The sequence below is a fragment of the Saccharopolyspora erythraea genome (assembly GCF_018141105.1).
GTDB lineage: Bacteria > Actinomycetota > Actinomycetes > Mycobacteriales > Pseudonocardiaceae > Saccharopolyspora_D > Saccharopolyspora_D erythraea_A.
The window spans coordinates 1770929-1827597 of record NZ_CP054839.1 but is presented as its reverse complement, the minus strand read 5'-3'; the positions used below and the strand labels follow the sequence as shown (position 1 = coordinate 1827597).

Genomic DNA, 56669 nt, shown 5'->3' with positions numbered 1-56669 from the left:
CCAGCACCAGCGCGATCCGCGCGCCGAGCCGCCCGGCGGCGGCGATGACGCGGTCGACGTCGCGCTGCGGGTCCACCACCACCGCGGCGTCGCCGTCGGTGGCCAGGTAGCTGCGGTCGCCGAGGGACGAGGTCTCGATGACCTCGACCGCGGGACCACCGGTCGGTCGGTCAGGCGGTTCCATCGTCTCCATCTCCCATACCCGGTGGGGTATGCCGGTCGGGGGCCGCGGCCGGGTCCGGCCGTTCAGGCGAGGGCGAGGAACAGGCGCTCCAGCTCCTGCTCCGTCATCGGCGGTTCGTCGCCGCTGTCGCGGGCGGTCTGGCAGTGGCGCATGCCGGTGGCCACGATCTTGAAGCCCGCCCGGTCGAGGGCGCGGGAGACCGCGGCGAGCTGGGTGAGCACCTGGGCGCAGTCGCCGCCCTCCTCGATGGCCGCGATGACACCGGCCAACTGGCCCTGTGCGCGGCGCAGCCGCGTGAGCGCGTCGCCGAGGAGTTCGGGTTTCATGTCCATTTCCGTCGCCTCCGTGCGCGACCATACCCACGGGGGTATTACTCGTCCAGGGACCGAGGTCCGCGACAGGACACCGGCGCTGACGAGGCCGTCCGCTCCCAGGGCGGCTTCTCGACGAGGGGGCCCAGGGCATCCTGGATCGCCGTCGCGCTCGGCTCCCAGCTCGTGGTGTGCGAGTACCAGGTTCTCCACCGGCAACGCGGTCGATCGGTGCGAGTACTCCGGACCCACGGGTCGTGTCCGTGGTCGAAGCCGGCTACACCTATCTCGTGTTCGAGCCGAGGACGTCTCGACCGCTGTTCGAAGTGGTCGTCGCCATACGGCGGCCACCAGCGGGGCGGCACCGGTGTAGGCCGGGGGTGGCGGTGCTGCACGGCGTCTCCATGGCGCGGCTCCGGCGCCTCTCGTCGATCTCCGGCGACACAGTGGTGAAACCGGCGACAGCTCGTCCGAACTCCAGCCGACGGCCGGGTTGCTACGCGGCCACCAGATCAAGCCCGAGCCCCTGCCACTACCGGCGCCGGTGCCAACGCACGGGCCCGGCGTCAGAACTTGCGGTTGAGCAGCACCGGTACCGCGCGCCGGGCCTCCTCCACCGCGTCGGGGTCGAGGTCGACCACCGCGACGTCAGGCGCGTCGGCGAGCTGGGTGTGGATCGCGCCCAGCGGCGAGACGACGGTGCTGTAGCCGATGCCGGTCGGCGCCTTGCCGCTGGGCTCGCGGCCGACGCTGCGCGGGTCGGCCTGCCCGCACGCGACCACCCACGACGTCGAGTCCAGCGCGCGGGCGCGCACCAGCAGCTCCCACTGCTCGCGCTTGCCCTCGCCGGAACCCCACGACGCGGCGGTGACGACCACCGACGCGCCCTCGTCGGCCAGCCTTGTGTAGAGGCCGGGGAAGCGGACGTCGTAGCAGGTGGCCAGGCCGACCGCGGTGTCGCCGACGCGCACCACCACCGGCTTCTCGCCCGGCGCGACCGTCCGGGACTCCTCGAAGCCGAACGCGTCGAAGAGGTGGATCTTGTCGTAGTGGGTGTCGAGCCCGGGCCCGGTGACCAGCAGCGTGTTGGTGACCCGGCCGTCGGGCGCCGGGGTGAACATGCCCGCAACCACGGTGATGCCCGCCTCGCCGGCGAGACGACGGACCTCGGTCGCCCACGGCCCGTCCAGGGGCTCGGCCAGCGGCCCGAGCTTGACCCCGAAGCACGCCATGGTCGCCTCCGGGAACACCGCCAGCTCGGCGCCGGCGTCGGCGGCGCGGCGCACGCCGTCGGCCACCAGCTCCAGGTTCGCCCGCGGGTCCGGCGTGGACACGATCTGGCACAGCGCGATCCGCATCTGCGGTTCCACCTCTCCAACCTCGGCTACGATGGTTGTATACCAACAATATGCAAGTACGACACCGGTGGTGTGAACCGGTAGGCCGAAGGAGCGTTCGTTGACCTCGGGACGTCAGCTCGCCTACGAGCATCTCAAGGAGACCGTCCTAAGCGACCCCGCGATGCAGGGGCAGTTCGTCAACGAGCAGGCGCTCGCCGACGCGATCGGGGTGTCGCGCACGCCGATCCGGGAGGCGCTGCTGCTCCTTGCCGCCGAGGAGCTGGTGCAGCTCGTGCCCAAGCGCGGCGCCTACATCGCCCCCGTCAGCGGCCGGGAGATCCGGGAGCTGTTCGAGGTCCGCGGCATGATCGAGTGCTACGCGGCCGGACGCGCCCTCGAGCTCGGCGCGGTACCGGTGGAGGCCATGCGCGCCGAGCTCGAGCAGCAGCGGGAGCTGCGCGGCGACGACGACGCGCGCAAGTTCATCGACCGCGACAACCGCTTCCACGCCGCGCTGGTGCACGCCGTCAGCAACGGGATGCTCGCCAAGAGCTACGACGGCCTGCGGGCGCGGCAAGTCCGGGCCGGGGTCGTCGCGCTGTTCTGCGCCGTCGACCGCCGCGAGGCGGTGCTGGCGGAGCACCAGGCGATCCTGGACGCGCTGGCCTCCGGTGACCGCGAGGCCGCCACGAGCGCGATCCGCGCGCACCTCGACGCGACTCAGCAGGTCCTGCTCAACGGCTGAGCAGCCCAACCGGCCGGGCCCGGCGGCTGGGCAATTCACCGGGCCGTGCCCGGCGGCTGGGCAGCTCACCGGGCCGTGCTCAGCTGCTGGGCGACTCACCGGGCCGTGCTCAGCTGCTGGGCGACTCACCGGGCCGTGCTCAGCTGCTGGGCGTCGGCCTTGCCCATCGCCAGCCCGGCCAGGGTCACCGCGCACGCCACCGCCACGTAGCAGGCAGGGGCCACCCAGGTGCCGAAGGTGGCGAACAGGTAGGTCGACAGCAGCGGCGCCAGCGCACCCCCGATCACCCCGGCCAGCGTGTAGGCCAGCGAGCAGCCGGTGTAGCGGTGGGCGGTGCTGAACTGCTCGGAGATGAACGCCGCCTGCGGTCCGTACATCAGCGAGTGCCAGAACAGCCCGACCGTCACGCCCAGCACCATCAGCCCGGCCGAGCCGGTGCCCGCCATCGGGAAGAACACGAACGGCCACACCCCGGCGCCGATCGCGCCGACCGCGTACACCCGGCGCCGTCCCCAGCGGTCCGACAGCGCCCCGGCGGCCGGGATCAGCACGAGCTGCGCGGCCGAGCCCGCCATCACGCCGGTCACCGCGAGGCTCTCGGGCATGCCGAGCTGCTTGGTGGCGTAGGTGAGCACGAAGACGGTGAACAGCGCGTAGAGGATGTCCGGGCCGACCCGGCACAGGATGCTCGCGACCAGCGCCTTCGGCTCGTTGACGAACACCTCGCGCAGCGGGGCGGCCGCCTGCTCGCCGTTGCGCTGGAGCTCGCGGAAGACCGGGGTCTCCTCCAGCTTCACCCGGATCCACAGGCCGAAAACCACCAGCACGGCCGAGAACAGGAACGCGACCCGCCAGCCCCACGACAGGAACTGCTCCCGGGTCAGCAGTGCCGCGAGCGCGGCGAGCACACCGTTGGCCAGCAGGTTGCCCGCGGGCGGGCCGACCTGGGCGGCCGAGGCCCAGAAGCCGCGCCGCTGCTCGCTGCCGAACTCGCTGGACAGCAGCACCGCGCCGCCCCACTCGCCGCCGATGCCGACGCCCTGGGCGAACCGCAGCGTCACCAGCAGGACCGCTCCCAGCGCTCCGACCTGGCCGTGGGTCGGCAGCAGTCCGATGAGGACGGTCGCGATCCCGGTGAGCAGCAGCGTGGTCACCAGCACGTGCTTGCGGCCGAGCTTGTCGCCGAGCCTGCCGAAGACGAACCCGCCGAGCGGGCGGGAGACGTAGCCGACGGCGTAGGTGGAGAAGGCGAGCAGGGTGCCGGTCAGCGGGTCGTGGCTGGGGAAGAACAGGTGGCCGAACACCAGCGCGGAGGCCACCGAGTACGCGGCGAAGTCGTACCACTCCAGCGCGGTGCCGCTGAGGCTGGCGGTGAACGCCTTGATCAGGTCTTTGCGGGCCGGCCGTTCACGGCCGGCGGCGAGCGTCTGGGTCATGGGCGGTCCTTCTCGTCACAACCGGGTTCGTCCTCCCGGGCTAGCCGTGGTACGAACTGTATACAACGAGTATGCCGAATGGGAGGGTCAGATGTTTCCGCTTCGTTTCGAGGTCGCGGGCGAGCCGGTCGAGGTGCGGGTGAACACGCTGCTCAACGCCGGTTACGCGGGCCGCAGCCAGCAGGACGTCGCCGCCCACGTCGCCGAGCTCGCCGAGCTGGGCGTGCCCGCGCCGACCCGGACCCCGTGCCTCTACCCCGTCGCGCCTTACCTGGCGATGCAGGCCGACGAGGTTCCGGTGCAGCACGGGCGCACCTCCGGCGAGGCCGAGTGGGCCCTGGTCGTCGCCGGGCCGGACGAGCGCGACGTGCTGCTGACCGTGGCCTGCGACCACACCGACCGCGAGCTGGAGGTGCACGGCGTGGCATGGAGCAAGCAGGCGGGCCCCGACGTGCTGGGCCGCCGCGCCTGGCGGCTGGCCGACGTGGCGGACCGGCTCGACGAGCTGACCCTCACGGCGTGGGCGGGCGGCGAGCGCATCCAGCGAGGCACCCTCGGCGAGCTGCTCACGCCCCACTTCTGGCTCGGCGAGCTGCGCGAGCGGGGGCTGCTGGCGGAGGGCACCGTGCTGCTGTCGGGCACGATCCCGATGGACGGCGGCGTGGACCAGTTCGCGGGCGACTGGCGCGTCGAGCTCGGCGACCCCACCACCGGCGACACCCTCGCGTGCGAGTACGAGGTCCGCCGGATGCCCGAGCCGGTGGCGTAGCCCGGGCGGCGCCGGTCGCCGAGGAAGGTGACGGCTTCGTCGCGGTCGACGCAGCAGAACAGGGCGGCGGCCGCGCCGAAGCAGTCCCGGTTCGCGGCGACCGCGTCCCCGGGTGGACGACCTGTCTCAGGCTCCGACGACGCCGTCGATGCCCTCGCGCAGGAAGTCGGCGTGGCCGTTGTGCCGGGCGTACTCGTGGATCACGTGCAGCATCACCAGCCGCAGCGACACGTGCTCGCCCCATCGGGGCACGTAGGCGGTGACGTCGAGCGAGTCCGCGGCGGCCTCGATGCGGCGGGAGTGCTCGACCTCCGCCTGCCAGGCGCCGAAAGCCTCGGCGCGGGTGGATGCGCTCGCGTCGTAGGCCACCTGGAAGTCGCCGTCGGCCGACCACACCAGCGGCACGTCCTCACCGCTGATCGTCCGCCGGAACCAGGCGCGCTCGACCTCGGCCATGTGCCGCACGAGCCCGAGCAGCGACAGCGCGGAGGGCGGCATCGACCGGCGGCGCAGGTCGTCGTCGGACAGGCCGTCGCACTTCATGGCCAGCGTGGCGCGGTGGAAGTCCAGGTAGGCGCGCAGCATCTCGCGCTCGCCGCCGGTCGACGGCGGGGAGATCCGTTCGGTGGCCATGGGGGTGCGTCCTTTCGCCCGGGACGCCGCGGGCGCAGCGCCGGACATAGGTTCTAGCAGGCCAGGCACACGCTGGAGATCGGTTTTCGCGGAGCCGCCGGTGCGCGGATCACACTTCCGTCCGGTCTTGGAGCGCCCGCCGAAGCGTCTGGACTCGATGTCCGCGCTCCAGGGCCGGCGGTCACGTCCGGTTGCGGTGGCGTTGTGGACTGATCCCGCGGGCTCGTTTGAAGGCGGCGCTGAACGCGAATGCGCTGCCATAGCCAACCTGACGGGCTATGGAGTCAATCGTGGTGTCCGGGTTCCGGAGGAGATCGGCGGCCAGGTCGATTCGCCACTCGGTGAGGTATGCCATCGGTGGCGTGCCGACGAGGTCGGTGAAGCGCCGGGCCAACGTCGCTCGGGACACCCCGGTCCGCCCGGCGAGCGAGGCCACCGTCCAGGGATGGTCCGGGTGACTGTGCATGAGTCGCAGGACGGGCCCGACGACCGGATCCCCGTTGGCTCGGTACCAGGGCGGCCCATCGGCATCGGGCCTGACGAACCATGCGCGCAGGACGGCGACCAGCAGGAGATCCAGAACTCGTTCGAGCACGAGATCTTGGCCCGGCTCGTTTCGCACGGTCTCCTCGGCGAGTAGCGACACCAGCGCGGATTCGCCGTGGGCGGCCCCGGGGACGACCAGAAGCGGGGGCAGCGCGCTGAGCAGGCGCGTGGCGATCTCGCCTGGTCGCCGGTACTTGCCGATCAGCAGCACCGACGAGCCGTCCGCGCCGTCATCACAGGCTCGCATGCCGTTGGCCCAGGTGCGCACCCCCGTGTCCGCGACCTCGGGCGGCTCCGCGCCGGCTGGGGTCGTCCGTCGGGGGCCGGGCTGAACGACCACCTGGACCGGAGTACGGGGATCATCGGCGAAGGTGAACGCGTCGGGGCCACGCATCATCGCGATGTCGCCCGCGTCCAGCCGGACCGCATCGCCGGCACTGGGAACGACCCAGGGCATCCCGCGCAGGATCGCCACCACGCTGAGCGGTGCCCTGTCTCGTACCTGCACGGACCAGGGTGAGTTCTGGATGGTCCGCAGCACGAACGCGCCCCTTGCCCTCGCTCCGTCGAGCAAGATCGACAAGGGGTCCACCGGCGTAGTGTAAGACGCATCCTTATGGACCTGCGAGCCTCGACCATGGCCCGTGGCCCCGCGTTCCGGTGGACTGTGGATCATGACAGCGACTGCGCCGACAACGTTGGTCCTCGCGGGGACGGGCAAGACCGGACGCCGCGTCGTGTCCGGGCTCGAAGCGCGTGACATTCCGGTACGGGTTGGCTCACGGAGAGCCGATCCGCCGTTCTACTGGCAGGACGACACCACGTGGGAACCCGCGCTACGAGGCATGGACGCGGCTTATGTGGCCTTCTACCCTGACGCGGCATTCCCCGGCGCGGCCAGGACCGTGGGTTCCTTCGCGAACCTGGCAGTGGCCTGCGGCGTCCGGCGCCTCGTCCTGCTCGCTGATCGCGGTGCCGACGAGGCCGAGCGGTGCGAACAGGCGGTGCGGGACTCGGGTGCGGAGTGGACCATCGTGCGGGCGGGGTTCATCACGCAGAACTTCAGCGAGGCGTTCCTCGTGGAACTGGTCCGGGCCGGTGTGGTCGCGCTTCCGGTCGGCGACGTCGCGGAACCGTTCACCGACGCGGAGGACATCGCGGATGTCGCCGTCGCGGCGCTGACCGAGAACGGCCATGCCGGCCGGATCCACGACGTGACCGGACCACGACTGCTCACCTTCGCCGATGCCGTCGGCGAAATCGCGAGGGCGACTCACAGGGAGGTTCGCTATCTGTCGGTCACGCTCGAGCAGTTCGTCTCATCCCTGACCGGACGAGGCGTGCCGGGCGAGTACGCGACGCAACTGGCCGGCCTGATGGCCGAGGTCTTCGACGGGCGCAGGTCCAACGTGACCGACACCGTCGAGCGCGTTCTCGGCCGGCCGCCCCGCGACTTCGCGGAGTATGCGCACGAGACAGCCGCAACCGGTGTCTGGGATGCCCATGCCGGGTCCTCTGGTGGAGCCTGACGTGCTTGCTCCACGCCGCGCGGCGGGGGTCGAGTCACCACCAGAGTCGTGATGCGCCGAGCCCTACCGCACCTCGCCGTCGACTGACCCCTCGAGCGGCCACTGGGTGGCCCGGAGGCGCGATGTTCGCCTGGCGACCAGCCCGTTTCCAGAAGCCACCCTTGGTCGAGTTCTACCTCCACCTGGCCGCCGCGCTCACCGTCGTCCGCCGCCTCGCACCCGCGCCCGAAGCCTCTACCGCCGGCCGCCCTGACCCCCTAGCCGCCGAATGCGCTGACCATCACTTACCGGGCGCTCTTATTGAGAAGGACTTGCAGCAGCACTTATGGTCTTTGAGTGCTCAAACGCCGTGGATTCCTCGCCGCCGTCCCGGTCGCCCTGACTCTGCTGGGCGCGGGCTGCACCGCGCCCACGAGTCCCGGTGCCGCCGGCGACCCGGGCCGGATGCTGCTCGCCGACGGCTTCGAGCCGGAGAGCCTCAACCCGCTGCTCGGCTACGGCCAGGAAGGCGCGGCCAAGTTCTACGACGGGCTGCTCGCCTTCGACGGCGGCAGCTTCCTGCGCCCGGCCCTGGCAGCCGAGGCCCCGCGGCCGAGCCCGGACGCGCGGAGCTGGACGGTCCGCCTGCGCGAGGGCGTGACCTTCCACGACGGCACGCCCTTCGACGCCGACGACGTGGTCGCCACCTACCGCGCCGCCGTCGACCCCGCCTACGCGTCCACGGTCTCCTCGGATTTCTCGATGCTCGGCGACGTGCGGGCGCTCGACCCGCGCACGGTGCGCTTCGACCTGAAGATCCCCTACGCGGCGTGGCCGTCGAAGCTGGTGCTGGGCATCGTGCCCGCCGAGAAGCTGGCGCAGCCCGCGCCGCTGGAGAGCTCCGAGCTCAACACCAGGCCCGTCGGCACCGGGCCGTACCGGCTCGTCGAATGGCGTCAGGGCGACCAGATGACGTGGGAGGCCAACCCGGCGTACTGGGGCGGTGCCCCGGCGGTGGGGAAGGTGACCGTCGTCTTCGCCGAGGACGACAACACCCGCGCGCAGCGGCTGCGCTCCGGTGAGTTCGACGGCACGGTCCTGCCGCCGGTGCTGGCGCAGAGCGTCGGCGTCGACGGCTACGAGACCGTGCACCACCGCACCGCCGACTTCCGCACCATCGCGCTGCCCAACGAGCACCCGGTCACCGGCGACCGCGCGGTGCGCCTGGCGCTGAACCACGCGGTGAACCGCGAGGGCATGATCCAGGCGCTGCTCGGCGGGCACGGCACGCCCGCCTACGCACCGATCCCGGAGTCGATGCAGGAGTTTCACGAGCCCGCGGCCCGGTTCGGCTTCGACCAGCAGCGGGCGCGCGCCATCCTCGACGCCGCCGGCTGGGTCCCCGGTCCCGACGGCGTGCGAACCCGCGGCGGTCAGCGCGCGGCCTTCACCGTCATGTACTTCGCCGACGACAGCCTCCGCAAGGACCTCGCGCTGGCCTTCGCCTCCGACGCCAAGGCCGTCGGCATCGAGGTGACCCCGGCGGGCGTCGACCGCTCCGCGGTGGCCGGGCGGCTTGCCACCGACGGGATCGTGCTCGGCGGCGGCAACCCGATCGACCCGGACCCGCAGATGTACTCGGCGCTGCACTCGTCGGTCATCGGCACCGGGACCTACAACAACCCCGGGCACTACCGCAACGCCGAGGTCGACGCCGCGCTCGACGGCGGCAGGCAGGCCACCGACCCCGCCCGCCGAGCCGAGTTCTACAAAGCCGCGCAGCGCGCCTACGCCGCCGATCCGGGTCTGGTGTACCTGGCGTTCATCGACCACAGCTACGTGATGCGCGCCGGCCGCTGGGACGGCTACCGGGCTCCCGTGGAGCCGCACACCCACGGCACCACCTGGGGACCGTGGTGGAACCTCGAAGCGTGGAAGCCGCGGCGTTGAGCGCGCGCTCCAGGGGCGCGGCGGCCGGGCGGCTGGTGCTGCGCCGCATCGGCTTCGCGGTGCCGGTGCTGGTGGTCGTCGCGTTCGGCGTCTTCCTGCTCGCGGCGGCGTCGCCGTTCGACCCGGTCGACCAGTACTACGGCGTGCGGATCTTCAACGCCTCGGCGGCCGATGTCGCCCGCGTCCGCGCCGAGCTCGGGCTCGACGAACCGGTTCTCGCCCAGTTCTGGCACTGGGCGACCGGGCTGCTCGGCGGAGACCTCGGCGTATCGCGGTCGATGCGCCAGCCCGTCGCGCAGGTCGTCGCCGAGCGGCTGCCCTGGACCATGCTGCTCGCGGCAACCGGGCTGGTGCTGGCGGTGCTGATCGCCCTCGCCCTGGGCACCGTCGCGGCCTGGCGGCAGGGCGGCTGGGCCGACCGCCTGGTCACCGCGACCGGCCACGCGCTGGAGGGCGTCCCGCCGTTCGTGCTCGCGCTGCTGGCCATCGCGGTCTTCGCGCTGGGACTCGGCTGGCTGCCGGTGGCCGGGCTGACCGACGCCGGGCAGGACCCGACCTTCGGCCAGGTCGCCGAGCACCTCGCGCTGCCCGCGCTGGTGCTGGGCGTCTCGCAGTCGCCGTGGCTGGTGCTGCACGTGCGCCAGTCGATGCTCGCGGCGCTGTCCGAGGACCACGTGACCGGGGCCCGAGCGCGCGGTCTGGCCGAGTCGGTCGTGGTGCTGCGGCACGCGTTGCCGACGGCGCTGCTGCCGTTCGTGACGTTGATCGGCGCGCGGGTCCCGGAACTGGTGACCGGCGCGGTGCTGGTCGAGGAGGTCTTCTCCTGGCCGGGACTGGCGGCCGCGGTCGTCACCGCCGCGACCGCCGTGGACTACCCACTGCTGGCGGTGGTCACGCTGGTGGCCACGGCCGCCGTGCTGCTGGGGTCGCTGCTGGCCGACGTCGCCGCGCTGCTGCTGGACCCGAGGGTGGCCGCCGATGGCTGACACGACGCTGTCCTCCGCCGATCCCGGTGCGTGGCGCGGAGCCGCCCGCAGGCGGGCGGGAACTCCGCGCGGCCGCGCGGCCGGGGCCCGCGCCCGGGCACGGCTCTGGGGCTCGCTCGCCGTCCTCGGTGCGCTGGTCCTGGCCGCGGTCGTGGTGCCCGCGGTGTTCGGCGGTGGCGACCTCGTCCGCTACGACTCGGTCCGCCTCGCCCCGAGCCCGGCGCACCCGTTCGGCACCGACTCCGCGGGCCGGGACCTGTTCGTGCAGTCGCTCGCGGGACTGCGGGTCTCGCTGGTGGTGGCCGGAACCAGCGCGCTGGTGTCCACTGTGCTCGGTTCGCTGGTCGGCTCCGTGGCAGGCGCGCTCGGAGGCTGGACCGACCGGCTGCTGATGCGCGCGGTCGACACCGTCAACTCGGTGCCGCACCTGCTGCTCGGAATCGTGATCGTCGCGCTGTACCGGGGAAGCCTGCTCGCGGTGGTGCTCTCGATCGCGCTCACGCACTGGACGACCGTGGCCCGCGTCGTGCGCTCCGAGGTGCTGTCGCTGCGGCAGCGACCGTACGTCGAGGCCGCCATCGCGGGCGGCTCGTCGCGGATGCGCGTGCTGCGGCGGCACCTGCTGCCCGCGATCGTGCCGCAGGCGGCGCTGTCGGCCGTCCTGCTCGTGCCGCACGCGGTGTGGCACGAGACGTCGCTTAGCTTCCTCGGCCTCGGCCTGCCGCCGCACCTGGCCAGCATCGGCAACATCCTCGGCGACGGCCGGGAGGCGGTGCTGCTCGGCGCCTGGTGGATCGTGCTGTTCCCCTCGCTGCTGCTGGTGGTCACCACGCTGGCGGTGTCCGGGCCCGCGGGGGTGTGGCGCGACCGGGTCGTGCCGCGACGCGGATCGGAGCTGGCGCTGTGAGCGAGAACCTGCTGGAGCTGGACCGGCTCTCGGTGCGTTTCCTGCTCGGCCGCCGGCGCGGCGAGGTGCGGGCGGTCACCGACGCCTCCCTGCGGCTGCGCCGGGGGCGTGTGCTGGCGCTGGTGGGGGAGTCGGGTTGCGGCAAGTCCGTGCTCGCCTCCGCGCTGCTCGGACTGCTCCCGGCCAACGCGCAGGTGCGCGGGCGCGCGGTGCTCGACGGCGAGCTGGAGCTGCTCGGCGCGTCCGAACACGTCCTGGCCGAACGGGTTCGCGGCCGGCTCGTCGGCCTGGTGCCGCAGTCGGCGAGCACGCACCTCACGCCGGTGCGCACCGCCCGCAGCCAGCTGCTGGAGGCCGTCAGCGCGTTGCGCCCGGGCAGCGGCCCGGGGCTGGTCGGCGAGCTCGCCGAGCGCGTGGGCCTGCGTCCCGGCGACCTCGACCACTACCCGCACGAGCTCTCCGGCGGGATGGCCCAGCGCGTCGCCGTGGCGATGGCGCTGGCCGGTGACCCGCCGCTGGTCCTGGCCGACGAACCGACCACCGGGCTGGACCGGCCGCTGGTGCACCGCACCGTCGACCTGCTCGCCGAGACCGCAGCCGACGACCGCGCGGTGCTGCTGATCACCCACGACCTGGCCGCCGCCCGCCGCGTCGCCACCGACGTGGCGGTGATGTACGCGAGCCGGATCGTGGAGGCCGGGCCCGCCGACGCGGTCTTCGCCGACCCCTGGCACCCCTACACCGCGGGGTTGCTCGCGGCGCTGCCGGAGGGCGGCTTCGAGCCCATCCCGGGCCATCCGCCCGCGCTGACCGAACTGGAACGCATCGAACGGGAATGGGGTTGCGTGTTCTGCCAACGCTGTCCTGACCGGCCCGGATTCGCCCCCTGCAACGGGAGTCCGGAACTCGTCGCCCACGGCGGGCGCTGGATCGCCGCGCACGTCCCGTGCTGAGCGGCACCGGCCTGGTCGCGGGCTACCGCAAGCAGATCGCGGTCCTCGACGGGGTGGACGTCGAGGTGCCGCGCGGCACAGTGACCGGACTGGCGGGCCCCAGCGGCTGCGGGAAGTCCACATTGGCCAGAGTGCTCGCGCTGCTCCAGCGGCCGTGGTCCGGACAGGTCACCGTGGACGGTGCGGAGGCCACCGGTTTCCGGCACGCCACCTCGCGCGCGCAACGCGCCGCCATCGGCGTGGTCTTCCAGCAGCCGCGTCCCGCCGTGGACCCGCGCTTCACCCTCCGCCAGGTCGTGGCCGAGCCGCTGCACGCCACCGGCCGGACGGGCGAGGCCCCCACTAGGGTCGGCGAGCTGGCCGAGCAGGTCGGCCTGACCGGCGAGCTGCTCGACCGCAGGCCGCACGAGGTCAGCGACGGGCAGTTGCAACGAGCGTGCCTGGCCCGCGCCCTCGCGCTGCGCCCGCGCTACCTGATCTGCGACGAGATGACCGCGATGCTCGACGCCTCCACCACCGCGGCGCTGGTCCGCGTCGTCGGCGAGCGCGTCGCGGAGGACGGCACCGGTGTGCTGGCAATCAGCCACGACGAGGCGCTGCTGGAGCGCTGGGCCGCCACCACGTTGCGGCTCGGCGATATGACTGCCGCCGGGCCGATGTGACAGGCTGTAGGCGCACCCCGACCGACGAGCAGGGAGACAGACGTGAGCGAGGGCGGCGAAGGCACCACGTTCATGCAGTGGCGTGAGCGCGCTCAGACCGAGGTCCGCGAGGACCGGCCACAACTGCGCGCGGTGATGATCACGGCGGCGGTCGTCGTGGTCGCGGGCATCGTGGTGGGAGCCTTGATCCTGCTGATGTCGTGACGCGGCCGGGCGCCGCCCGCCCGCGCTCAGCCGTCCCCCAGCGGGGTGATGAGCACCCGGGCGACGCGGCGCCCGTCCAGCTCCCGGACGGTGAACCGGTGTCCGAGCGCATCGATGGAGTCGCCCACGGCCGGCATCCGTCCCAGCTCGGCCATGACGAAGCCGGCGAGGGTGTCGAACGGGCCTTCGGGCAGCACGATCCCGGTGTGCTCCTCGACCTCGCTGCGGTGCAGCATGCCGTCCAGCTCGTAGCTGCCCTCCGGTGAGGGCAGAACCGGCGCCGCGCCGGTGTCGTACTCGTCCCAGATCTCGCCGACGACCTCCTCGACCAGGTCCTCCACGGTGACGATGCCCGCCGTGCCGCCGTACTCGTCGACGACCACGGCGAGGTGCCCCCCGCGCCTGCGCATCACCGTCAGTGCCGAGAGCACCGGCTTGCTGCCGGGCAGCGCGGTGACCGGACGCGCGAGGTCGCCGATCGTGGCGGCGCCAAGGCGGTTGTCGTAGGTCGTGGTCAGCAGGTCGCGGACGTGGACGAAGCCGATCACGTCGTCGGCGGTCTCCCGGATGACCGGGTAGCGCGAGTGCGGCTGGTCGCGGACCTTGGCCACCGCGTCGGCCAGCGACATCGTCCGGTCCAGGAAGTCGACCTCGGTGCGCGGCACCATGACCTCGCTGAGCACCCGGTCGCCCGCCTCGAACGCGTCGGTGAGCAGCTTGCGCTCCTCGACGGTGAGCTGCTCGTTGGTGCGCACCATGTCGCGCAGCTCCTCCTGGCTGACCTTGTCCTGGCCGGACCTCGGGTCGATGCCCAGCAGCCGCACCACCGCGTCCGTCGACTTCGACAGCAGCCAGATCAGCGGACGGCACAGCGTGGCCAGCCGGTCGAGGACACCCGCGGTGAACAGCGCGACCTGCTCGGTGCGCTGCAACGCCAGCCGCTTCGGGGCCAGCTCGCCGAGCACCAGCGACAGGTACGAGACGAACAGCGTCACCAGCACCAGCGCGACCGTCGCGGCCAGTGCCGCGGGCAGGCCCCAGCCCTCCAGCGCGGGCGACAGGCGCACCGCGATCGTGGCGCCGCCGTAGCTGGAGGCGAAGAACCCGGCGAAGGTCACGCCGATCTGCACCGCGGAGAGGAACCGGTTGGAGTCGGCCCGCAGCTTCGCGACCCGGGCGCCGCGCCGTCCGGCGCCCCCGAGCCTGCGGACCTGGCCCTCGCGCAGCGATACCAGCGCGATCTCCGCGGCGGCGAAGTACCCGCCGAGCAGCACGAACAACAGGACCAGACCGATGTTCAGCACCACACTGTCCACTTGCGGATTCTCACACCGAAGGGTGGTGCCGGGCGCGCCGGGACGCCGAACCGGCGTTCGAGCCGCGGCTCGCGGCGGGACGGCCCGCGGTCCCCGGTGGTGACCAGGCGTTCGCCGGACGGGCCCGGGCCGGCAGCGGCCGACCCGGGCCCGCCCCGTGCGTGGTGCGCCCGTGGATCAGACGCCCGCTTCGCGGAGCAGGATGTCGACCGCGGCGTCGTTGCGGGCGGTCTCCCGCCCGATGACCTCGTCATCGGGGTAGAAGCCGTCGATGCCGCCGCTGGAGGGGTACATCTCGAAGGTGAACGAGAAGATCTTGTGCTTGCCCCACATCCAGTCCGTGGTGCTGCCGTCGGTGATGTAGAGGTCGCTGGACTGCTGCGGGGTGTAGCCGTTGGTGCGCGCCATCTCGGTGCCGACGCGGGCGAACCGGTCGTACTCCTGCTGCGTCATGCCCTCGGCGGTGTTGTTGTAGGTGTAGCCGTAGGGCCACAGCACCAGTTCGGAGAAGGTGTGCCAGTCGATGTGGGCCCTGATCTGCTGCTTGCCGCCGATGACGCGGGAGTCGACGAACCCGGCCAGCGCGGCCGACTCCGGCGCCGAGAACGCGGCGCTGCCGCGGTAGGTGTCGGAGTTGGGGTTGCCGCTGGAGCCGCCGCAGCAGCCCCACTTGTAGTCCCAGTTGCGGTTCGTGTCGGTACCGCTTCCCTGGCGGTTCTTGCGCCACCCCTGGTACTGGCCGGAGGCGACGTCGTAGACCGAGCCGTCGGGGTTGGTGACCGGCACGACCCAGATCTCGCGGTTGTCGACCACGTTCTTGATGGCGGGGTCGGAGGCGTAGCCGTCGGTGAACCGGTTGACGATCCGCAGGCACATCTCGGTGGTGAGGTGTTCGCGGGCGTGCTGGTTGCAGTTGAACAACACTTCCGGTTCGTCCTCGTCCTGGGCCGCGTTGTCGCTGATCTTGAGCATCGGGATGTCGCGGCCCTGGTGGGACCGGCCGATGCTGGAGCGCACCGCGATGTCGCCGTGGTCCTGGACGGTCTTGTCCAGTTCGGCGTTCATCTCGTCGAAGTTGTGGAAGCCCTGGTCGGCGGGCGGGAAGTCGGCCGCCCCGGCGATCCCGGCCTCCGGGCCGCTCAGCGCGTCGAGCGCGGCGGCGACGTCCTGCCGCTCCTCGAGCGCGAATCCGGCCGCGCGCAGCCGTTCGGCCTGTTCCCGGGAGGCTTGCACGGTCGCAACGCCGTCGCGCACCGAGAGGACCTGCGCGCCGGTGCGGTTGATCTCGGTGCGGGAGCGGCTGTCGGTGCCCGGCACCGAGTAGACCGACCCGGCGTCGGCGGTGGCGGCCGCGCCGGTCGGGGAGGCTTCCTGAGCCGCAGAGACACCTGCCTGGGCAGCGGGCAGCAAAATCAGGCACGCGAGGGCGGCGACCGCCGACGCTGTGCGCCGTGAGCTGAACATCGAGTCTCCGATCGATCACGAAAGCGGACATTTCGAAGATTCGTTCAACGGCGAATCACCGGCAACCCACTTAGGTGTTATGGGTCACACCAACTTTTCCCAGTACGGCGGGGTTTTCGGCGCCAAATTGGGAATCCGTGCTCCGGATGCGCCGAACGCCGCGCGCACCGCGTCCTAACGCCGATTGCGCCGCATGGCACGGACATCTGTCGTCGTCAGGGCGAATACCCGCTCGACGCGACGGTTTTCTCGGCGGTGTCACGAACCTTCGCGCCGGAACTTCCGCCGCCGGAGTCGGGGATCTCCGCGATCGGCCGGTGCTTCTCGGCCGCGACGCAACAGGGCCCGGGGTTCCACGAACCCCGGGCCCTGCACCCCTTGCGCGATGTGGCTCAGGCGCCTGCTCCCGCTTCGCGGAGCAGGATGTCGACCGCGGCGTCGTTGCGGCTGGTCTCCTTCTCGATGACCTCGTCATCGGGGTAGAAGCCGTCGACGCCGCCGCTGGAGGGGTACATCTCGAAGGTGAACGAGAAGACCTTGTGCTTGCCCCACATCCAGTCGGTGGTGTCGCCGTCGGTGACGTAGAGCTCGCTCGACTGCTGCGGCGTGTAGCCGTTGGTCTGCGCCATCTCCTTGCCGACGCGGGCGAAGCGGTCGTACTCCTCCTGCGTCATGCCCTCGGTGACCTGGTCGTTGGTGTGCCCGTAGGGCCACAGCACGAGCTCGGAGAAGGTGTGCCAGTCGATGTGGGCCCTGATCTGCTGCTTGCCGCCGATGACGCGCGAGTCGACGAACTTGGCCAGCGCGGAGGCCTCGGGCGTGGAGAACGCGCTCGGCCCGCGGTAGTCCTCGGCGTCGGGGTCGTCGCTGGAGCCGCCGCAGCAACCCCACTTGTAGTCCCAGTTGCGGTTGGTGTCGGTGCCGTTGGGCTCCTGGGTGTTCTTGCGCCAGCTCTGGTACTGGCCGGACTCCACGTCGCGGATCGACCCGTCCGGGTTGGTCACCGGCACGACCCAGATCTCGCGGTTGTCCACCACCTCCTTGACTGCCGGGTCGGAGGCGTAGCCGTCGGTGAACCGGTTGACGATCCGCAGGCACATCTCGGTGGTGAGGTGCTCGCGGGCGTGCTGGTTGCAGTTGAACAGGACCTCCGGCTCGTCCTCGTCCTGGGCCGCGTTGTCGCTGATCTTGAGCATCGGGATGTCGCGGCCCTCGTGCGACTTGCCGACGCTGGAGCGCACCGCGATGTCACCGTGGTCCTGGACGGCCTTGTCGAGCTCGGCGTTCATCTCGTCGAAGTTGTGGAAGCCCTGGTCGTCCGGAGGGAAGTCGGCGGCGGTGCCCGCGACACCGGTGTTGAGCTGGTCCAGGGCGTCGGCGACCTTCTGCTTCTCCTGCAGCTGGTAGCCCGCCGCGCGCAGGCGCTCGGCCTGCTCCGGGGTCGCCTCGATCGTCGCGACGCCGTCGCGCACCGACAGGATCTGCGCGCCGGTGCGGTTGATCTCGGTCCGCGCGCGGCTGTCGGTGTTCGCCACCGTGTAGATCACACGTCCCTCGGCCGCCGCGGCGGGTGTCGTCGGCTGTGCGGGTTCCTGCGCGGCCGACACCCCTGCCTGCGCTGCCGGCAGCAGCACCAGGCAGGCGGCGGCTGCGACCGTCGCGGCCGTGCGCCGTGAGCTGAACATCGAGTCTCCGATCGATCACGTGTGGTGACTCCAGCGAGGCTGAAGCAGGGCCTCGTAGTTGACAACCCACTTACGTCGGATGCGGCATGTTGACATTTTCCCATTTCAGGGGACGTGTGGGGCCGGTCGAACGGCCTGCGACTACCCTGGAAGGCGACCTCTGGACACCCGGGAAGGACGTTTATGCTCACCCGTACCGACCTGCGCGGTCGTGTTCCGTCCAACGCCGAGCTGCGGGCCACGCTGCCCCGCGCCGAGATGGACGTCGAGCACGTTCTGCATCAGGTGCGGCCGGTGATCGAGAGCGTCCGCGACGACGGCGTGCGAGCCGTCCTCGACTACACCGAGAAGTTCGACCGGGTACGACCCGAACGGGTGAGGGTGGGTGCCGAGGAGCTGCGGCGGGCCCTCGACGAGCTCGACCCCGCGGTGCGCTCGGCGCTCGAGGAGTCCATCGCCCGGGCGCGCAAGGTCCACGCCGACCAGCGCCGCACCGACACCACCACCAGGGTCGCCCCCGGCGGCACCGTCACCGAGCGGTGGGTGCCGGTGGCCCGCGTCGGCCTGTACGCGCCGGGCGGCCTGGCGGTCTACCCCTCCAGCGTGGTGATGAACGTCGTGCCCGCCCAGGCCGCGGGCGTGGAGTCGCTGGTGGTGTGCTCGCCGCCGCAGGCGGAGTTCGGCGGCTTGCCGCACCCGACGATCCTGGCGGCCGCCGAGCTGCTGGGCGTCGACGAGGTGTGGGCCGTCGGCGGCGCGCAGGCGGTGGCGCTGCTGGCCTACGGCGCCGAGGACACCGACGGCGCGGCCCTGGAGCCCGCCGACATGGTCACCGGCCCCGGCAACGTCTACGTCACGGCGGCCAAGCGCCACCTGCGCAGCCTGATCGGCATCGACTCCGAGGCGGGTCCCACCGAGATCGCGGTGCTGGCCGACGACACCGCCGACCCGGTGCACGTCGCCGCCGACCTGATCAGCCAGGCCGAGCACGACACGCTGGCGGCCAGCGTGCTTGTGACCACCTCCGAGCGGCTGGCCGACGCCGTCGACGCCGAACTGGCCAGGCAGGTGCCGCTGACCAAGCACACCGAGCGCATCCGCACCGCGCTGACCAGCGTGCAGTCCGGCTGCATCCTGGTCGCCGACATCGCCGACGGCATCCGCGTCGTCGATGCCTACGCCGCCGAGCACCTGGAGATCCAGACCGCCGACGCCGACGCCGTGGCCGCCGGGGTCCGCAACGCGGGCGCGATCTTCGTCGGCCCGTACGCCCCGGTGTCGCTGGGCGACTACTGCGCGGGCTCCAACCACGTGCTGCCCACCGGCGGCTGCGCCCGGCACTCGTCGGGGCTGAGCGTGCAGAGCTTCCTGCGCGGCATCCACGTGATCTCCTACACCGAGCAGGCGCTGCGCGACGTGGCGGGCCAGGTCGTCGCGCTGGCCGACGCCGAGGACCTGCCCGCGCACGGCCAGGCCGTGACCGCCCGCTTCCCGGACTGAGGAGTGGACGGTTTGGCATCCGAACCCGTGAGTCTCCTGGGGCGCTGTGGCAGCCCGGAAGGCTCACGGTTTCCGACCCGCTTCCCGGACCAGTACGAAAGTAGTGCCCATGAGTGACGTGCTCGGTGGCGATGCGACGCTCGCCGACCTGCCGCTGCGGGACGATCTGCGCGGCCGCAGCCCCTACGGCGCGCCGCAGCTGGACGTCCCGGTCCGGTTGAACACCAACGAGAACCCGTACCCGCCGCCGCCCGAGCTGGTGGCCGACGTGACCGAGGCGGTGCGCGAGGCCGCCGCCTCGCTGCACCGCTACCCGGACCGCGACGCGGTCGCGCTGCGGGAGGACCTGGCCGCCTACCTCACCGAGGCCACCGGGGTGCCGGTGGCCGCGGCCAACGTGTGGGCGGCCAACGGCTCCAACGAGGTCCTGCAGCAGATCCTGCAGGCGTTCGGCGGCCCGGACCGGGTCGCGCTCGGGTTCGAGCCCTCCTACTCGATGCACCCGATCCTGGCCGCGGGCACCCGCACCGAGTGGCTGCCCGCGCCGCGGCGCGCGGACTTCAGCCTCGACAGCGCCGAGGCGGCCCGCATCGTCGCCGAGCGCCGCCCGGACGTGGTGTTCGTGACCAGCCCGAACAACCCGACCGGCCAGTCGGTCTCGGTGGACGACCTGCGGCCGGTGCTCGACGCCGCGCCCGGGGTGGTCGTGGTCGACGAGGCCTACGCGGAGTTCTCGGCGCAGCCCAGCGCGATCGCGCTCGTCGAGCAGTACCCGGCGAAGCTGATCGTCAGCCGCACGATGAGCAAGGCGTTCGCCTTCGCCGGCGGCAGGCTCGGCTACCTGGCCGCGTCCCCGGCGGTGATCGACGCCCTGCTGCTGGTGCGGCTGCCCTACCACCTCTCGTCGGTGACGCAGGCCGCGGCGCGTGCGTCGCTGCGCCACGCCGACGCGACGCTGTCGTCGGTGCACAAGCTCGCGCAGGAGCGCGACCGCGTCGTGGAGTCGTTGCGGGAGATGGGTTTCCAGCCCGTTCCCAGCGACGCCAACTTCGTCCTCTTCGGACGGTTCGCCGACGCGCACCGCGCCTGGCGGCGCTACCTGGACGCCGACGTGCTCATCCGCGACGTCGGCATCCCGGGGCACCTGCGCGTCACCATCGGCACGCCGGAGGAGAACGACTCCTTCCTGGCGGCCGGCAAGATCGTGAGTGAGGAGCTCGACCAGTGACCGCCATGCAGCCAGGAACCCGCGTCGGCCGGGTCGAGCGCACCACCCGGGAGTCCTCGGTGCTGGTGGAGCTCGACCTCGACGGCACCGGCCAGGTCGACATCGACACCACGGTTCCGTTCTACGACCACATGCTCACCGCGCTGGGCACGCACGCCGCCTTCGACCTGAAGGTCAAGTCCAGCGGCGACATCCACATCGACGCCCACCACACGGTCGAGGACACCGCCATCGTGTTCGGCCAGACGCTGCGCCAGGCCCTCGGTGATAAGAAGGGCATCCGCCGCTTCGGCGACGCCTGGATCCCGATGGACGAGACGCTGGCGCACGCCGCCGTCGACGTCTCCGGCCGCTCGTACTGCGTCATGACCGGCGAGCCGGAGCAGTACAACAGCTTCACCATCGGCGGCAACTACCCGTTCGTGCTCAACCGCCACGTGTTCGAGTCGATCGCCTTCCACTCGCAGATCAACCTGCACGTGCGCGTCATCCACGGCCGGGACCCGCACCACATCGCCGAGGCCCAGTACAAGGCCATCGCCCGCGCGCTGCGCGCGGCCGTCGAGCCCGACCCCCGCTTCAGCGGCGTCGTCCCGTCGACCAAGGGCGCGCTGTAGTTCGGATCGAGCAGTGGGGCGCCGTGTCTTTCCGGCGCCCCCAGCCCGTCCGCGGCGGGCTGAAAGGGCGGATGGCGCGTCAGGGGCAACGTCCTCCGCCATCTCGGCGTCCTGGGACGTCGGAAAGCCGTACCCGGTGCTGCCCGTTTCGGGCTGTGAGCCATGCGCAGCACTTGGCGTGTTCACGCCTGCGCTACTTTCGGGTCTACCCCGCGTGGCCTTCTCGGGACAGCATGGCCACTCGTGACTGAGATTTCCCGACGCCGGGTGCTGGCGGGCTCCGCCGGGGCGCTCGGCGCTGCCGCGGCCGGTTCGCTCCTGCCGCCGTCGCTGCACCGCGCGATGGCGCGGCCGGTGCCGGCCGGCGGGCTCGACGCCGTCGAGCACGTCATCGTGCTGATGCAGGAGAACCGATCGTTCGACCACTACTTCGGCACGATGCGCGGGGTGCGCGGGTACGGGGACCGCGTGCCGCTGGCGCTGCCCGGGGGCGGCACGGTGTTCGAGCAGCAGGGGCCGGGCGGCTCGGTGCTGCCGTTCTCGCTGCGCCAGGGTGCCGAGAGCGAGGGGCGTCCGGTGTCGGACATCCAGTACCTCGGCGACCTCGACCACAGCTGGGCCGGTTCGGGCAAGGCGTGGGCCGGGGGTTGGCTCGACGACTGGATCGCGGCCAAGACCGCCGCGACGATGACCCACTACGAGCGCCGCGACATCCCGCTGCAGTACGAGCTCGCCGACACCTTCACCATCTGCGACGCCTACCACTGCTCGGTCTTCGGCTCCACCAACCCGAACCGGACCTACCTGTGGACCGGGAAGGTCGGCTACGAGCCGGGTACGGAGCAGCGCGCGGTCACCAACGCCGCCTACGACTACGCCCACCCAGGCTACGACTGGACCACCTACCCGGAACGGCTGGAGCAGGCGGGTGTCTCCTGGCGGATCTACCAGGAGTGGGACAACTTCACCGACAACGCGGTCGAGTACTTCAAGCCGTTCAAGGCGATCGGGCACAAGATCCTCGCCGAGGTCGAGGGCGCTTACCGCACGACCGAGGAGTTCTACACCGCCCTGTTCGACAAGCCCGAGCCGGAGAGGCGGAAGCTGCTCGCGCAGTTCGAGTCCGGCCGGGCGAAGCTGACCGACGCCGAGCGGCGGCTGTTCGACCGCGCGATGTACCGCAGCGAGCCCGAAACGCTGGTCCGCCGCCTGCGCGACGACATCGCGTCCGGCAGGCTGCCGAAGGTCACCTGGCTCGTTCCGTCCGCTGTGGACTCCGAGCACCCGGGCAGCTCGACGCCGGTGGGCAGCGCGAACCTGGTCTTCGACGTGCTCGACGCCGTCGCGTCCGACCCGCAGGTGTGGTCGAAGACCGTGCTGCTGCTCAACTTCGACGAGAACGACGGCTTCTTCGACCACGTGCCGCCGCCGGTGCCGCCGGAGTCGGAGACCGAGGACTGGTACGACGGTCAGCCCATCGGTCTCGGCCCGCGGGTGCCGATGACCGTGGTGTCGCCGTGGACGATCGGCGGGCACGTCGACTCGCAGGTCTTCGACCACACCTCGGTGCTGCGGTTCCTGGAGCGGTGGACGGGCGTCGAGGAGCCCAACATCAGCGCGTGGCGGCGCAGGACGTGCGGTGACCTGCTGTCGGTGTTCGACTTCGAGGCCGCCGGGAAGCCGCCCGCGCCGGATAAGCCGGGCGCGGTCCCGGAACCCGTCGACCGCTGGCACCCGAAGCCGCCGGAGGAGCAGCGGCTTCCTTTGCAGGAGCAGGGAAAGCGGCCCGCACGTGCGCTGCCGTACCAGCCCGCCGCGTCGGGCTCGGTGGCCGACGGCAAGCTCGTCCTCCGACTGGCCAACAGCGGAACGTCGTCGGCGCACTTCGCGCTGTACTCCTACGCCGGGGAGCTCCCCACGCCCAAGCACGTCGACGTCCAGGGTGAACACGTCGAGGAGCTGCCGGGGGACTACGAGCTCGCGCTGCAGGGGCCGAACCGGTTCTGGTTCCAGCTCAGCGGTTCCGCGGCGGGCAGGGCCGCGGGCGTGGACGTCGCATCGCGGCCGGACGCCCGAACCGGTGGGCTGGCGTTGGAACTGCGCAACGCCGGTCGTGACGGGATCACGCTGCGGCTGCGGGCTCTCGGCTACGCACCGGGCGAAGAACGCGAGGTGCGCCTCCCCGCGGGCGGCGCGCAGACCGTCGAGTGGCCGACCGACCAGGGCTGGTACGACGTGGAGGTGACGGCGGCGCAGGACCGGACGTTCCGCCGCAGGATCACCGGACGCGTGGAGAACGGCGCCCCGGGCGTGACGGGCTGAGGGCTAACGGGCTCGGAGAAGCGGAGGAACGGAGAATCGGCGGACCGGGCGGGAACGACGGGCCGCGTGGCGAACTTCGCGGCGCCGTCAGTCCCGGCGCCATTGCTCCAAGTGGCCTCGAGCCGGGTGCGGGCCGGGCTTCCCGCGGTCCCTGGGTAGCCTGGGCGGCACTTGAGAGGGGAGTGCGGCGTGCGGGACTACCTCCCGATCATCCTGCTCGGAATCGGCGGCTTCCTGGTCGGTGGCGCCTACTCGACGTGGAAGAACAACCGCTTCATGGCCGTGGTGCTGGGCGTCCTCGCGATCATGGCGGTCGCCGGCGGGCTCGGCTGGCTGGTCTGGGGCTGAGGCAGGGCCTGCCGCGTTGCCGTCGCCCGTGATGGACGGCGGCACCGCGGCGACGATGTCACTTCCAGGTCGCCAGCAACGCGTCGAGAGCGCGCATCGACTCGTTCGCGCCTTCCTCCATGCCGGATTCGATCATCCCGTCGCGGTCCTCGACGGAGTCGAAGCGCGTGGTGCTGGTCAGCGTCGTCTTGCCGTCGTGCTCCTCGAACAGCAGCGTGTCGACGCACACGTGGCCCGGCATCCCCTCGAACTCGAAGGTGTAGGAGAGCTTCTCCGGCTCCACGATCTCCAGATACTCACCGCGGAACGCGTAGTCCTCGCCGTCGGGCGCGTGCTCGACGAACCGGTACCTGCCGCCGGGGCGGAAGTCCATCTCGCAGTCCAACGGGTTGCCGCGCCCCCACCACCGCTTCATGTGCTCGCACTTGCTGTGCGCGAGAAACACCAGGTCCCGCGGCGCGTCGAAGACCCGGGACATGCGGATCTCCAGGTCCGACGGCGTGGTCACGACGAGGTCATTGGTCGGGCTCATCGCTGTTCTCCTTCATCTCCAGCAGGTAGCTGTCGAGCTGCGCGTAGCGCTCCTCCCAGAACCTGCGGTACTGCTCCGCCCAGTCCGCGACCTCGCGCAGCGGTGCCGGCTCGAACCGGCAGGGCCGCCATTGCGCGTCGCGTCCCCGGGAGATCAGCCCCGCTCGTTCCAGCACCTTCAGGTGCTTGGAGACCGCCTGCAGGCTCATCGGGAACGGTGCGGCCAGCTCGTTGACCGTGGCCTCGCCCTCCGCCAGCCGGGCCAGGATGGCGCGGCGGGTGGGGTCGGCGAGAGCCGCGAAGACGTCGCTGAGTGGGTCGCCTGGCATTCAACCACCTGGTTAATCAACCGATGAGTTGAGAATAGCCCGATTGGAAGGCTTGTCAACCCGGCGGGAAGCGTCCGGGCAGGCTTGCGCCCGAACGGGTGACGGTGGTGCCCACTCCGCCCGGAAACCTCGCCACGGACCCGCTGGTTCCCCGGAGGCGCTGGTTCCCCGGAGCCGCTGGATTCCCGGAGGCGCGGGCTCCCCGATGTCCTGGTTCAGCTCGGAGCGAGCGACCGGAGCCCGCGTCGCAGGTGCTCGCGCTCCGCGTCGTTCGCGGTCCGCGCGATGGCCGCCTCGTACGCCGCGGCGGCCTCGCCGGTGCGGCCGAGCCTGCGCAGCAGGTCGGCGCGGACGGCGTGGAACAGGTGGTAGGCGTCGAGGTCCAGGGCATCGACGAGCCCCAGCGCGACCTCCGCGCCGTCCACCTCGGCCACCGCCACCGCCCGGTTGAGCGCCACGACCGGGCTGGGTGCCACCGCCATGAGCTGGTCGTAGAGCAGCACGATCTGCCGCCAGTCGGTGCCGTCCGCCGATGCCGCGTCGCTGTGGACGGCGTTGATCGCCGCCTGGATCTGGTAGGGGCCGGGCCTGCCGATCCGCAGGCACCGCCGGACGATGGCCTGCCCCTCGGCGACCAGCGCCCGGTCCCAGCGTGCGCGGTCCTGTTCGGACAGACGCACCAGGGCGCCGTCGGAGGTGGTGCGCACCGCCCGCCGGGACTCGACGAGCAGCATCAGCGCGAGCAGTCCCAGCATCTCGGGCTCGTCGGGCATCAGCTCGGCGAGCAGCCTGCCGAGCCGGATCGCCTCCGCGCACAGGTCCTCGCGGACGAGCCGTTCGCCGGAGCTGGCGGTGTGGCCCTCGTTGAACACCAGGTACACCACCGCGAGCACCGACCGCAGCCGGTCCGGCAGTTCGGCCTCGGCAGGCACGCGGTAGGGGATACGGGCGTCGCGGATCTTGCCCTTGGCGCGGACCAGCCGCTGCGCCATGGTCGGCTCCGGCGCCAGGAACGCCCGGGCGATCTCGGCGGTGGTGAGCCCGCCCAGCAGCCGCAGCGTGAGCGCGACCTGTGCGTTCGTGGACAGCGCCGGGTGGCAGCAGGTGAAGATCATGCGCAGCCGGTCGTCGCGCACTGGCCCCTCCTCGGGATCTTCGTCGCGGGCGTGCAGCAGGGCGGCCTGGGCGTGCCGGTCTTTGCGCGTGGACTCGCGCCGCAGCCGGTCGATCGCGCGGTTGCGGGCGGTGGTGATGATCCAGCCCGCGGGGCTGGGCGGCAGCCCGGACGAAGGCCAGCGCCGGACCGCCTCGGCGAATGCCTCCTGCACGGCCTCCTCGGCGAGGTCGATGTCGCCGCAGACGCCCGCGAGCACTGCGACGGCGCGCCCGTACTCCTCGCGGAACACGCGCTCGACGTCCGCCGGCGAAACCTCCCGCATGGCCCGCGGTCAGCTTTCGGGCTCGTCGTGGAAGGGGCGGACCTCGATCGGCAGCGTCGTGGCGCGGGCGAGCTCGCGCCCCCACCGCAGCGCCTCGTCGAGGTCGGCTGCCCTGATGACGGCGAGGCCGCCCAGCGGCTCCTCGCCCTCGGCGAACGGCCCGTCCGTGGTGAGCACTCCGGAGCCCTGCGACCGCAGCACTGTCGCGGTGCTCGGCGGGTGCAGCCCGCCGGCGAACACCCACGCCCCCGCGGCGCGCATCTCGTCGTTGACGGCGTCGACATCGCGCATGACCGGGTCGAGGACCTCGGGCGGGGGCGGGTCCCCGGCGGACTGGTACACGCTCAGCAGGTAGTGCTTCATCGTCGGCTCTCCTCGGCTCGGCCGCCGGCCCGTGCCGGCGTCCCACCCCCTGTACGAACGGGGAGCGCGCGGATCGACACCGCGCGCCGCCGGTAGCGCACAGGATCGCCCGAACGGCCACCGGGCGCAGTCCGCCGCGCGCGAACGTCGAAGGGGGCGCCCACCCGGACGCCCCCTTCGCGGTCTGCGCGACTACTTGTCGGCGCCGACCTTCGCGGTCTGCTCGCCCGCGGGCGGCTTCTCCTCGCCGCCGGAACCCCCGCCGTCGGAATCGTCGGCGAAGGACTGCTCGTCGAACGGGTCCGCGCCGGAGAACACGCGCTGCACCTGGGTGCGGTCGATCTCCTTGGTCCAGGATCCGATCAGCACCGTGGCCACCGCGTTGCCCGCGAAGTTGGTCAGTGCGCGGGCCTCGGACATGAAGCGGTCGATGCCGACGATGAGGCCGACGCCGTCGAGCAGCTCGGGGCGGTGCGACTGCAGGCCGCCGGCCAGGGTGGCCAGGCCCGCGCCGCTCACGCCCGCCGCGCCCTTGGAGGCCACGATCATGAACAGCAGCAGCGAGATCTGCTCGCCGATCGTCAGCGGGTCGCCCATCGCGCTGGCGATGAACAGCGAGGCCATCGTGAGGTAGATGGCGGTGCCGTCGAGGTTGAACGAGTACCCGGTGGGCACCGTGATGCCGACGACCGGCTTGCTCACGCCGAGGTGCTCCATCTTCGCGATCAGCCGCGGCAGCGCGGCCTCCGACGACGAGGTGGAGACGATCAGCAGGAACTCACGTCCCAGGTAGCGCAGCAGCTTCAACAGGCTCACCCGGGCGGCGAACCACAGCAGCGGGCCGAGGATCACGAAGACGAACAGCAGGCACGTCAGGTAGAAGCCGAACATGATCACGGCGAGGCCCTTGAGCGCGTCCACGCCGGTCGCGCCGACCACCGCGGCGATCGCGCCGAAGGCGCCGACCGGGGCCGCCCACATCACCATCGCGAGGATCTTGAACACCAGGCGCTGGACGTGCTCGATGCCGCGCAGGACCGGCGCGCCCTTGTCGCCCAGGGCCTGCAACGCGAAACCGGCGAGCAGGGCGACCAGCAGCGTCTGCAGGACCTCGCCCTCGGTCAGCGCCGAGACCAGCGTGTCCGGGATGATCCCGAGCAGGAACTCGGTGGTGGACTTGGCTCCCTCACCGGCCTGGTCCTGGCCCTGGCCGCGCAGCGAGTCGGTGATCTGCAGGCCCTCGCCGGGGTGCAGGAAGTTGCCGACGATCAGGCCGATGATCAGCGCGACCAGCGACATGGCCATGAAGTACCCCAGCGCGAGGCCGCCGACCTTGCCGACCTTGGCGGCCTTCCGGACGCCTCCCACGCCGAGCACGATGGTGCAGAAGATGACCGGCGAGATCATCATCTTGATCAGGTCGACGAACCCGGTGCCCAGTGGTTTCAGGGCGACCCCGAGGTCCGGGGCGGCGAATCCGACCGCGATGCCTGCCAGCACCGCCACGATCACGGCGATGTAGAGGTAGTGGGTCCGGTCCCGGCGGCGGGTGCCGGGCGGCGCAGCGTCTTTGCTTGCCACAGTTGATCTCCTACTGGACTACCGGGCGTTTGAGTCTGCTCGGCCGTGGCGCAGGTCACGGCCGGTGTTGGGATGAGACTATCGGCGCTGGATATCGGCCCCGTCACGCTTGTGTTCATTGTGTTCACAACGACCGGCGTCCGATCGCGGCGTCGCGGAGTAGGGTGCGCGCTGGGCCCGAGCGCAGGTCGGACCCGGTGTCGCGGCGTCTGCGCGGGCGGTGCCGGACCGCCGGAAACCGGCCACGACCTGCCCGCCCGGGCCGCGGGCGCGGCTGCCGGTCCGGTGGCCGCGGGTGCCGGTGGCCTCGCCCACCGCCCGCCCGGTCACCTGCTGGTGTCGCCGCCCGCCCCGGAGCCGTGGGAGGAAGCCGATGTGCACGTGGAACTGACGCGGAACCGGCCCGGCCGCGGCTGGAGCCTGTCCAGGCGGCTGTTCGTGCTGCAGATCGTGGTGGTGGCCTTCGTCGTGCTCGGCGGCGCGGCGCTGTCCTGGTACGACGCGCGGCGCCAGGCCGAGGACGCCGCCACCGGCGAGGTCGTGTCGGTGGCGCGGGCCGTCGCGTCGCTGCCCGCGGTGCGCGCCGCGATGGGCCGCCCGGACGCCTCCGCCGAGCTCCAGCCGCTCGCCGAGGACGTGCGCACCGCCACCGGTGTCGCGTTCGTGACGATCATGACGCCGGAGGGCATCCGCTACACCCACCCCGACCCCACCCGCATCGGCCGGCCGTTCATCGGCCACATCGACCAGGCCCGCACGGGACTGGTGTTCACCGAGACCTACACCGGCTCGCTCGGGCCGTCGGTGCGCGCGGTCGTCCCGGTCTTCGGCGACGGCGGGCAGGTGCGCGGACTGGTGTCGGTCGGCATCCACATGCGGGTGCTCACCGCCGAGGTTCGGGGCCACGTGACCGCGCTGGTGCTGGTCGCGGCAGCCGCGCTGGCCATGGGCGGGGCGCTGACATACCTGGTCAACAGGCGGCTCGCCCGCCACACCCACGGGCTCACCCCGGCCGAGCTGAGCCGGATGTACGAGTACCACGACGCGATCCTGCACGCGGTGCGCGAAGGTCTCCTGCTCGTCTCGCCGTCCGGACGCGTCACCCTGTGCAACGACGGCGCCGCCTTCCTGCTGTCCGCACAGCCGTCCGAGGTGGAGGGAGCGCTGGTTTCGGAGCTGGGGCTGCCCGAACAGCTGGCCGACGACCTGGCATCCGGGCACGCCGTGCGCGACGAGGTCCACCTGACCGACGACCGCGTGCTGCTGGTCAACTCCTCGGCGGTGCGCAGCGGGGGCCGCGACCTCGGCAGCGTGGTGACCCTGCGGGACCACACCGAGCTCCAGGCGCTCAGCGGGGAGCTCGACACCCTGCACGGCTTCTCGGAGTCGCTGCGCTCGCAGGCCCACGAGTCGGCGAACCGGCTGCACGCCGTCGTCTCGCTGATCGAGCTGGGGCGGGCCGAGGAGGCCGCGGGCCTGGCCACCGCCGAGCTCGAGCTCGCCCAGCAGCTCACCGACCGCGTGGTGGGCGCGGTGTCGGAGCCGGTGCTGGCGGCGGTCCTGCTCGGCAAGAGCGCGGAGGCGAGCGAGCGGGGTGTGGAGGTCGTGCTCAGCGAGGACACCGAGATCGACGACTCGGTGAGCGGCCAGGTCGACTCGCGCGACCTGGTCACCATTCTCGGAAACCTGATCGACAACGCCGTGGAGGCCACCCAGGACGCCGCCGACCCGAAGGTGGTGGTGACCGCCAGGAGGACGGGCGCGGAACTGATGATCCGGGTCGCCGACAACGGACCGGGCATCGATCCGGAGGCGGCGCAACGCGTTTTCCAGCGCGGATGGTCCACGAAGGACGGATCGCGGGGGCTCGGGCTGGCGCTGGTCGGCCAGAGCGTGCGCCGCTACGGCGGCACCGTGGAGGTCGGCGACGACGGCGGTGCGGTCTTCACCGTGCGCCTCCCGGCCGGACCGGAGGCGGGCGCGCGGTGATCCGGGTTCTGGTGGTCGAGGACGACCCGCTGGTCGGCGAGGCCCACGCGGACTACGTCGATCGGGTGGAGGGCTTCGAGGTCGCCGGCCGGGTCCGCACCGGCCAGGACGCGTTGCGCTTCCTGGAGAAGACCGGGGTCGACCTGGTGCTGCTCGACCTCGGGCTTCCCGACATCGACGGCCTGCAGGTCGCCCGCGCGCTGCGCACCGCCGGAAGCGGCCCCGACGTCATCGCGGTGACCTCGGCGCGGGACCTGAAGGTGGTGCGCGCCTCCATCGCCAGCGGTGTCGTGCAGTACCTGCTCAAGCCGTTCACCTTCGCCGCCATGCGCGAGAAGCTGGAGGACTACGCCCGGTTCCGCGCCAGCCTCAGCGACGACCGGGACGCCAGCGGACAGGCCGAGATCGACCGCGCCTTCTCGGCGCTGCGCGGCACCGACCGCACCCCGCTGCCCAAGGGGATGGGGGAGGAGACGCTGGCGGCCGTCGTCTCCGCGCTGCGCGAGGCGCCGGACGGCGCGTCGGCGGGTGCGGTCGGGGAGTCGGCCGGCGTCTCCCGCGTGACGGCCCGCCGGTATCTGGAGTACCTGGTGGGCAACGGGATGGCCGACCGGCAACCGCAGTACGGCGGCGTCGGCCGGCCCGAGATGACCTACCAGTGGCGGTCCTCGCCCTGGTGAAGGTGGCGGCACCCGCCTTGTCGATCGGCCACCGCACCACCCGGCCGCCCGGTTTGCCGCTGACGTACTCACCGGTCACCAGCGAGTCGTTGCTGTGGTCGACCCCGACCTACGACCAGCACAGCGGGTCGGTCGTCGGGTTCCGTCCCGGGCGCGCGCAAGTGCCGTCCTCGGTGTACTCGCCGACCTGCGAAATCACGAACCGGTGAATCGGTACCGGCGTCAGCAGCCGTCGCCGGCCGGTTGCAGCAGCGTCCGGCCCGGGCCGAGACGGTCCATGGCGATGTCGTCGGGGTTGTTCAGCGCGCAGGTCCGCAGCGACAGGCAGCCGCAGGCGATGCAGCCGGTGAGGTTGTCGCGCAGCTTCTGCAGCCCCTCGATGCGGGCGTCGAGCTCGTCGCGCCAGCTCCGCGACAGCCGCGACCAGTCGGCCTTGCCGGGAGCGCGGTCGGCGGGCAGCGTCGAGAGCGCCTCGGCGATCTGCTCGAGGCTCAGCCCCACCCGCTGCGCGGCGCGGATGAACGCCAGCCTGCGTAGCACCGTGCGGTCGTAGCGCCGCTGGTTGCCGCTGGTGCGGGTGGCGGTGATCAGGTCGCGCTGCTCGTAGAAGCGCAGCGCGGTCTGGGCGACACCGCTGCGGTAGGACACTTCGCCGATGGTGAGGAGCTTCGGTAGTTTCGACACATCGCCAGGTTAGGTGAAACCTCGACCGAGGTCGAAGTATTTCCACTTGACCTCCAGTGAACTCGAAGTTTCACGCTGGTCGCATGACGATCACGACCGCGCCCGGGTACGGCTACGCCGATCTCGGTGCGCTGATGAGCGAGATGACCGGCGACGAGAAGCACGAGCCCGCCGCGACCTCCACCCTCGACGTCCTCTGGGTGCTCTACGACCAGGTGCTCGCGGTCGGCCCGCAGCGGACCGACGACCCCGACCGCGACCGCTTCCTGCTGTCCAAGGGGCACGGTCCGATGGCCTACTACGCCGTGCTCGCCGCCAAGGGCTTCTTCGACCGCTCCGAGCTGCGCCGGTTCGCCGAGTTCGGCTCCGTGCTCGGGCACCACCCCGACCGGATGCTCGTGCCCGGCGTGGAGATCGGCAGCGGCTCGCTCGGCCACGGGCTGCCGCTGGCCCTCGGCGTGGTGCTGGGCCTGCGCGCCCGCGGGCGGCGCGACCCGCGCGTGGTGGTGCTGGTCGGCGACGCCGAGCTCGACGAGGGCAGCAACCACGAGGCCATCGCCGTCGCGGGACGCCGCGGGCTCGGACAGCTCACCGCCGTCGTCGTCGACAACGCCTCGGCGAGCTACGGCTGGCCGGGCGGGATCGGCGAGCGCTTCGCCCGCGAGGGCTGGGCGCAGCGCACCGTCGACGGCCGCGACCACGACGCGCTGCGCGAGGCGCTCACCGACACCCGCCCCGACCGCCCGCTCGTGGTGGTCGCCGAGGTCGAGCCGAAGGGATGAACCGGGACATGACCGCGATCGCTGAGAAGACGACCATGCGCGAGGCGTTCGTCGACACCGTCGCCGCCGCGCTCGACACCGACCCCAGGCTGGCGGTGGTGCTCGCGGAGATCTCCGCGGACCGCTTCGCCGACGCCGCCCGCCGCCACCCGGACCGCGTGGTCAACGTCGGCATCCGGGAGCAGGCCATGATCGGCGTGGCGGGCGGGATGGCGCTGACCGGTCTTCGGCCGGTGGTGCACTCGATCACGCCGTTCCTGGTGGAACGCCCCTTCGAGCAGCTCAAGCTCGACCTCAACCACCAGGGCGTGGGGGCGGTCGTCGTGAGCACCGGCGCGTCGTACGACTACCCCGGGGCAGGGCGCACGCACATGGCCCCGGGCGACGTGGCGCTCCTGGACACGCTGCCCGGCTGGACCGTGCACGTGCCGGGCCACCCCGAGGAGGCGGCGGAGCTGCTGCGGGCGGCGCTGCCCGGTGACGACCCCGTCTACGTCCGGCTCTCCGAGCGGGCCAACTCCGAACCGGTGGCGCGGGGGCCGGGCTGGCACCGTGTGAGGGAAGGCCGGGACGGCGTCGTCCTGGCGGTCGGCCCGATGCTGCGTCCGGTCCTCTCCGCCACAGCCGGGCTCGACGTGACGGTGCTCTACGCGGCGACCGTGCGGCCCTTCGACTCGACCGGCCTGCGGCACGCGGTGCTGGGCGCACGGCCGGACGTCGTCCTGGTGGAGCCCTACCTCGCGGGAACCTCGACGCACGCGGTCGCCGACGCGCTGCCCGACATCCCGCACCGCGTCCTCGCCTTGGGCGTGCGGCGCGACGCCGAGCTGCGCGCGTACGGCACCGCCGAGGAGCACGAGGTGGCGCACGGGCTCGGCCCGAGCGCGATCCGCGCGGCGGTCGGTTCGTTCCTGGCAGGGGCGCGGTAGCTGGGCGAGGCCGATGCCGTCCGGGGCAGGTCTCGGTGCCCGGGGGACTGCTGTCCGGTACGGGGTCCTCGTGCCCGGGTGAGATCTTCGTGCTTTACCCGGTTCGAGGTCTCCGTTGCCGGGTGTCTTCCCGGTCGCGACCTGCAGGTAGCCTGAGCGCGTGGCACGTGTCGTCGTACTCGATTACGGATCAGGCAACCTCCGTTCGGCCGAGCGCGCTCTGCAGCGGGTCGGCGCCGACGTCGAGGTGACCTCCGACCACCGTGCCGCGATGGAGGCCGACGGGCTGGTGGTGCCCGGGGTGGGCGCGTTCGCCGCCTGCATGCGGGGCCTGCTCGCCGCCGGTGGCGACAAGATCATCGACCACCGGCTCGCCGGTGACCGGCCGGTGCTCGGCATCTGCGTGGGCATGCAGGTGCTGTTCGACCGGGGTGTGGAGCACGGCGTGCCCACCGAAGGCTGCGGCCAGTGGCCGGGCGTCGTCGAGCGCATCGAGGCCGACGTCCTGCCGCACATGGGCTGGAACACCGTCACCGCGCCGCAGGACAGCATCCTCTTCGCCGGTCTCGACCCGGAGACCCGCTTCTACTTCGTGCATTCGTTCGGGGTGCGCAAGTGGGAGATGCCGGATTCCGGAGGTGCCTTGCCCGCGCCCCTGGTCACCTGGGCCGAGCACGGCGAGCCGTTCGTCGCGGCCGTGGAGAACGGTGCGCTCTCGGCGACCCAGTTCCACCCGGAGAAGTCGGGGGAGGCGGGCGCGGTCCTGCTGCGCAACTGGCTGGGCAGCCTGTGACCCGACGTCATGGCCTCATGCGGCGCGACGGCGTGGTCAAGGCCATCGCGCTGCTGCTGGCGGTGGGCATGGTCCTCGGCTTCGCCTCGACCTACCTCGCGCAGGCCGGACTCCCCGGCTGGCTGATCCTCCTGCTGGTCCTGGTTGTGCTCGCGGTACCGGTGGTCGCCGCGGTCCGCTCCGGCCGCCGCCGGCGCTAGGACGTGCTCCAGGTGTGGCTTGTGTAGTGGGGTGCTTGGCGGAACCTCAGCTGCCTTCTCGCTCCGGGATCTCCGACTGACGTCCGATACGCGGGGTCGAAGCTGTCGGAGTCGGAGACCCACGCCGAGGCGTGCCGACCGCAAGCCGCGGGTCGGGACCGACCGGCCTCCCGACCTCCGCAAACACCTCAGGACCGGTGGTTCCGCGGCAGGCGGTAGGGTCTGCGGCGTGAGTTTCACCCTGCTTCCCGCCGTTGACGTCGCCGATGGCCAGGCGGTCCGCCTCGTTCAGGGCGCGGCCGGTACCGAGACCTCCTACGGGGATCCGCTGGAGGCCGCGCTGGCCTGGCAGCGCGCGGGCGCGGAGTGGGTCCACCTGGTCGACCTCGACGCCGCCTTCGGCCGCGGCTCCAACCGCGAGCTGCTGGCCGACGTGGTCGCCAAGCTCGACGTGCGGGTCGAGCTCTCCGGCGGCATCCGCGACGACGCCTCGCTGGAGGCGGCGCTGGCCACCGGCTGCGAGCGCGTGAACCTCGGCACCGCCGCCCTGGAGAACCCCGACTGGGCGGACCGCGTAGTCGCCGAGTACGGCGACCGCGTAGCGGTCGGGCTCGACGTCCGGATCACCGAGCAGGGCCACCGGCTCGCCGCGCGCGGCTGGACCACCGACGGCGGCGACCTCTGGGAGGTCCTGGCCCGGCTCGACGCCGCGGGCTGCCGCCGCTACGTCGTCACCGACGTCAGCAAGGACGGCACCCTCCAGGGCCCGAACGTGGCTCTGCTGCGCGAGGTCTGCTCCCGCACCGACGCCCCGGTCATCGCGTCCGGCGGTGTGTCCAGTGTGGACGACCTCGTCGAGCTGTCCCGGCTGGCCGGCGAGGGCCTGGAGGGCTCGATCGTGGGCAAGGCCCTCTACGCGGGCAACTTCACCCTCGAAGAGGCCCTCGCCGCGGTCCGCTGACGGAGCAGTCGCGGCCCGCCGAGCCGCCGCAGTCCGCTGACCGAGCGGCATCGACGACGCCGGGCTGACGGTGATGTCGAGCCGGGCCTGAACACAACGCCGCCCGATGCCGACACCACCCCGACGGCAACGCCGCCTGACGACGCCGCTGCCTGGCCTGACCATGACGTCACCGCGGAGATCGACGTGGCGTGACTCCGGCGGCCGTCCGGCTTCCCTCGTCTTCCCGGAGCACACGCGGCTGCTCTCTTAAGGGACGTCTCCGGGACTTCTCCCGGGAACAACCTGATCTTGCGGGGGCACTCGCGCCTCGAAGATCACGGTGTGGATCCGACCGGCGGATCCACACCGTGATCCGAGGAGATTGCCTTGCGGAGACGACGAACGCCCGCGCTGGGGGCGCTGCTGGCATTGGCCGCGGTGACCGCGAGCGCCGCGCCCGCACTCGCCGCCCCGGCCGCCGGGACACCCGCGCCGCAGACCGCCGTCGACTGGCAGCCCTGCGAGCAGAACCCGCAGGTCCAGTGCGCAACGATGCGGGTGCCCGTCGACTGGTCCCGACCGGACGGACCGACCGTCACCATCCCGGTGGCACGCCAACCCGCCACCGACCCGGGCGCGCGCATCGGCACGCTGGTGCACATGCCCGGTGGCCCGGGCGGCTCCGGTGTCGCCGAGGTGGTCGGCGGCTCACGTTTCTCACCGGAGGTCGCCGCGCGGTTCGACATCGTCAGCTTCGACCCTCGCGGCGTCGGCCTGCCCGATCAGATCAGGTGCGATGCCGAGCTGGTCGAGCAGCCGCCGCCGCTCGTGTCCGACGACCCGCAGCACTTCGAGGTGGTGCGCGACTACAACAAGCGCCTGGGCGAGAGCTGCCGCGAGCTGACGGGCCCGCTGCTCGACCACGTCGACACGGTCAGCGTCGCCCATGACATCGACGCGCTGCGCGCCGCGCTGGGCGAGGAGCGCATCAGCCTGTACGGGATCTCCTACGGGACGCAGACCGGCCAGGCCTACGCCGAGAACTTCCCCACGCGGGTGCGGGCGCTCGTGCTGGACAGCGTGTTCGACCACAACCTGAGCCCGCGCGAGTTCCTCACCACCCAGGCCGCGACCGCGGAGGACTCCTTCAACGAGTTCGTCCGGTGGTGCGAGTCCGAGGAGCGCTGCGCGCTGCACGGCCGGGACGTCGGCGCCTTCTTCGACGACCTCTACGCCCGTGCCGAGCGCGGCGAGCTGACCGATCCGCAGGACCCGTCGAAGCCGCTGGCGCCCGAGCGGCTCACCCAGCTGACCGTGTCGGCCCTCTACGAACCGATGTGGGAGCAACTCGCCGACAGGCTCAAGAGCTTCTCGGAGACGACCGGTCCCGTGGCGGTGGCCGAGCCGCGGACGCTGCCCTCGGCACTGCCGATGGTGTGCTCGGACCAGGACTTCCGCGTCGGCTCGGCCGAGGAGTACGCGGAGCTGTGGAAGGCCCAGCGCGAGAACGCCCCGCACGTCCGCTTCGGCGTCGGTGCGCCGGCGCTGCACTGCGTGGACTTCCCGATCCGCGCCGGCAACCCGCCGCACGACCCCGACCTCGGCGGCACGCCGCCGGTCCTGATCATGAACGCCCTGCACGACCCCTCCACCGGCTACAACTGGGCCAGGAACGTCAACGCCCAGATCGAGCAGTCCACGCTGCTCACCTACGACGGCTGGGGGCACGGCGTCTACTCGCGCAGCGAGTGCACAACCGGTGCGGCCGACCGGTACCTGATCGACCTGCGGATGCCGCCGGAAGGCTCGCACTGCCCGGCGGTGCCGCCGAAGCCCCTCCCGCAGGCGGCCACGGCCGGCCCGTGGTGATGCGCTGACCGACCCGGCGGGGCCGGGACCTCGGCCGCCGGCGTCGACCACGGAAGCGAACGGCCCTTTCACAGCCCGGGACGGGCGGGGAGGGCCGTTCGCGCGAGGGCACCGATCAGGCCGGGCCGGGCCAGGGCCGACGCCGCAAGCCCTGCCGAGTCGACGGCCCGGATCGCCGCCCGGCCCGTGGTCAGCCGCCGACGGTGATGGAGACCGCGACCATCTCCGGGCGGTCGCGGCGCAGGCGGCCGGCCGCCAGGTACGCCCGCCCGGCCAGGCCGTACTTGCGGGTCAGCAGGCGCTGCACCCGCTCCAGCTCGAAGGGGTCGAGCACGATGGCCCGCCCGCGCACGGGCTCCCCGTGCGGCTTGCCGAGCGCGTCGCACGGCGCGAGCTCGACGCCCGGCTCCCGCCGGATCCGCTTGACCTTGCCGGACTCGGCGTCGCTCCAGACCGCCAGGCTGCCGCCGTCGCCGACGACCCACACCGGGGTGGGCACCGGCTTTCCGTTGCGGCGGAACGTGGTCAGCAGCAGGTAGCGGGAGTCGGCGAGGATGCGGGTGACCTTGTCCATCCGCTCACCGTAGCCTCCTGCTCCGGCCGCCCGACGCCCTCTCTACCCTGGTTGTATGGCCGTCGCGGTGCGTGTGATCCCCTGCCTGGACGTCGACCAGGGGCGGGTCGTAAAAGGCGTCAACTTCACCAACCTCGTCGATGCGGGTGACCCGGTCGAGCTGGCCCAGGCATACGACGCCGAAGGCGCCGACGAGCTGACCTTCCTGGACGTCACCGCCTCGTCCTCGAACCGCGAGACGACCTTCGACGTGGTGCGCCGCACCGCCGAGCAGGTCTTCATCCCGCTGACCGTCGGTGGCGGCGTGCGCAGCCCCGAGGACATCGACCGCCTGCTGCGCGCGGGCGCCGACAAGGTGAGCCTCAACACCGCCGCGATCGCGCGCCCCGAGCTGCTGCGCGAATCCTCGCAGCGCTTCGGCGCCCAGTGCGTGGTGCTGTCGGTGGACGCGCGCCGGGTGCCCGAGGGTGGTGAGCCGACCGCTTCGGGCTTCGAGGTCACGACCCACGGCGGGCGCCGGGGCACCGGCATCTGCGCGGTGGAGTGGGCCGCCAGGGGCCAGGAGCTGGGCGTCGGGGAGATCCTGCTGAACTCCATGGACGCCGACGGCACCAAGGCCGGGTTCGACCTGGAGATGATCCGCGCCGTGCGGGAGGCCGTCGACGTCCCGCTGATCGCGAGCGGCGGCGCCGGTGCGGTCGAGCACTTCGCGCCCGCCGTGCGCGCCGGGGCCGACGCGGTGCTCGCGGCCAGCGTCTTCCACTTCGGCCAGCTCCGCATCGGAGAGGTCAAGGACGCCATGCGCGCGGAAGGGATCACGGTTCGATGAGCAGCGGCCTGGACCCGGCGATCGCCGCCCGGCTCAAGCGCAACTCCGAGGGCCTGGTCGCGGCGGTGGCCCAGCAGCGCGGCACCGGCGAGGTGCTGATGATGGCCTGGATGGACGAGGAGGCCCTGCACCGCACGCTGACCACCCGCAAGGGCACCTACTACTCCCGCAGCAGGCAGCAGTACTGGGTCAAGGGCGAGACGTCCGGGCACACCCAGTACGTGCACGAGGTCCGGCTCGACTGCGACGGCGACACGGTGCTGCTGGTCGTGGACCAGGTGGACGGCGCCTGCCACACCGGCGACCGCACCTGCTTCGACGCCGACGTCCTGCTGGCGGAGGGCTGACGGCGACGGGCGACCTCCGGCCGGCGGGCCGGACCGCCGAAGGCGCGGCAGACGATCTTGTCCCGAGGCGCCACGCCGTCAGACCCGGGCGGCGGCGCCGCTACGACGGCACGTCCGACAGGTCGCCGGTCAGGTAGCGCTGGAGGTTCGGCGCCACCGCCGCCACGACGGTCTCGGCGTCGGCCGACGCGATCGGCTCCAGCGCCGCGACGTAGCGGACCATGCCCAGGCCGACGACCTGCGACGCGCACAGCGACGCACGCAGCTCCGCCCGGTCCATGCCGAGCTCCCGGACCAGACCGCCGAAGAGCACAGTCGTGATGAATTCCCGCAGCATGCGCACCGCCGTCTCTTGCGTCGCGATGCTGCGCACCAGCGCCGCGAACGCGCCGCCGCCCTCGCGGTCCCACACCGTCACGAAGGTGCGCACCATCCGCTCGGCGACGCGGTCCCGCGGGCCGTCGAGGATCTTGGGCAGCACCTCGGCCGGGTTGACCGGGATCGACACCGCGGCGGTGAACAGCCCCGCCTTGCCCCCGAACCAGTGGTTGACCATCGCCGCGTCCACGCCCGCCCTGGTGGCGATGGCCCGCACGGTCGCCCCGTCGTAGCCCTGCTCGATGAACACCTCCCGGGCCGCCGAGACCAGCGCCGCCCTGGTGTCCTCGCCGCTGCGCCGCCGTCCCCGGCGCCTGGGCGCCTCCTCCTCGATGCCACCGCTCACCCCGCCATCCTCGCGGTCGGCCGCTTCGGGGTGCAAAGCCGGGCTGCGCGCGGCGCCCGCCCTGGCGGACGGCACAATTGGGGCATGGTGGGCGGCGACATCGGCAAGATCAGTCCAGAACGCGAGGAGTTCCGCGCGCTTGCCGCGGACCACCGGGTGATCCCGGTGGTGCGGCGGCTGCTCGCGGACGACGAGACCCCGCTCGGCGTGTACCGCAAGCTCGCGGGCAACCGGCCGGGCACGTTCCTGTTCGAGTCGGCCGAGAACGGCCGCTCCTGGTCCCGATGGTCGTTCGTGGGCGTGCGCAGCGCCGCCGCCCTGACGGTCCGCGACGGCGAGGCGCGCTGGACCGGCACGCCGCCGGTCGGGCTGCCCGAGGGCGGCGACCCGCTGGTGGCGCTCAACGAGACGGTCAAGCTGCTGCACACCGACCCGCTGCCGGGGCTGCCGCCGCTGACCGGCGGCATGGTCGGCTACCTCGGCTACGACTCGGTGCGCAGGCTGGAGCGGCTGCCCGACCTGGCCGAGGACGACCTGGAGATCCCCGAGCTGGTGATGCTGCTGGCCACCGACCTGGCCGCGCTGGACCACCACGAGGGCACCATCACGCTGATCGCCAACGCGGTGAACTGGGACGACAGCCCGGAGCGGGTCGACGCCGCCTACGACGACGCGGTCCGCAGGCTCGACGAGATGACCGAGCGGCTGTTCCTGCCCTCCGAGCCCACCGTGGCGGTGTTCTCCCGGCCTGCCCCGGACTTCGTGCGCAAGCGCACCGAGTCCGAGCACCACGCGGCGGTGGAGAAGGCCAAGGAGGCCATCCGCGCGGGCGAGGCGTTCCAGGTCGTGGTCTCGCAGCGGTTCGAGATGGCGACCGACGCCGACGCGCTGGACGTCTACCGGGTGCTGCGCACCACCAACCCCAGCCCGTACATGTACCTGCTGCGCCTGGAGGACCCCGACGGCGGCGGCCCGTTCGACATCGTCGGCTCCAGCCCGGAGTCACTGGTGACCGTCCGCGACGGCCAGGCCACCACGCACCCGATCGCGGGCACCCGCTGGCGCGGCGCCGACGAGGACGAGGACGCGCTGCTGGAGAAGGAGCTCATCAACGACGACAAGGAGCGCGCCGAGCACCTGATGCTGGTCGACCTCGGCCGAAACGACCTGGGCCGGGTCTGCCGGCCGGGGTCGGTGAAGGTCGTGGACTTCTTCCGCATCGAGCGCTACAGCCACGTCATGCACATCGTGTCGACGGTGACCGGCACCCTCGCGGAGGGGCGCACGGCCTTCGACGCGGTCGCGGCGTGCTTCCCGGCGGGCACCCTGTCCGGGGCGCCCAAGCCGCGCGCCCTGGAGCTGATCGAGGAGCTCGAACCGACCCGCCGCGCCCAGTACGGCGGCGTGGTCGGCTACCTCGACTTCGCGGGCAACGCCGACACCGCGATCGCGATCCGCACCGCGCTGGTGCGCGACGGCACGGCCTACGTGCAGGCCGGCGGCGGCATCGTCGCCGACTCCGACCCGGTGGCCGAGGACCAGGAGTGCCTGAACAAGGCGCGCGCGGTGCTCAACGCGGTGGCGACCGCCCAGACGCTGCGGCGGCCGGGCAACCACCATCCGGCGGCGGGAGACAGGGTTGACGACCGAGCAGGGATCTGAGAGCCGTCCGGCCACCTCGCCGAGGCTGCTGTGGTCGGTGGTGCTGCTGATGCTGGCCGCCGCGGCGATGCTGTGGGGCGCGGGCGCGCTGGCCTGGGTGAGCCAGCGCTACCGGACACCGCTGGGCCAGGAGCTGACGGCCGGTCCGGCGGGCAGCGCGCTGCGGCCGGAGCTGGTGCCGCTGGCGCTGGCCACCCTCGCCGCCATCGCGGCGGTCCTGGCCACCGGCGGCTTGCTGCGCAGGCTGATCGGCCTGCTCGTGCTGGCCGAGGGCGGCATGCTGGTGTGGCGCGTGGTCGACTGGCACGTCGGGGGTTGGTTCGCCTACACGGGGCCGAAGGTGCCGCCGGGCAGCGTGCCGGTCGCCGGGTTCGCCTCGAACCCGGCGGGACCGCTGCTGATGTCGGCCGCGGCCGCGCTGCTCGTCGTGGCGGGCGCGCTGGTCGTGCTGCGCGCGGGGCGGATGCCCGCGATGGGGGCGCGGTACTCGGCGCCGGGAGAGGCCCGGCGCGCGAGCCGGGATCCCGACCGCAGGCTGTGGGACGCACTCGACGAGGGACGGGACCCGACGGTCGACAAGGACCGCTGACTCACCCGTCCAGGCGAGGTCCGGGAACGGTTCAGGTGGTGCTCGTAGGCACCGCGCAAGGGCCGAAGGTCCTTGCTGTGCAGGGACGTTGTTCCACCCCTTCGGCGGAGGCCGGACAGGGCGGGTTTAGCATCGGCCATGCGACGGCACGGCGGGAAGGGGAGTGTCGTGATCGAGCGCAATGAGTTCATCTGCGCATACAACAACCTGCGGGTGAGTAGTCGGGGCACGGCCTGCGAGGTGTTCGCGTGAGCGTTCTGGAATCCATCATCGACGGTGTTCGCGAGGACCTGGCCGTCCGGGAATCGGCGATTCCCTTCGAGGAGATCAAGCAGCGGTCCGCGGCGGCTCCGCCGCCGAGGGACGTGATGGCCGCGCTGCACGCCCCGGGCGTGGGCGTGATCGCCGAGGTCAAGCGGCGCAGCCCGTCCAAGGGCGAGCTCGCCGATATAGCGGAGCCGGCCGAGCTGGCGGCCGACTACGCGGCGGCCGGGGCGCGCGTGATCAGCGTGCTCACCGAGCAGCGCCGCTTCGGCGGCTCGCTGGCCGACTTCGACGCGGTGCGCGCCAAGGTGAGCGCGCCGCTGCTGCGCAAGGACTTCATCGTCAGCCCCTACCAGGTGCACGAGGCCCGCGCGCACGGCGCGGACATGGTGCTGCTGATCGTGGCCGCGCTGGAGCAGGTGGCGCTGGAGGCGCTGCTGGACCGGGTCGAGTCGCTGGGCATGACGGCGCTGGTCGAGGTGCACACCGCGGAGGAGGCCGACCGGGCGCTGGAGGCCGGTGCCAAGGTCATCGGCATCAACGCCCGCAACCTGCACACCCTGGAGGTCGACCGGGACGTCTTCGGCCGGATCGCCCCCGGGCTGCCGGTCGAGGTGCTCAAGGTCGCTGAATCGGGTGTTCGTGGCCCGAGCGACCTGATGGCCTACGCCGGCTCGGGCGCCGACGCGGTGCTTGTCGGAGAGGGCCTGGTCACCAGCGACAACCCGAGGACGGCGGTGACGCAGCTGGTCACCGCGGGTTCCCACCCGGCCTGCCCGCGCCCCAGCAGGTGATCAAGGCACCGGCCCTGGCCGGTGCCCGGCACCGGTCCCCGAGTACGGTGGGGACCGGTTCGCCGAAGGGCCATCCACCTGTGCAGACGTCGTGGGCGCGAGCCGAAGGAGAGCAGTGATGACACCCGCTAGCGGCGCGGACACCGCGCACGCCCACCGTCCGGGCAAACCCGTGCCGGAAGGCCACGACCCGGACGAGCGCGGGCACTTCGGACCCTACGGCGGCCGGTTCATGCCGGAGGCGCTGATCGCCGCCCAGGACGAGCTCGCCGCCGAGTACGAGAAGGCCCAGCACGACCCGGAGTACGTCGACGAGCTGGCCCGCCTGCTGCGCGACTATGCGGGGCGGCCCTCGCTGCTGACCGAGGCCGAGCGCTTCTCCGAGCACGCGGGCGGCGCGCGGATCCTGCTCAAGCGCGAGGACCTCAACCACACCGGCTCGCACAAGATCAACAACGTGCTCGGGCAGGCGCTGCTGGTCAAGCGGATGGGCAAGCGCCGGGTGATCGCCGAGACCGGCGCGGGCCAGCACGGCGTCGCCACGGCGACCGCGTGCGCGCTGCTCGGCCTCGAATGCGTCATCTACATGGGCGAGGTCGACACCAAGCGCCAGGCGCTCAACGTGGCCCGGATGCGGCTGCTCGGCGCCGAGGTCATCCCGGTGCCCTCCGGCTCGGCCACCCTCAAGGACGCCATCAACGAGGCGCTGCGCGACTGGGTCACCAACGTCGAGGACACCCACTACCTGCTGGGCACCGCGGCGGGCGCGCATCCCTTCCCGGTCATGGTCCGCAACTTCCACCGGGTCATCGGCGAGGAGGCCCGGGAGCAGTCGCTGGCGCTGACCGGCAGGCTGCCCGACGTCGTCGCCGCGTGCGTGGGCGGCGGCTCCAACGCCATCGGCATCTTCCACGGCTTCATCGACGACCCGGACGTGCGGCTGGTCGGGTTCGAGCCCGCGGGCCACGGCCTCGACAGCGGCGAGCACGGCGCGACGCTGACCCAGGGCACCCCCGGGACGTTGCACGGCGCGCGCTCGTACCTGCTGCAGACCGACGACGGCCAGATCACCGAGGCGTACTCGATCTCGGCGGGCCTGGACTACCCCGGCGTCGGGCCGGAGCACTCCTACCTCAAGGACTCCGGTCGCGCCGAGTACCGCGCGGTCACCGACGACGAGGCGATGCAGGCCTTCCAGCTGCTCTCGCGCACCGAGGGCATCATCCCGGCGATCGAGTCCGCGCACGCCCTGGCCGGCGCGATCGAGCTCGGCAAGGAGCTCGGCCCGGACGCGGTCATCCTGGTGAGCCTGTCCGGCCGCGGCGACAAGGACATGGACACCGCCGCGAAGTACTTCGGCCTCGTCGACGAGGCGGAACAGGAGAAGGACCGGTGAGCCTGCACGACGTTTTCGCTTCCTGCAAGCAGGAGGGGCGCGCGGCGCTCATCGGCTACCTCCCTGCCGGTTACCCGACCGTGGAGGGCTCGAAGGAGCTGCTCGGCGCGATCTTGTCGGGCACCGGTGACGAGCCGGGCTGCGACATCGTCGAGGTCGGTCTGCCGTTCTCCGATCCGGTGATCGACGGCCCGACCGTCCAGGCCGCCAGCGACCGGGCGCTGCGCGCCGGCTTCCGGGTGCGCGACCTGTTCGACGTGGTGTCCTCGATCGCCTCCGGCGGCGGCAACGCCGTGGTGATGACCTACTGGAACCCGGTGCACCACTACGGCGTGGACGCCTTCGCCCGCGACCTCAAGGCCGCCGGCGGGCTCGGGGTCATCACCCCGGACCTGGTGCCCGACGAGGCGGAGGACTGGATTGCCGCGACCGACGAGCACGGCATCGACCGGATCTTCCTGGTCGCGCCGTCCTCGACCGAGCAGCGGCTGGAGATGACCACCAAGGCCGCCTCCGGTTTCATCTACGCCGCCTCGGTCATGGGCGTGACGGGCGCCCGCGACTCGGTCGGCGCAGCGGCGGAGGGGCTGGTCAAGCGCACCCGCGCCTACACCGACCTGCCCATCGGCGTCGGACTGGGCGTGCGCTCCGGCGAGCAGGCCGCCGAGGTCGCCGGCTTCGCCGACGGTGTCATCGTGGGCTCGGCGTTCATCGACCGCGCCGAGCGCGAGGGCGTCGAGGGCGTGCGGGCGCTGGCATCGGAACTGGCCAGGGGCGTTCGCAGCCGCTGACCGCCGGGAACGGCGAGCCGGACGGCCGTTGGCCCGCGGACGGCGGGTGCGCGGGTCGCCTGACGCGCGATCTGTAGATCTTCGGGAATCCGTGTGCCGAGCTTCGGACACGCGGTGTGTTGATGCGCCGAAGGCAGGGTGCGCACGTGTGTGACTCCTGTGCACGTGTCAGCGCGCCTGTGCGGCGCGCCTCGACGCGTCGGCTTTCCGGCGTGGTTACCGGTGAGTGGGTCCCCGGCGCCCGCCTCTGCCGGGGAATGTCCAACCCTCAGGGTGACCACTGTTCCTCCGGTGGAGGGAGCGATCGCCGACTCACCGTGTTCGCGCCGGGCTCCGCGGCTGCTTGTTCGGGTGCACCGGAAACCGAAGTGTGAACAATTTCGTCGGCGGCCGGTCATATTCGAAGTGATTTCAGCGCTGATTTTCGCCGAAATGCCGTCGATCAGGTCTCCGCGTAATGGCGATCATGCAATTCCGGGCGCAACATCATGGACGCAATGCCATTTCGGGATGGTCGAGAAAGGAAGCTCCATGAGTTCGATTATGCGCAAGGTGTGCGCCGGCGTGGTGAGCACTGCTTTCGCGGGCGGCATGCTGCTGGGCCTGGCGGCCCCGGCCCAGGCCAGGGTTGCCCACTGCCTCGACTACCTGGCCACCGAGCACTACGACGTGTGGGGCGAGAAGCACCGCCCGTTCAAGTGGGCGTGCGAGGCGGGCGAGGCCAAGTGGTGGGAGGAGTGCAAGAACAAGCTGCTCGACCTCCACGTGGCCCCGTGGCACGCCACCAACGCGTGCGACCGCGCCAAGTGGGGCACCGGGCACCACGACCACCACAAGGACGACCACCGCTTCGGGTTCCACCACTGATCGAACGCGATTCCCGGTTGCCTGTTTCCCGAGTGGGAAGCAGGCAACCGGCGTTTGTGCCGGATGTGATTGTCCCGGTCGCGTCCGGAAATGACTCGACTGGATTGCTCCACCGCGGCAGCCGGGTTGCGGTTCTGTTTCCGAACGCGCCGCGCACACGTCATCGGCAGGTCACCGGGGTCACGACTGGCTATCGGCTACGCCGGTCCACCGTCCGCCGCCACCCGGGCGCCAGATACGGTTGGGGACGTGACTGCCCCGGTTCCCGCATCGGCGACGGCCTTCCTGGCCAACATCCCCAGCCCCGACCAGGGGGTCTGGTACATCGGCCCGTTCCCCCTGCGCGCGTACGCGCTGTGCATCATCGCAGGCATCGTCGTGGCGATCCTGTGGGGCGACCGGCGCTGGGTCGCCCGCGGAGGCCGCAAGGGCACGGTCGTCGACATCGCGGTGTTCGCGGTGCCGTTCGGCCTGGTGGGCGGTCGGCTCTACCACGTCGCGACCGACTGGCACAAATACTTCGGGCCGGACCGCAACCCGCTGGACGCGCTCAAGGTCTGGGAGGGCGGCCTCGGCATCTGGGGCGCGGTCGCCCTCGGCGCCGTCGGCGCCTGGATCGGCTGCCGCCGCCGCGGCGTCCCGCTGCCCGCGTTCGCCGACGCGGTCGCGCCCGGCCTCGTGCTCGCCCAGGCGATCGGCCGCCTCGGCAACTGGTTCAACCAGGAGCTCTACGGCGGACCGACCACGCTGCCCTGGGGCCTGGAGATCTACCGGCGCATCGACCCGGCGACCGGCCTCTCCGACCCGATCGCCGGGGTCGCCGCCGACCACACCCCGATCACGGTCGTGCACCCGACCTTCCTCTACGAGCTGCTGTGGAACGTCGGCGTCTGCCTGCTCATCGTGTGGGCCGACCGCCAGTTCAGGATGGGTCGCGGCCGCGTCTTCGCGCTCTACGTCGCCGGGTACACCGCGGGCCGGTTCTGGATCGAGCTGATGCGCACCGACGAGGCCACGCCGCTGTTCGGCATCCGGATCAACGTCTTCACCTCGGTCATCGTCTTCGCCCTCGCCGTGGTCTACCTGCTGGTCGTGCGCGGCAAGCGGGAGGACCCGGCGCAGCTGCTCGGCAAGCCGAGGCCGGGCGAGGAGGACGAGCCGGAGGCTCGGTCCGACGACGCCCCGGCCGAGGAGGCCGCCGGCGGCGAAGCCGCGGACGGCGAGCGGCGGGCCGGCGGCGCGGACGCCGCCGAGCCGGAGGCGGAGCGCGACCGGCCGGAGGCCGGGAGCGGGCAGCCGGAGGCGCAGGCGCAGCGCGCCAACGGCGACGGCGAGAGCCGGAGCTGAGGAACGTTTCAGAGGCCGTTTGCGTAGCGGTGGGGTGGCGGAGCCGCGGCGCGGGTGCGCGGCTCGCGCCGCGAGTGTTCCGGCGCGCACGGCGGGCCTGAGGTCGCGCCGGTGGGCGCCGGACCAGGGCCGCTGCGACGGGCCTCAGCCGCGGATCGGGGCGATGACGGGGTTGCCGTCGGGCGTGTGCAGGACGGTGACGCGACCGGTGTAGCGCTCGGAGAGCGTCGTGGGGGTCAGGACCTCGTCAGGGGTGCCCTCGGCGGCGACCCGGCCGCCGTCGAGCAGCAGCAGGCGCTCCGCGTACTGCGCGGCCAGCGTCAGGTCGTGCAGCGTCATGACGACCGTGGTGCCGAGCTCCCGCCGCAGTTCGTCGACCAGGTCGAGCAGGGCCTGTGCGTGTCCGACGTCGAGTCCGGTCGTGGGCTCGTCCAGCAGCAGCACGCCCGCCTGCTGCGCGAGCGCGCGGGCCAGGACGGTGCGCTGGCGTTCGCCGCCGGAGAGGGTCGACAGCTGCCGGTCGGCGAGCCCGTCGAGGTCCAGCCGCTCCAGGAACCCGCCGACGACCTCCAGGTCCCTGGCGCCTTCGCGGCCCAGGGGTCCCAGGTGCGGTGTCCGACCGAGCAGCACGTAGTCGGTGACGGTCATGCCGACCGGGAGCTGCGGGATCTGTGGGGCGTAGCCGACCAGCCGCGCGCGTTCCCGGCGGCGCAGCCCGGCCACCGCACGGCCGTCGACCACCACGCGCCCCTCGTGCCGCACCAGTCCCGCCACCGCCTTGAGCAGGGTGGACTTGCCGGAGCCGTTGGGGCCGATGATGCCCAGCCAGCCGCCGCTGTCCACCGTGACCGACACGTCCGAGACGACGGTGGTGCGGCGGTACCCGGCCGAGAGGCCGTGGGTCTGGAGGCTGCTCAAGCGGTCCTCCTGGCGTAGAGCAGCACGGCGAAGAACGGCGCGCCGGCGAACGCGGTGATGACGCCGATGGGAAGCTCCGCGGGCGCCATCACGGTGCGGGCGAGCATGTCGGCCAGCACCAGGAACGCGCCGCCGAACAGCAGCGACAGCGGCACGATCACCCGGTAGCCGCCGCCGACGGCCAGCCGCACCAGGTGTGGCACGACGAGTCCGACGAAACCGATCAGCCCGGCCACCGACACCGCCGCCGCGGTGGCCAGCGACGCCGCGACCAGCACCAGCGCACGCACCCGGCCCGGGCGCACGCCCAGCGCCGCGGCCTCCTCGTCGCCGGTGCCCAGCAGGTCCAGCAGCCGCCCGCACAGGCACAGCACGACCACCGCGACCGCGAGGTAGGGCAGCACGAGCAGCACCTCCCGCCAGCCGGTGGTGGTCAGCCTGCCGAGGATCCACATGTAGACCTGCTCCAGCGACTCCAGGCGCAGCTGCTGGACGAAGGTCTGCCCGGCGGTGAGGAACGCGCCCACCGCGACACCGGCGAGCACCAGCGTGGCCGTGTCGGCGCCGGAGACCCGGCCCACCGCCCAGGTCAGCCCGACCCCGCCGAGCGCTCCGGTGAAGGCCGCGACCTGGACCGGCACCGACATGCCGCCGGCCAGCTCCGGGGCGACGGCGATCACGACGGTGACCGCGAGCCCTGCGCCGGCGGCCGATCCCAGCAGGTAGGGGTCGGCCAGCGGGTTTCGGAACACGCCCTGGAAGGCCGCGCCGGAGACCGCCAGCGCCGCGCCGACCAGCGCGCCCAGCAACACGCGCGGCACCCTGAGCTGCCACAGGATCGCCGCCTCGCGCTCCGACAGCGGGGACATGCCGCCGGTGACCTGCGCGACCAGCTCGCCGAGCACCCGCTGCCAGCCGAGCTCGGCGGCACCGGTGAGCACCGCCAGCAGCACGCACAGCAGCAGGGCGGCGACGCCGAGCAGGAGGTGGGACGGGCGCAGCCGCGTCCGCGGCAACGCGGTGACGGGCATCAGCCGTGCTGCGTCTTCTTCACGGCCTCGCTGATCGAGCGGACCAGGTCGACCACGCGCGGGCCCCAGCGCCCGGCGGTGTCGTCGTCCAGCTCGACGACGCGGCCCTCCCGGACGGCGGTCAGCGCGTTCCAGCCCGGCCGCGCGGCGGCCGCGGCGGAGGTCACCTGGCAGCACTTGGTGTCGGCCAGGAAGATCAGGTCCGGGTTGGCCTGCACGATGTGCTCCTCGGACAGCTGCGGGAACGGCCCGCCCGCCGGGTCGGCGATGTTGGTGAGGCCGAACAGGGCGTAGACGCTGCCGACGAAGCTCTGCGAGGTCGCGGTGTAGTGATCCGGGCTGACCTCGTGGTAGTAGGTCAGCGGGCGCGGGGGCTTGGGAGTCGACTCCACCAGGCGTTCGATGTCCGAACGCATCCGTCCGGAGAGGTTCTTGGCGGCCTTGGTGTGCCCGGTGGCCTGACCGATGACCTCGATCTGGCGGTAGGCGTCGTCGAGGCTCGCGGGCGCCGGGGTCAGCAGCACCGGCACGTCGAGCGCGCGCAGTCCCTCGGCCAGCTCAGTCGCGCTGTCCGGCGCGATCACCAGGTCGGGGTTCTGCCCGCCGATGGCGGCGGCGTCGGAGTTCAGTGCCGACAGCTCGGTGCGGGGAGCCTGCGCCGGGAAGTCGGAGAACTGGTCCACGGCCACGACCTGGTCGCCCGCGCCCACCGCGTAGAGGGTCTCGGTGGCCGTGGGGGAGAGCGAGACGATGCGCTTGGGCTGCTGGGCCAGCGTCACGGGTTCCTGGCCGGGGATCTGCACCTTCGCCGGGAACGCCGAAGCCGGGTCGTCGACCGGGCCGGGCGGATCGACGGCCGGGGGACGAGTGGCGCAGGCTGTGGCCCCGGCGAGCAGGGCGAGCGCGGCGAGCAGCAACGCGGCGAGGCGGCGGAACCCGGTCATGACTTCCCTCGGTTCGGCCGGTGCGGTCCGGCGCCGGGTGGCCGACGCCGCACCCCTGCACCGGGAGTGGCGGACATCGACGCCACGCGCAAGGCGACCTGGCTCGGCCCCGGGCTGCGCCGGGACCATCACAGTTGCGGCACAGCACCGGGTTCGCACCGGGTTTCGCTTCCGCTGGCGTCCGCGGGCACCCGACCACGGCTACCCTGAGCAGGAAAGATATCAGTAAACGATCGCCACGCACGTCCCAGCGGGGGGTGTCCTGGCGCACTGGGGCTGTGCGGATCGCGACGCAGCGGCTAGATTTGGTGACGAAGTGTGCAAACCGGCGTGCCGGCGACTCCTCGGTTAACCGACGGAGGCCGGTATGAACAAGATGGTCAGCATCACTCCCAGAGTGCTGCTTCTGGGTATCTTGACTGTTAAAGTATTTTGAACAAACTCCGGACGCGACGGGTGACTCATTTCGCCCGGGCCTCTTGCGATCTCCGGATGGTCATGAGCGGGCCAGCGTCGTCCCGTGCCCAGAAGTCGAAGTCTCCTGACTTGAGCACGCGGTACGACTAGGGAGGTCTGCGCAGTGGTCTTCTCTGCCATTCCCGCCCGGCAGGGTCTTTACGACCCCGCCGCGGAACAGGATTCCTGTGGTGTCGCCATGGTCGCCGACATCCGCGGCCGGCGTTCGCACGGCATCGTCGCCGATGCCCTGACCGCGTTGGCGAATCTCGAGCACCGGGGCGCCGCGGGCGCCGAACCCACCAGCGGTGATGGTGCGGGCATCCTGCTCCAGCTCCCCGACGAGCTGCTGCGGGCCGAGGCAGGGGTGCGGCTCCCGGAGCCCGACGACTCCGGCCAGCAGCGCTACGCGGCCGGGATGGCATTCCTGCCCGCCGACGCGGGGGAGCGGGCTCGAGCGGTGGAGCTGGTCGAGCGGATCGCGGGCGAGGAGGGCCTGCGGGTGCTCGGCTGGCGCGCGGTGCCGATCGCGCCGGAGGCCGCCGGGGTCGGCCAGACCGCGCTGGGCTGCATGCCGCACTTCAGCACGCTGCTGGTGGCCGCCGAGGACGGCCGCGCGGGCGCCGAGCTGGACCGGCCGGCGTTCTGCCTGCGCAAGCGCGCCGAGCGGGAGGCTGCCCGCGAGGGCGTGGAGCTGTACTTCCCGTCGCTGTCGAGCCGGACCATGGTCTACAAGGGGATGCTGACCACCGAGCAGCTGCCCGCCTTCTTCCCCGACCTGGGCGACGAGCGGCTGACCAGTGCCATCGCCCTGGTGCACAGCCGGTTCTCGACCAACACCTTCCCGTCGTGGCCGCTGGCCCACCCGTTCCGGTTCGTGGCCCACAACGGCGAGATCAACACCATCCGCGGCAACCGCAACAGGATGCGCGCCCGCGAGGCGCTGCTGGAGTCGGAGCTGATTCCCGGCGACCTCTCGCGGCTGTACCCGATCTGCTCGGAGGACGGCTCGGACTCGGCGTCGTTCGACGAGGTGCTCGAGCTGCTGCACCTGGGCGGGCGCAGCCTGCCGCACGCGGTGCTGATGATGATCCCGGAGGCGTGGGAGAACCATGCCGAGATGGACCCGGCCCGCAAGGCCTTCTACCAGTTCCACGCCAGCCTGATGGAGCCGTGGGACGGCCCGGCGTGCGTGACCTTCACCGACGGCAGCCTGGTCGGCGCGGTGCTGGACCGCAACGGCCTGCGCCCGGCGCGCTGGTGGCAGACCGCCGACGACCGCGTCGTGCTCGCCAGCGAGTCCGGTGTGCTCAACCTCAAGCCGGAAGAGGTGGTGGCCAAGGGCCGCCTGCAGCCCGGCCGGATGTTCCTGGTCGACACCGAGCAGGGCCGCATCGTCGACGACGAGGAGATCAAGTCGGAGCTGGCCGGGGGGCGCGCCTACGACGAGTGGCTGCACGCCGGGCTGCTCAACCTCGACAGCCTGCCCGACCGCGAGCACGTCGTGCAGAGCCACGAGTCGGTGGTCCGCCGCGAGCTCACCTTCGGCTACACCGAGGAGGAGCTGGCGCTGCTGCTGGCTCCGATGGCGCAGAAGGGCGCCGAGCCGCTGGGGTCGATGGGCTCGGACACCCCGCCCGCCGCGCTCTCGCAGCGCTCGCGGATGCTCTACGACTACTTCGTGCAGGGCTTCGCGCAGGTCACCAACCCGCCGCTGGACGCCATCCGCGAGGAGATCGTCACCTCGGTGGCGCGGGTGATGGGCCCCGAGCAGAACCTGCTGGACCCGTCGGCGGCGTCGTGCAGGCACGTGGTGCTGCCCGCGCCGGTGATCGACAACGACGAGCTGGCCAAGCTCATCCACATCAACTCCGACGGCGACCTGCCCGGCTTCGCCTGCACCGTCCTGTCCGGACTGTACGAAGTGGACGGTGGCGGCGCGGCGCTGGAGGAGGCGATCGAGCGCGTCCGCCAGGAGGCGTCGGAGGCCATCGCCGCCGGGGCGCGCGTGCTGGTGCTCTCCGACCGCGACTCCGACCACCGGATGGCGCCGATCCCGTCGCTGCTGCTGGTGTCGGCGGTCCACCACCACCTGGTGCAGACCAAGGAGCGGCTGCGGGTCGCGCTGGTGGTCGAGAGCGGTGACGCCCGCGAGGTCCACCACATCGCCGCGCTGCTGGGCTACGGCGCCGCCGCGGTCAACCCGTACCTGGCTTTCGAGGCGATCGAGGACATGATCGCCACCGGCCAGATCAGCGGAATCCGGCCGCGGGTGGCGATCCGCAACTACGTGCAGGCACTGGTCAAGGGCGTGCTGAAGGTGATGTCCAAGATGGGCATCTCCACCGTCGGCGCCTACACCGCCGCCCAGGTCTTCGAGGCCGTCGGGCTGTCGCAGGAGGTCGTGGACTCCTACTTCCGCGGCACCACCTCCAAGCTCGGCGGCGTCGGGCTGGACGTGCTGGCCGAGGAGGTCGCGCAGCGGCACCGCCGCGCCTACCCGGACAACCCGGCCGCGCGGGTGCACCGCAGGCTGGAGACCGGCGGCGAGTACTCCTTCCGCCGCGAGGGCGAGCTGCACCTGTTCACCCCGGAGACGGTGTTCCTGCTCCAGCACGCCACCAAGAACCGGCGCTACGAGGTGTTCCGCAAGTACACCGCCGAGGTCGACCGGCTGGCCGCCGAGGGCGGCACGCTGCGCGGCCTGTTCGGGATGCAGAGCGGTCGCGAGCCGATCGACATCGACGAGGTCGAGCCTGCCTCGGAGATCATGAAGCGCTTCGCGACCGGCGGCATGAGCTACGGCGCCATCTCCGCCGAGGCGCACGAGACGCTGGCGATCGCGATGAACCGCATCGGCGGGGTGTCCAACTCCGGCGAGGGCGGCGAGGACGCCGACCGGCTCTACGACCCCGAGCGCCGCTCGGGCATCAAGCAGGTCGCCTCCGGCCGCTTCGGCGTCACCAGCGAGTACCTGGTCAACGGCAGCGACATCCAGATCAAGATGGCCCAGGGCGCCAAGCCCGGCGAGGGCGGCCAGCTCCCGGCGCACAAGGTGTACCCGTGGATCGCCAAGACCCGGCACTCCACGCCGGGCGTCGGCCTGATCTCGCCGCCGCCGCACCACGACATCTACTCGATCGAGGACCTCGCACAGCTCATCCACGACCTGAAGAACGCCAACGACCAGGCGCGGGTGCACGTGAAGCTGGTCAGCTCGGTCGGCGTCGGCACGGTCGCGGCGGGCGTCAGCAAGGCCCACGCCGACGTCGTGCTCATCTCCGGTCACGACGGCGGCACCGGCGCGGCGCCGCTGACGTCGCTGAAGCACGCGGGCACGCCGTGGGAGGTCGGGCTGGCCGAGACGCAGCAGACGCTGCTGCTCAACGGCCTGCGCGACCGCATCACGGTGCAGGTCGACGGCGGCATGAAGACCGGCCGCGACGTGGTCATCGCGGCGCTGCTGGGTGCCGAGGAGTACGGCTTCGCCACCGCGCCACTGGTGGTCGAGGGCTGCATCATGATGCGCGTCTGCCACCTCGACACCTGCCCGGTCGGGGTCGCCACCCAGAACCCGGAGCTGCGCAAGCGCTACACCGGTCAGGCCGACCACGTGGTGAACTTCTTCGAGTTCATCGCCCAGGAGGTCCGGGAGTACCTGGCGCAGCTTGGCTTCCGCACCCTCGACGAGGCCATCGGCCAGGTCGAGGCGCTGCGCACCGACGAGGCGGTGGAGAACTGGAAGGCCCGCGGCCTGGACCTCGGTCCGGTGTTCGCGGTTCCCGAGACCCCGTACTCGCCGGTGCGGCGCCGGGTCCGCGAGCAGGACCACGGCCTGGACCTGGCGCTGGACCGCACCCTGATCCAGCTCGCCGAGGCGGGTCTGGAGGACGCCCACCCGCTGCGGCTGCAGCTGCCGGTGCGCAACGTCAACCGCACCGTCGGCACGCTGCTGGGCGCCGAGGTCACCCGCCGCTACGGCGGCGACGGCCTGCCCGACGGCACGATCCACGTGGAGCTGGAGGGCTCGGCCGGGCAGTCGCTGGGCGCGTTCCTGCCGGCGGGGGTCACCCTGGACCTGGTCGGCGACGCCAACGACTACGTCGGCAAGGGCCTCTCCGGCGGCCGGATCGTGGTGCGCCCGCACCCGGACTCGTCGTTCGCCGCCGAGGACCAGGTCATCGCGGGCAACGTCATCGGCTACGGCGCCACCAGCGGCGAGGTCTTCCTGCGCGGCAAGGTCGGCGAGCGGTTCTGCGTCCGCAACTCCGGCGCGACCCTGGTCGCCGAGGGCGCGGGCGACCACGCCTTCGAGTACATGACCGGCGGCGCGGCGGTGGTGCTCGGCGGCACCGGGCGCAACGTCGCGGCCGGCATGTCCGGCGGTACCGCCTTCGTGCTCGACCTTGACCCGGTGCGGGTCAACACCGCGATGGTGGACCTGGAGCGGCCCGGCGCCAACGACCTGAAGTGGCTGCACGAGATCGTGCGGCGGCACCACGAACTGACCGGCTCGACGGTCGCGGCCTCGCTGCTGGGCGACTGGCGGCGGCGCTCCGCGGGGTTCACCAAGGTGATGCCCCGTGACTACCAGCGCGTCCTGGAGGCCATGCGGCTGGCCAGGGCCGAGGGCCGCGACGTCGACGAGGCGATCATGGAGGCTTCCCGTGGCTGACCCGCAGGGCTTTCTCAAGTACTCCCGGGCCGACGCGCCGAAGCGTCCCACCGACGAACGACTGGGCGACTGGTACGAGGTCTACGCCTCGCTGTCCACCGAGGACCGCAAGGCCGAGACCTCCAAGCAGGCGGCCCGCTGCATGGACTGCGGCATCCCGTTCTGCCACTCCGGCTCGGCGGGCTGCCCGCTGGGCAACCTGATCCCGGAGTGGAACAACATGGTCCGCCGCGGCCAGTGGGACCAGGCGTCCGAGCGGCTGCACGCGACCAACAACTTCCCGGAGTTCACCGGCAAGCTGTGCCCGGCGCCGTGCGAGGCCGGGTGCGTGCTGTCGATCTCGCCGGCCGCGGGCGGCCCGGTGGCCATCAAGCGGGTCGAGGAGGCCATCGCGGAGGTGAGCTGGGAGAACGACTACGTCGAGCCCCAGCTCGCGGAGCTGGCCACCGGCAAGCGGGTCGCGGTCGTCGGCTCCGGGCCCGGCGGGCTGGCCGCGGCCCAGCAGCTCACCCGCGCCGGGCACGAGGTGACCGTCTTCGAGCGCGACGACCGCATCGGCGGGCTGCTGCGCTACGGCATCCCCGAGTTCAAGATGGAGAAGTCCGTCCTGGACCGGCGGCTGGCGCAGATGCGTTCGGAGGGCACGAAGTTCGTCACCGGCTGCGAGGTCGGCGTCGACCTGACGGTGGAGGAGCTGCGCGCGGGTTACGACGCGGTCGTGCTGGCCGTCGGCGCGCTGCGCGGCCGCGACGACCGCACCGTGCGCGGGCGCGAGCTCAACGGCGTGCACCTGGCCATGGAGCACCTGGTGCCGGCGAACAAGGAGTGCGAGGGCGACGGTCCGACGCCGATTTCGGCGGAGGGCAAGCACGTCATCATCATCGGCGGCGGCGACACCGGCGCCGACTGCTACGGCACCGCGAACCGGCAGGGCGCGCTGAGCGTGACCCAGCTCGACAACTACCCGCAGCCGCCGACCAGTCGGGACGACGACATCTCGCCGTGGCCTACCTGGCCCTACATCCTGCGCACCTACCCCGCGCACGAGGAGGCCGGCGAGCGCAAGTTCGCGGTGGCGGTGGAGGAGTTCGTCGGCGACGACGAGGGCAACGTGCGGGCCGTGCGGCTGCGGCAGGTCAAGGTCGAGCGGGTCGACGGGCGGCGACAGGTCATCCCGGTCTCCGACGAGGTCGAGGAGCTGCCGTGCGACCTGGCGCTGCTGTCCATCGGTTTCGAGGGTGTCGAGCACATGGACCTGCTCGGCGGGCTCGGCATCGAGCTGACGAAGAAGGGCAGCATCGGTTGCGGGTCGAACTGGGAGACCACCGCCCCCGGCGTCTTCGTCTGCGGTGACGCCCACCGGGGCGCCTCGCTGGTGGTGTGGGCGATCGCGGAGGGCCGCTCGGTGGCCAACGCCGTCGACGCGCACCTGATGGGCGACTCGCAGCTCCCGTCGCCGGTGCACCCCACCGCGCTGCCTCTCGCCGTCGTGTGACGACCGTGGGCGGCGGTCCGGCTTCTCGGACCGCCGCCCACGGCTCATCTCATGCGGATCGGAACGTGCCTGCCTTGACGTCGGCCAGGAAGGCACGGAACGCGGTGGCGGGGAACTCCAGCACCGGGCTCGCGGCGCCCAGCTTCGAGTCCCTGATGCCGATGACGCTCGCGCGCCTGCCCATCTCGACGCAGTTGCCGCCGTCATTGGTGCTGTACGACGACTTGATGAATCGGACGG

At 72.1% G+C, this 56669-nt stretch carries 55 protein-coding genes (2 of these 55 running past the window's edge); 34 read left to right on the top strand and 21 right to left on the bottom strand.

What is annotated here, in order from left to right; translation table 11 throughout:
* From HUO13_RS08435 to HUO13_RS08425, 3 genes are all read right to left on the bottom strand, one after another.
* Positions 1-193 carry the 5' end (the start) of an MBL fold metallo-hydrolase gene (locus HUO13_RS08435; RefSeq protein ID WP_211900874.1) on the bottom strand. The gene continues 1220 nt to the left of window position 1, outside the view, so 193 of the gene's 1413 nt are visible here — the first part of the coding sequence; the start codon lies at positions 191-193; its stop codon lies beyond the left edge, outside the window.
* Between the two features lie 53 nt (positions 194-246).
* Positions 247-516 (bottom strand): metal-sensitive transcriptional regulator, encoded by a 270-nt coding sequence (locus HUO13_RS08430; RefSeq protein ID WP_211900873.1) that lies wholly within the window; start codon positions 514-516, stop codon positions 247-249.
* 545 nt (positions 517-1061) lie between these two features.
* On the bottom strand, positions 1062-1853 hold the full coding sequence (locus HUO13_RS08425; protein ID WP_211902741.1) for a carbon-nitrogen hydrolase family protein: 792 nt from the start codon (positions 1851-1853) through the stop codon (positions 1062-1064).
* Positions 1854-1953: 100 nt separating this feature from the next.
* Here HUO13_RS08425 and HUO13_RS08420 point away from each other — a divergent pair, with 100 nt between their 5' ends.
* A complete protein-coding gene (locus HUO13_RS08420) occupies positions 1954-2580 on the top strand; it encodes a GntR family transcriptional regulator (RefSeq protein WP_211900872.1) in 627 nt (208 codons plus the stop codon).
* 125 nt (positions 2581-2705) lie between these two features.
* Here HUO13_RS08420 and HUO13_RS08415 read toward each other — a convergent pair whose 3' ends face one another.
* Complete coding sequence (locus HUO13_RS08415; RefSeq protein ID WP_211900871.1) at positions 2706-4016, bottom strand: MFS transporter; 1311 nt, start codon at positions 4014-4016, stop codon at positions 2706-2708.
* A gap of 91 nt (positions 4017-4107) precedes the next feature.
* Here HUO13_RS08415 and HUO13_RS08410 point away from each other — a divergent pair, with 91 nt between their 5' ends.
* A complete protein-coding gene (locus HUO13_RS08410; protein WP_211900870.1) occupies positions 4108-4785 on the top strand; it encodes a DUF2848 domain-containing protein in 678 nt (225 codons plus the stop codon).
* A gap of 126 nt (positions 4786-4911) precedes the next feature.
* Here the strand turns inward: HUO13_RS08410 and HUO13_RS08405 are convergent, their stop codons facing one another.
* A complete protein-coding gene (locus tag HUO13_RS08405; RefSeq protein ID WP_211900869.1) occupies positions 4912-5418 on the bottom strand; it encodes a DinB family protein in 507 nt (168 codons plus the stop codon).
* A gap of 181 nt (positions 5419-5599) precedes the next feature.
* Positions 5600-6556, bottom strand: coding sequence for an AraC family transcriptional regulator (locus tag HUO13_RS08400; protein WP_211902740.1), 957 nt, complete (start codon positions 6554-6556; stop codon positions 5600-5602).
* Positions 6557-6824: 268 nt separating this feature from the next.
* Between HUO13_RS08400 and HUO13_RS08395 the strand changes: the two genes are divergently transcribed.
* The 7 genes from HUO13_RS08395 (at position 6825) to HUO13_RS08365 (ending at position 13134) form a co-directional block, all read left to right on the top strand.
* Positions 6825-7493: an NmrA family transcriptional regulator gene (locus HUO13_RS08395; RefSeq protein ID WP_349253367.1), complete on the top strand. Its 669-nt coding sequence runs from the start codon at positions 6825-6827 to the stop codon at positions 7491-7493.
* A 336-nt stretch (positions 7494-7829) separates the two neighbouring features.
* A complete protein-coding gene (locus HUO13_RS08390; protein WP_211900867.1) occupies positions 7830-9422 on the top strand; it encodes an ABC transporter substrate-binding protein in 1593 nt (530 codons plus the stop codon).
* Entirely contained in the window at positions 9404-10408 is a 1005-nt protein-coding gene (locus HUO13_RS08385; protein WP_211900866.1) for an ABC transporter permease, read from the top strand. Before HUO13_RS08390 ends, HUO13_RS08385 begins: the two co-directional genes overlap by 19 nt.
* Positions 10401-11315 (top strand): ABC transporter permease, encoded by a 915-nt coding sequence (locus HUO13_RS08380; protein WP_211900865.1) that lies wholly within the window; start codon positions 10401-10403, stop codon positions 11313-11315. Before HUO13_RS08385 ends, HUO13_RS08380 begins: the two co-directional genes overlap by 8 nt.
* On the top strand, positions 11312-12268 hold the full coding sequence (locus tag HUO13_RS08375; protein ID WP_211900864.1) for an ABC transporter ATP-binding protein: 957 nt from the start codon (positions 11312-11314) through the stop codon (positions 12266-12268). The genes HUO13_RS08380 and HUO13_RS08375 overlap by 4 nt, the downstream gene beginning before the upstream one ends.
* Complete coding sequence (locus HUO13_RS08370) at positions 12262-12930, top strand: ABC transporter ATP-binding protein (protein WP_211900863.1); 669 nt, start codon at positions 12262-12264, stop codon at positions 12928-12930. The genes HUO13_RS08375 and HUO13_RS08370 overlap by 7 nt, the downstream gene beginning before the upstream one ends.
* A 42-nt stretch (positions 12931-12972) precedes the next feature.
* On the top strand, positions 12973-13134 hold the full coding sequence (locus tag HUO13_RS08365; RefSeq protein WP_009943221.1) for a hypothetical protein: 162 nt from the start codon (positions 12973-12975) through the stop codon (positions 13132-13134).
* Positions 13135-13160: 26 nt separating this feature from the next.
* Here HUO13_RS08365 and HUO13_RS08360 read toward each other — a convergent pair whose 3' ends face one another.
* The 3 genes from HUO13_RS08360 to HUO13_RS08350 form a co-directional block, all read right to left on the bottom strand.
* Complete coding sequence (locus tag HUO13_RS08360) at positions 13161-14450, bottom strand: hemolysin family protein (protein WP_211900862.1); 1290 nt, start codon at positions 14448-14450, stop codon at positions 13161-13163.
* Between the two features lie 177 nt (positions 14451-14627).
* The gene (locus HUO13_RS08355) at positions 14628-15914 is read right to left on the bottom strand and encodes a M14 family zinc carboxypeptidase (RefSeq protein ID WP_211900861.1); all 1287 of its coding nucleotides are present in this window, start codon (positions 15912-15914) and stop codon (positions 14628-14630) included.
* A gap of 392 nt (positions 15915-16306) precedes the next feature.
* Positions 16307-17599 carry a M14 family metallopeptidase gene (locus tag HUO13_RS08350; RefSeq protein WP_211900860.1) on the bottom strand — a complete coding sequence of 431 codons (1293 nt, stop codon included), beginning with the start codon at positions 17597-17599 and terminating at the stop codon, positions 16307-16309.
* 183 nt (positions 17600-17782) lie between these two features.
* Here HUO13_RS08350 and hisD point away from each other — a divergent pair, with 183 nt between their 5' ends.
* The 5 genes from hisD (at position 17783) to HUO13_RS08325 (ending at position 23614) form a co-directional block, all read left to right on the top strand.
* Positions 17783-19099 carry a histidinol dehydrogenase gene (gene hisD / locus HUO13_RS08345; protein WP_211900859.1) on the top strand — a complete coding sequence of 439 codons (1317 nt, stop codon included), beginning with the start codon at positions 17783-17785 and terminating at the stop codon, positions 19097-19099.
* 109 nt (positions 19100-19208) lie between these two features.
* A complete protein-coding gene (locus tag HUO13_RS08340) occupies positions 19209-20327 on the top strand; it encodes a histidinol-phosphate transaminase (protein WP_211900858.1) in 1119 nt (372 codons plus the stop codon).
* Positions 20324-20944, top strand: coding sequence for an imidazoleglycerol-phosphate dehydratase HisB (gene hisB / locus HUO13_RS08335; protein WP_211900857.1), 621 nt, complete (start codon positions 20324-20326; stop codon positions 20942-20944). The genes HUO13_RS08340 and hisB overlap by 4 nt, the downstream gene beginning before the upstream one ends.
* Before the next feature lie 243 nt (positions 20945-21187).
* Complete coding sequence (locus HUO13_RS08330; RefSeq protein ID WP_249124542.1) at positions 21188-23266, top strand: phosphocholine-specific phospholipase C; 2079 nt, start codon at positions 21188-21190, stop codon at positions 23264-23266.
* A 189-nt stretch (positions 23267-23455) separates the two neighbouring features.
* Complete coding sequence (locus HUO13_RS08325) at positions 23456-23614, top strand: hypothetical protein (protein ID WP_211900855.1); 159 nt, start codon at positions 23456-23458, stop codon at positions 23612-23614.
* 58 nt (positions 23615-23672) lie between these two features.
* Here HUO13_RS08325 and HUO13_RS08320 read toward each other — a convergent pair whose 3' ends face one another.
* From HUO13_RS08320 to HUO13_RS08300, 5 genes are all read right to left on the bottom strand, one after another.
* Positions 23673-24146, bottom strand: a complete 474-nt coding sequence (locus tag HUO13_RS08320; protein ID WP_211900854.1) for an SRPBCC family protein — start codon at positions 24144-24146, stop codon at positions 23673-23675.
* Positions 24130-24474, bottom strand: coding sequence for an ArsR/SmtB family transcription factor (locus HUO13_RS08315; RefSeq protein WP_211900853.1), 345 nt, complete (start codon positions 24472-24474; stop codon positions 24130-24132). The genes HUO13_RS08320 and HUO13_RS08315 overlap by 17 nt, the downstream gene beginning before the upstream one ends.
* A gap of 215 nt (positions 24475-24689) precedes the next feature.
* The gene (locus HUO13_RS08310) at positions 24690-25913 is read right to left on the bottom strand and encodes an RNA polymerase sigma factor (RefSeq protein ID WP_211900852.1); all 1224 of its coding nucleotides are present in this window, start codon (positions 25911-25913) and stop codon (positions 24690-24692) included.
* A 9-nt stretch (positions 25914-25922) separates the two neighbouring features.
* Entirely contained in the window at positions 25923-26276 is a 354-nt protein-coding gene (locus tag HUO13_RS08305) for a YciI family protein (protein ID WP_211900851.1), read from the bottom strand.
* A gap of 192 nt (positions 26277-26468) precedes the next feature.
* Positions 26469-27857, bottom strand: coding sequence for a cation:dicarboxylate symporter family transporter (locus HUO13_RS08300; RefSeq protein WP_249124541.1), 1389 nt, complete (start codon positions 27855-27857; stop codon positions 26469-26471).
* A gap of 375 nt (positions 27858-28232) precedes the next feature.
* On the opposite strand from HUO13_RS08300, the gene HUO13_RS08295 reads away from it, so the two are divergent.
* Genes HUO13_RS08295 through HUO13_RS08285 form a run of 3 tightly spaced genes read left to right on the top strand, consistent with a single transcriptional unit; the run spans position 28233 to position 30735 of the window.
* Complete coding sequence (locus HUO13_RS08295) at positions 28233-29846, top strand: sensor histidine kinase (RefSeq protein WP_211900850.1); 1614 nt, start codon at positions 28233-28235, stop codon at positions 29844-29846.
* Positions 29843-30526 carry a response regulator gene (locus tag HUO13_RS08290; protein ID WP_211900849.1) on the top strand — a complete coding sequence of 228 codons (684 nt, stop codon included), beginning with the start codon at positions 29843-29845 and terminating at the stop codon, positions 30524-30526. Before HUO13_RS08295 ends, HUO13_RS08290 begins: the two co-directional genes overlap by 4 nt.
* Entirely contained in the window at positions 30505-30735 is a 231-nt protein-coding gene (locus HUO13_RS08285; RefSeq protein WP_211900848.1) for a hypothetical protein, read from the top strand. The genes HUO13_RS08290 and HUO13_RS08285 overlap by 22 nt, the downstream gene beginning before the upstream one ends.
* A 13-nt stretch (positions 30736-30748) precedes the next feature.
* Here the strand turns inward: HUO13_RS08285 and soxR are convergent, their stop codons facing one another.
* Positions 30749-31210 carry a redox-sensitive transcriptional activator SoxR gene (gene soxR / locus HUO13_RS08280; protein WP_211900847.1) on the bottom strand — a complete coding sequence of 154 codons (462 nt, stop codon included), beginning with the start codon at positions 31208-31210 and terminating at the stop codon, positions 30749-30751.
* A gap of 83 nt (positions 31211-31293) precedes the next feature.
* Here soxR and HUO13_RS08275 point away from each other — a divergent pair, with 83 nt between their 5' ends.
* The 6 genes from HUO13_RS08275 to HUO13_RS08250 all read left to right on the top strand — a co-directional run bounded on the left by HUO13_RS08275 (position 31294) and on the right by HUO13_RS08250 (position 36726).
* Positions 31294-31992 carry a thiamine pyrophosphate-dependent enzyme gene (locus tag HUO13_RS08275; RefSeq protein ID WP_211900846.1) on the top strand — a complete coding sequence of 233 codons (699 nt, stop codon included), beginning with the start codon at positions 31294-31296 and terminating at the stop codon, positions 31990-31992.
* An 8-nt stretch (positions 31993-32000) separates the two neighbouring features.
* Positions 32001-32921, top strand: coding sequence for a transketolase family protein (locus HUO13_RS08270; RefSeq protein WP_211900845.1), 921 nt, complete (start codon positions 32001-32003; stop codon positions 32919-32921).
* Positions 32922-33081: 160 nt separating this feature from the next.
* The gene (gene hisH / locus HUO13_RS08265; protein ID WP_211900844.1) at positions 33082-33714 is read left to right on the top strand and encodes an imidazole glycerol phosphate synthase subunit HisH; all 633 of its coding nucleotides are present in this window, start codon (positions 33082-33084) and stop codon (positions 33712-33714) included.
* Positions 33715-33731: 17 nt separating this feature from the next.
* Complete coding sequence (locus tag HUO13_RS08260; protein WP_211900843.1) at positions 33732-33914, top strand: hypothetical protein; 183 nt, start codon at positions 33732-33734, stop codon at positions 33912-33914.
* A gap of 229 nt (positions 33915-34143) precedes the next feature.
* Positions 34144-34875, top strand: a complete 732-nt coding sequence (gene priA / locus HUO13_RS08255; protein WP_211900842.1) for a bifunctional 1-(5-phosphoribosyl)-5-((5-phosphoribosylamino)methylideneamino)imidazole-4-carboxamide isomerase/phosphoribosylanthranilate isomerase PriA — start codon at positions 34144-34146, stop codon at positions 34873-34875.
* Between the two features lie 369 nt (positions 34876-35244).
* Positions 35245-36726 carry an alpha/beta fold hydrolase gene (locus HUO13_RS08250; RefSeq protein ID WP_211900841.1) on the top strand — a complete coding sequence of 494 codons (1482 nt, stop codon included), beginning with the start codon at positions 35245-35247 and terminating at the stop codon, positions 36724-36726.
* A gap of 190 nt (positions 36727-36916) precedes the next feature.
* On the opposite strand, the gene HUO13_RS08245 is transcribed toward HUO13_RS08250, so the two are convergent.
* Complete coding sequence (locus HUO13_RS08245; protein WP_211900840.1) at positions 36917-37300, bottom strand: PPOX class F420-dependent oxidoreductase; 384 nt, start codon at positions 37298-37300, stop codon at positions 36917-36919.
* Positions 37301-37355: 55 nt separating this feature from the next.
* On the opposite strand from HUO13_RS08245, the gene hisF reads away from it, so the two are divergent.
* Positions 37356-38129, top strand: coding sequence for an imidazole glycerol phosphate synthase subunit HisF (gene hisF, locus HUO13_RS08240; protein WP_211900839.1), 774 nt, complete (start codon positions 37356-37358; stop codon positions 38127-38129).
* The gene (gene hisI / locus HUO13_RS08235) at positions 38126-38476 is read left to right on the top strand and encodes a phosphoribosyl-AMP cyclohydrolase (protein WP_211900838.1); all 351 of its coding nucleotides are present in this window, start codon (positions 38126-38128) and stop codon (positions 38474-38476) included. Before hisF ends, hisI begins: the two co-directional genes overlap by 4 nt.
* Before the next feature lie 100 nt (positions 38477-38576).
* On the opposite strand, the gene HUO13_RS08230 is transcribed toward hisI, so the two are convergent.
* A complete protein-coding gene (locus tag HUO13_RS08230) occupies positions 38577-39200 on the bottom strand; it encodes a TetR family transcriptional regulator (RefSeq protein ID WP_211900837.1) in 624 nt (207 codons plus the stop codon).
* A gap of 84 nt (positions 39201-39284) precedes the next feature.
* On the opposite strand from HUO13_RS08230, the gene HUO13_RS08225 reads away from it, so the two are divergent.
* The 7 genes from HUO13_RS08225 (at position 39285) to lgt (ending at position 46910) form a co-directional block, all read left to right on the top strand.
* A complete protein-coding gene (locus HUO13_RS08225; RefSeq protein WP_211900836.1) occupies positions 39285-40862 on the top strand; it encodes an anthranilate synthase component I in 1578 nt (525 codons plus the stop codon).
* Complete coding sequence (locus tag HUO13_RS08220; RefSeq protein ID WP_211900835.1) at positions 40840-41451, top strand: Trp biosynthesis-associated membrane protein; 612 nt, start codon at positions 40840-40842, stop codon at positions 41449-41451. Before HUO13_RS08225 ends, HUO13_RS08220 begins: the two co-directional genes overlap by 23 nt.
* Before the next feature lie 248 nt (positions 41452-41699).
* Entirely contained in the window at positions 41700-42509 is an 810-nt protein-coding gene (trpC, locus tag HUO13_RS08215; RefSeq protein ID WP_211900834.1) for an indole-3-glycerol phosphate synthase TrpC, read from the top strand.
* A 118-nt stretch (positions 42510-42627) separates the two neighbouring features.
* Positions 42628-43905 carry a tryptophan synthase subunit beta gene (trpB, locus tag HUO13_RS08210; protein WP_211900833.1) on the top strand — a complete coding sequence of 426 codons (1278 nt, stop codon included), beginning with the start codon at positions 42628-42630 and terminating at the stop codon, positions 43903-43905.
* Entirely contained in the window at positions 43902-44696 is a 795-nt protein-coding gene (trpA, locus tag HUO13_RS08205) for a tryptophan synthase subunit alpha (protein ID WP_211900832.1), read from the top strand. Before trpB ends, trpA begins: the two co-directional genes overlap by 4 nt.
* 531 nt (positions 44697-45227) lie before the next feature.
* Positions 45228-45563, top strand: a complete 336-nt coding sequence (locus HUO13_RS08200; protein ID WP_211900831.1) for a hypothetical protein — start codon at positions 45228-45230, stop codon at positions 45561-45563.
* Positions 45564-45812: 249 nt separating this feature from the next.
* Positions 45813-46910 (top strand): prolipoprotein diacylglyceryl transferase, encoded by a 1098-nt coding sequence (gene lgt, locus HUO13_RS08195; RefSeq protein ID WP_211900830.1) that lies wholly within the window; start codon positions 45813-45815, stop codon positions 46908-46910.
* 144 nt (positions 46911-47054) lie between these two features.
* Here the strand turns inward: lgt and HUO13_RS08190 are convergent, their stop codons facing one another.
* The 3 genes from HUO13_RS08190 to HUO13_RS08180 are packed head-to-tail and all read right to left on the bottom strand — an operon-like array spanning position 47055 to position 49803.
* Complete coding sequence (locus tag HUO13_RS08190) at positions 47055-47828, bottom strand: ABC transporter ATP-binding protein (protein ID WP_211900829.1); 774 nt, start codon at positions 47826-47828, stop codon at positions 47055-47057.
* Positions 47825-48859 (bottom strand): FecCD family ABC transporter permease, encoded by a 1035-nt coding sequence (locus HUO13_RS08185; protein WP_211900828.1) that lies wholly within the window; start codon positions 48857-48859, stop codon positions 47825-47827. Before HUO13_RS08185 ends, HUO13_RS08190 begins: the two co-directional genes overlap by 4 nt.
* Positions 48859-49803: an ABC transporter substrate-binding protein gene (locus HUO13_RS08180; protein ID WP_211900827.1), complete on the bottom strand. Its 945-nt coding sequence runs from the start codon at positions 49801-49803 to the stop codon at positions 48859-48861. Before HUO13_RS08180 ends, HUO13_RS08185 begins: the two co-directional genes overlap by 1 nt.
* A gap of 580 nt (positions 49804-50383) precedes the next feature.
* Here HUO13_RS08180 and gltB point away from each other — a divergent pair.
* The gene (gltB, locus tag HUO13_RS08175) at positions 50384-54934 is read left to right on the top strand and encodes a glutamate synthase large subunit (RefSeq protein ID WP_211900826.1); all 4551 of its coding nucleotides are present in this window, start codon (positions 50384-50386) and stop codon (positions 54932-54934) included.
* Positions 54927-56429 carry a glutamate synthase subunit beta gene (locus HUO13_RS08170; RefSeq protein ID WP_211900825.1) on the top strand — a complete coding sequence of 501 codons (1503 nt, stop codon included), beginning with the start codon at positions 54927-54929 and terminating at the stop codon, positions 56427-56429. The genes gltB and HUO13_RS08170 overlap by 8 nt, the downstream gene beginning before the upstream one ends.
* 49 nt (positions 56430-56478) lie before the next feature.
* On the opposite strand, the gene HUO13_RS08165 is transcribed toward HUO13_RS08170, so the two are convergent.
* Positions 56479-56669, bottom strand: partial view of a DUF397 domain-containing protein gene (locus tag HUO13_RS08165; RefSeq protein ID WP_211900824.1) — the 3' portion only. The gene runs 28 nt beyond the window's last position; 191 of the gene's 219 nt are visible here — the last part of the coding sequence; its start codon lies beyond the right edge, outside the window; it ends in the stop codon at positions 56479-56481.

What these genes read in the sequence shown, in the direction of transcription:
- HUO13_RS08430 (WP_211900873.1), bottom strand. Translation starts at nt 516, where the DNA reads ATGGACATGAAACCCGAACTCCTCGGCGACGCGCTCACGCGGCTGCGC.
- HUO13_RS08425 (WP_211902741.1), bottom strand. Translation starts at nt 1,853, where the DNA reads ATGCGGATCGCGCTGTGCCAGATCGTGTCCACGCCGGACCCGCGGGCG.
- HUO13_RS08415 (WP_211900871.1), bottom strand. Translation starts at nt 4,016, where the DNA reads ATGACCCAGACGCTCGCCGCCGGCCGTGAACGGCCGGCCCGCAAAGAC.
- HUO13_RS08410 (WP_211900870.1), top strand. Translation starts at nt 4,108, where the DNA reads ATGTTTCCGCTTCGTTTCGAGGTCGCGGGCGAGCCGGTCGAGGTGCGG.
- HUO13_RS08405 (WP_211900869.1), bottom strand. Translation starts at nt 5,418, where the DNA reads ATGGCCACCGAACGGATCTCCCCGCCGTCGACCGGCGGCGAGCGCGAG.
- HUO13_RS08380 (WP_211900865.1), top strand. Translation starts at nt 10,401, where the DNA reads ATGGCTGACACGACGCTGTCCTCCGCCGATCCCGGTGCGTGGCGCGGA.
- HUO13_RS08355 (WP_211900861.1), bottom strand. Translation starts at nt 15,914, where the DNA reads ATGTTCAGCTCACGGCGCACAGCGTCGGCGGTCGCCGCCCTCGCGTGC.
- HUO13_RS08350 (WP_211900860.1), bottom strand. Translation starts at nt 17,599, where the DNA reads ATGTTCAGCTCACGGCGCACGGCCGCGACGGTCGCAGCCGCCGCCTGC.
- hisD (WP_211900859.1), top strand. Translation starts at nt 17,783, where the DNA reads ATGCTCACCCGTACCGACCTGCGCGGTCGTGTTCCGTCCAACGCCGAG.
- HUO13_RS08340 (WP_211900858.1), top strand. Translation starts at nt 19,209, where the DNA reads ATGAGTGACGTGCTCGGTGGCGATGCGACGCTCGCCGACCTGCCGCTG.
- HUO13_RS08320 (WP_211900854.1), bottom strand. Translation starts at nt 24,146, where the DNA reads ATGAGCCCGACCAATGACCTCGTCGTGACCACGCCGTCGGACCTGGAG.
- HUO13_RS08315 (WP_211900853.1), bottom strand. Translation starts at nt 24,474, where the DNA reads ATGCCAGGCGACCCACTCAGCGACGTCTTCGCGGCTCTCGCCGACCCC.
- HUO13_RS08310 (WP_211900852.1), bottom strand. Translation starts at nt 25,913, where the DNA reads ATGCGGGAGGTTTCGCCGGCGGACGTCGAGCGCGTGTTCCGCGAGGAG.
- HUO13_RS08305 (WP_211900851.1), bottom strand. Translation starts at nt 26,276, where the DNA reads ATGAAGCACTACCTGCTGAGCGTGTACCAGTCCGCCGGGGACCCGCCC.
- HUO13_RS08275 (WP_211900846.1), top strand. Translation starts at nt 31,294, where the DNA reads ATGACGATCACGACCGCGCCCGGGTACGGCTACGCCGATCTCGGTGCG.
- HUO13_RS08270 (WP_211900845.1), top strand. Translation starts at nt 32,001, where the DNA reads ATGACCGCGATCGCTGAGAAGACGACCATGCGCGAGGCGTTCGTCGAC.
- HUO13_RS08260 (WP_211900843.1), top strand. Translation starts at nt 33,732, where the DNA reads ATGCGGCGCGACGGCGTGGTCAAGGCCATCGCGCTGCTGCTGGCGGTG.
- HUO13_RS08245 (WP_211900840.1), bottom strand. Translation starts at nt 37,300, where the DNA reads ATGGACAAGGTCACCCGCATCCTCGCCGACTCCCGCTACCTGCTGCTG.
- hisF (WP_211900839.1), top strand. Translation starts at nt 37,356, where the DNA reads ATGGCCGTCGCGGTGCGTGTGATCCCCTGCCTGGACGTCGACCAGGGG.
- hisI (WP_211900838.1), top strand. Translation starts at nt 38,126, where the DNA reads ATGAGCAGCGGCCTGGACCCGGCGATCGCCGCCCGGCTCAAGCGCAAC.
- HUO13_RS08225 (WP_211900836.1), top strand. Translation starts at nt 39,285, where the DNA reads ATGGTGGGCGGCGACATCGGCAAGATCAGTCCAGAACGCGAGGAGTTC.
- trpB (WP_211900833.1), top strand. Translation starts at nt 42,628, where the DNA reads ATGACACCCGCTAGCGGCGCGGACACCGCGCACGCCCACCGTCCGGGC.
- HUO13_RS08200 (WP_211900831.1), top strand. Translation starts at nt 45,228, where the DNA reads ATGAGTTCGATTATGCGCAAGGTGTGCGCCGGCGTGGTGAGCACTGCT.
- HUO13_RS08185 (WP_211900828.1), bottom strand. Translation starts at nt 48,859, where the DNA reads ATGCCCGTCACCGCGTTGCCGCGGACGCGGCTGCGCCCGTCCCACCTC.
- HUO13_RS08180 (WP_211900827.1), bottom strand. Translation starts at nt 49,803, where the DNA reads ATGACCGGGTTCCGCCGCCTCGCCGCGTTGCTGCTCGCCGCGCTCGCC.